The organism is Agrobacterium larrymoorei, assembly GCF_013322225.1.
Taxonomy (GTDB): Bacteria; Pseudomonadota; Alphaproteobacteria; order Rhizobiales; family Rhizobiaceae; genus Agrobacterium; species Agrobacterium larrymoorei_A.
Window position 1 is genome coordinate 1 of the sequence record NZ_JAAMFB010000035.1, and the last position, 57,483, is coordinate 57,483.

General features: G+C 56.8%; 54 protein-coding genes and 3 pseudogenes (1 of these 57 only partly in view). 26 read left to right on the forward strand and 31 right to left on the reverse strand.

The window, feature by feature from the left end; translation table 11 throughout:
* Positions 1–92 precede the first annotated feature (92 nt).
* Positions 93–212 (forward strand): annotated as a pseudogene (locus G6L28_RS20270) (IS110 family transposase); the annotation flags it as partial.
* 53 nt (positions 213–265) lie between these two features.
* Here the strand turns inward: G6L28_RS20270 and G6L28_RS20275 are convergent.
* From G6L28_RS20275 to G6L28_RS20285, 3 genes are all read right to left on the reverse strand, one after another.
* Complete coding sequence (locus G6L28_RS20275; RefSeq protein ID WP_337795789.1) at positions 266–973, reverse strand: alpha/beta hydrolase; 708 nt, start codon at positions 971–973, stop codon at positions 266–268.
* A gap of 122 nt (positions 974–1,095) precedes the next feature.
* The gene (locus G6L28_RS20280) at positions 1,096–1,848 is read right to left on the reverse strand and encodes an SDR family oxidoreductase (RefSeq protein WP_168333532.1); all 753 of its coding nucleotides are present in this window, start codon (positions 1,846–1,848) and stop codon (positions 1,096–1,098) included.
* 375 nt (positions 1,849–2,223) lie between these two features.
* A complete protein-coding gene (locus G6L28_RS20285) occupies positions 2,224–3,117 on the reverse strand; it encodes an AraC family transcriptional regulator (protein ID WP_168333531.1) in 894 nt (297 codons plus the stop codon).
* A gap of 237 nt (positions 3,118–3,354) precedes the next feature.
* Between G6L28_RS20285 and G6L28_RS20290 the strand changes: the two genes are divergently transcribed.
* The 4 genes and pseudogenes from G6L28_RS20290 to G6L28_RS20305 form a co-directional block, all read left to right on the forward strand.
* Positions 3,355–4,029, forward strand: a complete 675-nt coding sequence (locus G6L28_RS20290) for a glutathione S-transferase family protein (RefSeq protein WP_174065962.1) — start codon at positions 3,355–3,357, stop codon at positions 4,027–4,029.
* Between the two features lie 30 nt (positions 4,030–4,059).
* Positions 4,060–4,656 (forward strand): isochorismatase family cysteine hydrolase, encoded by a 597-nt coding sequence (locus G6L28_RS20295; RefSeq protein WP_112960340.1) that lies wholly within the window; start codon positions 4,060–4,062, stop codon positions 4,654–4,656.
* 106 nt (positions 4,657–4,762) lie between these two features.
* Positions 4,763–5,077 carry a putative quinol monooxygenase gene (locus G6L28_RS20300; RefSeq protein WP_168333529.1) on the forward strand — a complete coding sequence of 105 codons (315 nt, stop codon included), beginning with the start codon at positions 4,763–4,765 and terminating at the stop codon, positions 5,075–5,077.
* Between the two features lie 46 nt (positions 5,078–5,123).
* Positions 5,124–5,498 (forward strand): annotated as a pseudogene (locus tag G6L28_RS20305) (transposase domain-containing protein); the annotation flags it as partial.
* 112 nt (positions 5,499–5,610) lie between these two features.
* Here the strand turns inward: G6L28_RS20305 and G6L28_RS20310 are convergent.
* The 8 genes from G6L28_RS20310 to G6L28_RS20345 form a co-directional block, all read right to left on the reverse strand.
* Positions 5,611–6,396: a cyclase family protein gene (locus G6L28_RS20310; protein ID WP_112960338.1), complete on the reverse strand. Its 786-nt coding sequence runs from the start codon at positions 6,394–6,396 to the stop codon at positions 5,611–5,613.
* A gap of 81 nt (positions 6,397–6,477) precedes the next feature.
* Positions 6,478–7,512, reverse strand: a complete 1,035-nt coding sequence (locus G6L28_RS20315; protein WP_162723864.1) for a substrate-binding domain-containing protein — start codon at positions 7,510–7,512, stop codon at positions 6,478–6,480.
* Positions 7,513–7,586: 74 nt separating this feature from the next.
* The gene (locus tag G6L28_RS20320) at positions 7,587–8,792 is read right to left on the reverse strand and encodes a sugar ABC transporter permease (RefSeq protein ID WP_168333527.1); all 1,206 of its coding nucleotides are present in this window, start codon (positions 8,790–8,792) and stop codon (positions 7,587–7,589) included.
* On the reverse strand, positions 8,789–10,345 hold the full coding sequence (locus G6L28_RS20325) for a sugar ABC transporter ATP-binding protein (protein ID WP_174065964.1): 1,557 nt from the start codon (positions 10,343–10,345) through the stop codon (positions 8,789–8,791). Before G6L28_RS20325 ends, G6L28_RS20320 begins: the two co-directional genes overlap by 4 nt.
* Before the next feature lie 167 nt (positions 10,346–10,512).
* Positions 10,513–11,523 carry a 2-keto-3-deoxygluconate permease gene (locus tag G6L28_RS20330; protein WP_202033792.1) on the reverse strand — a complete coding sequence of 337 codons (1,011 nt, stop codon included), beginning with the start codon at positions 11,521–11,523 and terminating at the stop codon, positions 10,513–10,515.
* A gap of 183 nt (positions 11,524–11,706) precedes the next feature.
* Complete coding sequence (locus tag G6L28_RS20335) at positions 11,707–12,477, reverse strand: SDR family NAD(P)-dependent oxidoreductase (RefSeq protein ID WP_168333525.1); 771 nt, start codon at positions 12,475–12,477, stop codon at positions 11,707–11,709.
* An 81-nt stretch (positions 12,478–12,558) separates the two neighbouring features.
* Complete coding sequence (locus G6L28_RS20340; protein WP_168333524.1) at positions 12,559–13,926, reverse strand: four-carbon acid sugar kinase family protein; 1,368 nt, start codon at positions 13,924–13,926, stop codon at positions 12,559–12,561.
* Positions 13,923–15,185 carry a RuBisCO large subunit C-terminal-like domain-containing protein gene (locus tag G6L28_RS20345; protein WP_174065966.1) on the reverse strand — a complete coding sequence of 421 codons (1,263 nt, stop codon included), beginning with the start codon at positions 15,183–15,185 and terminating at the stop codon, positions 13,923–13,925. Before G6L28_RS20345 ends, G6L28_RS20340 begins: the two co-directional genes overlap by 4 nt.
* A 323-nt stretch (positions 15,186–15,508) precedes the next feature.
* Here G6L28_RS20345 and G6L28_RS20350 point away from each other — a divergent pair, with 323 nt between their 5' ends.
* Positions 15,509–16,387 (forward strand): LysR substrate-binding domain-containing protein, encoded by an 879-nt coding sequence (locus G6L28_RS20350; protein ID WP_168333522.1) that lies wholly within the window; start codon positions 15,509–15,511, stop codon positions 16,385–16,387.
* A 104-nt stretch (positions 16,388–16,491) separates the two neighbouring features.
* A pseudogene (locus tag G6L28_RS22955) lies at positions 16,492–16,656 on the forward strand (IS110 family transposase); the annotation flags it as partial.
* 382 nt (positions 16,657–17,038) lie between these two features.
* Here G6L28_RS22955 and G6L28_RS20355 read toward each other — a convergent pair.
* Positions 17,039–17,521, reverse strand: coding sequence for a MarR family winged helix-turn-helix transcriptional regulator (locus G6L28_RS20355; protein ID WP_168333521.1), 483 nt, complete (start codon positions 17,519–17,521; stop codon positions 17,039–17,041).
* A 140-nt stretch (positions 17,522–17,661) separates the two neighbouring features.
* On the opposite strand from G6L28_RS20355, the gene G6L28_RS20360 reads away from it, so the two are divergent.
* Genes G6L28_RS20360 through maiA form a run of 4 tightly spaced genes read left to right on the forward strand, consistent with a single transcriptional unit; the run spans position 17,662 to position 20,905 of the window.
* The gene (locus G6L28_RS20360; protein WP_174065968.1) at positions 17,662–18,762 is read left to right on the forward strand and encodes a cupin domain-containing protein; all 1,101 of its coding nucleotides are present in this window, start codon (positions 17,662–17,664) and stop codon (positions 18,760–18,762) included.
* Complete coding sequence (locus tag G6L28_RS20365; RefSeq protein WP_174065970.1) at positions 18,759–19,529, forward strand: maleylpyruvate isomerase N-terminal domain-containing protein; 771 nt, start codon at positions 18,759–18,761, stop codon at positions 19,527–19,529. Before G6L28_RS20360 ends, G6L28_RS20365 begins: the two co-directional genes overlap by 4 nt.
* Positions 19,530–19,562: 33 nt before the next feature.
* Positions 19,563–20,261 (forward strand): fumarylacetoacetate hydrolase family protein, encoded by a 699-nt coding sequence (locus G6L28_RS20370; protein WP_168333607.1) that lies wholly within the window; start codon positions 19,563–19,565, stop codon positions 20,259–20,261.
* Positions 20,258–20,905, forward strand: a complete 648-nt coding sequence (gene maiA, locus G6L28_RS20375) for a maleylacetoacetate isomerase (RefSeq protein ID WP_112960326.1) — start codon at positions 20,258–20,260, stop codon at positions 20,903–20,905. Before G6L28_RS20370 ends, maiA begins: the two co-directional genes overlap by 4 nt.
* A 262-nt stretch (positions 20,906–21,167) precedes the next feature.
* On the opposite strand, the gene G6L28_RS20380 is transcribed toward maiA, so the two are convergent.
* Positions 21,168–21,923, reverse strand: a complete 756-nt coding sequence (locus G6L28_RS20380; RefSeq protein WP_174065972.1) for an IclR family transcriptional regulator — start codon at positions 21,921–21,923, stop codon at positions 21,168–21,170.
* A gap of 246 nt (positions 21,924–22,169) precedes the next feature.
* On the opposite strand from G6L28_RS20380, the gene G6L28_RS20385 reads away from it, so the two are divergent.
* The 5 genes from G6L28_RS20385 to G6L28_RS20405 all read left to right on the forward strand — a co-directional run bounded on the left by G6L28_RS20385 (position 22,170) and on the right by G6L28_RS20405 (position 28,439).
* Positions 22,170–23,378 carry an MFS transporter gene (locus G6L28_RS20385; protein WP_168333517.1) on the forward strand — a complete coding sequence of 403 codons (1,209 nt, stop codon included), beginning with the start codon at positions 22,170–22,172 and terminating at the stop codon, positions 23,376–23,378.
* Positions 23,379–23,610: 232 nt separating this feature from the next.
* Entirely contained in the window at positions 23,611–25,167 is a 1,557-nt protein-coding gene (locus tag G6L28_RS20390) for an FAD-dependent oxidoreductase (protein ID WP_174065974.1), read from the forward strand.
* An 82-nt stretch (positions 25,168–25,249) separates the two neighbouring features.
* Positions 25,250–26,179 (forward strand): alpha/beta hydrolase, encoded by a 930-nt coding sequence (locus G6L28_RS20395; protein WP_168333515.1) that lies wholly within the window; start codon positions 25,250–25,252, stop codon positions 26,177–26,179.
* 127 nt (positions 26,180–26,306) lie between these two features.
* Positions 26,307–27,071, forward strand: coding sequence for an SDR family NAD(P)-dependent oxidoreductase (locus tag G6L28_RS20400; protein ID WP_174065976.1), 765 nt, complete (start codon positions 26,307–26,309; stop codon positions 27,069–27,071).
* Positions 27,072–27,419: 348 nt separating this feature from the next.
* On the forward strand, positions 27,420–28,439 hold the full coding sequence (locus G6L28_RS20405; protein WP_174065978.1) for an alpha/beta hydrolase: 1,020 nt from the start codon (positions 27,420–27,422) through the stop codon (positions 28,437–28,439).
* Positions 28,440–28,952: 513 nt separating this feature from the next.
* Here the strand turns inward: G6L28_RS20405 and trbI are convergent.
* The 12 genes from trbI to G6L28_RS20465 are packed head-to-tail and all read right to left on the reverse strand — an operon-like array spanning position 28,953 to position 39,255.
* Entirely contained in the window at positions 28,953–30,254 is a 1,302-nt protein-coding gene (trbI, locus tag G6L28_RS20410; RefSeq protein WP_174065980.1) for an IncP-type conjugal transfer protein TrbI, read from the reverse strand.
* Between the two features lie 11 nt (positions 30,255–30,265).
* Positions 30,266–30,745, reverse strand: coding sequence for a conjugal transfer protein TrbH (gene trbH, locus G6L28_RS20415; RefSeq protein WP_234902673.1), 480 nt, complete (start codon positions 30,743–30,745; stop codon positions 30,266–30,268).
* On the reverse strand, positions 30,745–31,563 hold the full coding sequence (trbG, locus tag G6L28_RS20420; protein WP_234902676.1) for a P-type conjugative transfer protein TrbG: 819 nt from the start codon (positions 31,561–31,563) through the stop codon (positions 30,745–30,747). The genes trbH and trbG overlap by 1 nt, the downstream gene beginning before the upstream one ends.
* A 50-nt stretch (positions 31,564–31,613) precedes the next feature.
* On the reverse strand, positions 31,614–32,276 hold the full coding sequence (locus G6L28_RS20425) for a conjugal transfer protein TrbF (RefSeq protein WP_174065983.1): 663 nt from the start codon (positions 32,274–32,276) through the stop codon (positions 31,614–31,616).
* Positions 32,277–32,291: 15 nt separating this feature from the next.
* The gene (gene trbL / locus G6L28_RS20430) at positions 32,292–33,482 is read right to left on the reverse strand and encodes a P-type conjugative transfer protein TrbL (protein ID WP_174065985.1); all 1,191 of its coding nucleotides are present in this window, start codon (positions 33,480–33,482) and stop codon (positions 32,292–32,294) included.
* Entirely contained in the window at positions 33,476–33,709 is a 234-nt protein-coding gene (gene trbK, locus G6L28_RS20435) for an entry exclusion protein TrbK (protein ID WP_174065987.1), read from the reverse strand. Before trbK ends, trbL begins: the two co-directional genes overlap by 7 nt.
* Positions 33,706–34,515, reverse strand: a complete 810-nt coding sequence (gene trbJ / locus G6L28_RS20440) for a P-type conjugative transfer protein TrbJ (RefSeq protein WP_174065989.1) — start codon at positions 34,513–34,515, stop codon at positions 33,706–33,708. The genes trbK and trbJ overlap by 4 nt, the downstream gene beginning before the upstream one ends.
* Complete coding sequence (locus G6L28_RS20445) at positions 34,487–36,949, reverse strand: conjugal transfer protein TrbE (protein WP_174065991.1); 2,463 nt, start codon at positions 36,947–36,949, stop codon at positions 34,487–34,489. Before G6L28_RS20445 ends, trbJ begins: the two co-directional genes overlap by 29 nt.
* 10 nt (positions 36,950–36,959) lie before the next feature.
* The gene (locus G6L28_RS20450) at positions 36,960–37,259 is read right to left on the reverse strand and encodes a conjugal transfer protein TrbD (RefSeq protein WP_174065995.1); all 300 of its coding nucleotides are present in this window, start codon (positions 37,257–37,259) and stop codon (positions 36,960–36,962) included.
* Positions 37,252–37,662, reverse strand: a complete 411-nt coding sequence (gene trbC, locus G6L28_RS20455; protein ID WP_174065997.1) for a conjugal transfer pilin TrbC — start codon at positions 37,660–37,662, stop codon at positions 37,252–37,254. The genes G6L28_RS20450 and trbC overlap by 8 nt, the downstream gene beginning before the upstream one ends.
* On the reverse strand, positions 37,652–38,623 hold the full coding sequence (gene trbB / locus G6L28_RS20460; RefSeq protein WP_174065999.1) for a P-type conjugative transfer ATPase TrbB: 972 nt from the start codon (positions 38,621–38,623) through the stop codon (positions 37,652–37,654). The genes trbC and trbB overlap by 11 nt, the downstream gene beginning before the upstream one ends.
* Positions 38,620–39,255, reverse strand: a complete 636-nt coding sequence (locus G6L28_RS20465) for an acyl-homoserine-lactone synthase (RefSeq protein WP_174066001.1) — start codon at positions 39,253–39,255, stop codon at positions 38,620–38,622. The genes trbB and G6L28_RS20465 overlap by 4 nt, the downstream gene beginning before the upstream one ends.
* Before the next feature lie 367 nt (positions 39,256–39,622).
* Here G6L28_RS20465 and repA point away from each other — a divergent pair, with 367 nt between their 5' ends.
* The 5 genes from repA (at position 39,623) to G6L28_RS20490 (ending at position 45,329) form a co-directional block, all read left to right on the forward strand.
* Positions 39,623–40,831, forward strand: a complete 1,209-nt coding sequence (gene repA / locus G6L28_RS20470; protein ID WP_425292697.1) for a plasmid partitioning protein RepA — start codon at positions 39,623–39,625, stop codon at positions 40,829–40,831.
* A 94-nt stretch (positions 40,832–40,925) separates the two neighbouring features.
* A complete protein-coding gene (gene repB, locus G6L28_RS20475; RefSeq protein ID WP_174066003.1) occupies positions 40,926–41,930 on the forward strand; it encodes a plasmid partitioning protein RepB in 1,005 nt (334 codons plus the stop codon).
* 168 nt (positions 41,931–42,098) lie between these two features.
* A complete protein-coding gene (gene repC, locus G6L28_RS20480) occupies positions 42,099–43,310 on the forward strand; it encodes a plasmid replication protein RepC (RefSeq protein ID WP_174066005.1) in 1,212 nt (403 codons plus the stop codon).
* 102 nt (positions 43,311–43,412) lie between these two features.
* Positions 43,413–44,375, forward strand: a complete 963-nt coding sequence (locus G6L28_RS20485; protein ID WP_174066007.1) for a DUF4238 domain-containing protein — start codon at positions 43,413–43,415, stop codon at positions 44,373–44,375.
* Between the two features lie 336 nt (positions 44,376–44,711).
* On the forward strand, positions 44,712–45,329 hold the full coding sequence (locus G6L28_RS20490; protein ID WP_174066009.1) for a TetR-like C-terminal domain-containing protein: 618 nt from the start codon (positions 44,712–44,714) through the stop codon (positions 45,327–45,329).
* On the opposite strand, the gene G6L28_RS20495 is transcribed toward G6L28_RS20490, so the two are convergent.
* Positions 45,323–47,071 (reverse strand): peptidoglycan D,D-transpeptidase FtsI family protein, encoded by a 1,749-nt coding sequence (locus G6L28_RS20495; RefSeq protein ID WP_174066011.1) that lies wholly within the window; start codon positions 47,069–47,071, stop codon positions 45,323–45,325. The two genes, G6L28_RS20490 and G6L28_RS20495, sit on opposite strands and share 7 nt — an antisense overlap.
* Positions 47,072–47,315: 244 nt before the next feature.
* Here G6L28_RS20495 and G6L28_RS20500 point away from each other — a divergent pair, with 244 nt between their 5' ends.
* On the forward strand, positions 47,316–47,813 hold the full coding sequence (locus tag G6L28_RS20500; RefSeq protein ID WP_174066013.1) for a helix-turn-helix domain-containing protein: 498 nt from the start codon (positions 47,316–47,318) through the stop codon (positions 47,811–47,813).
* A 34-nt stretch (positions 47,814–47,847) separates the two neighbouring features.
* Here the strand turns inward: G6L28_RS20500 and G6L28_RS20505 are convergent, their stop codons facing one another.
* Together G6L28_RS20505 and G6L28_RS20510 are read right to left on the reverse strand one after the other, a co-directional pair.
* The gene (locus tag G6L28_RS20505; protein WP_174066015.1) at positions 47,848–48,999 is read right to left on the reverse strand and encodes a site-specific integrase; all 1,152 of its coding nucleotides are present in this window, start codon (positions 48,997–48,999) and stop codon (positions 47,848–47,850) included.
* Positions 48,999–49,247 (reverse strand): DUF7673 family protein, encoded by a 249-nt coding sequence (locus tag G6L28_RS20510; protein WP_337795790.1) that lies wholly within the window; start codon positions 49,245–49,247, stop codon positions 48,999–49,001. Before G6L28_RS20510 ends, G6L28_RS20505 begins: the two co-directional genes overlap by 1 nt.
* Positions 49,248–49,313: 66 nt before the next feature.
* Between G6L28_RS20510 and G6L28_RS20515 the strand changes: the two genes are divergently transcribed.
* Positions 49,314–52,223, forward strand: a complete 2,910-nt coding sequence (locus tag G6L28_RS20515) for a Tn3 family transposase (RefSeq protein WP_174066017.1) — start codon at positions 49,314–49,316, stop codon at positions 52,221–52,223.
* Positions 52,224–52,314: 91 nt separating this feature from the next.
* Here the strand turns inward: G6L28_RS20515 and G6L28_RS20520 are convergent, their stop codons facing one another.
* Entirely contained in the window at positions 52,315–52,941 is a 627-nt protein-coding gene (locus tag G6L28_RS20520; protein ID WP_174066019.1) for a GntR family transcriptional regulator, read from the reverse strand.
* A gap of 61 nt (positions 52,942–53,002) precedes the next feature.
* Between G6L28_RS20520 and G6L28_RS20525 the strand changes: the two genes are divergently transcribed.
* From G6L28_RS20525 to G6L28_RS20535, 3 genes are all read left to right on the forward strand, one after another.
* Complete coding sequence (locus G6L28_RS20525; RefSeq protein WP_174066021.1) at positions 53,003–53,494, forward strand: OsmC family protein; 492 nt, start codon at positions 53,003–53,005, stop codon at positions 53,492–53,494.
* A 102-nt stretch (positions 53,495–53,596) separates the two neighbouring features.
* Complete coding sequence (locus tag G6L28_RS20530) at positions 53,597–54,163, forward strand: recombinase family protein (RefSeq protein WP_174066023.1); 567 nt, start codon at positions 53,597–53,599, stop codon at positions 54,161–54,163.
* Between the two features lie 76 nt (positions 54,164–54,239).
* Positions 54,240–55,190, forward strand: coding sequence for an ADP-ribosylglycohydrolase family protein (locus G6L28_RS20535; protein WP_174066025.1), 951 nt, complete (start codon positions 54,240–54,242; stop codon positions 55,188–55,190).
* A gap of 5 nt (positions 55,191–55,195) precedes the next feature.
* Here G6L28_RS20535 and G6L28_RS20540 read toward each other — a convergent pair whose 3' ends face one another.
* On the reverse strand, positions 55,196–55,591 hold the full coding sequence (locus G6L28_RS20540; RefSeq protein WP_174066027.1) for a hypothetical protein: 396 nt from the start codon (positions 55,589–55,591) through the stop codon (positions 55,196–55,198).
* 8 nt (positions 55,592–55,599) lie between these two features.
* Positions 55,600–57,483 carry the 3' portion of an RHS repeat-associated core domain-containing protein gene (locus G6L28_RS20545; protein WP_210265779.1) on the reverse strand. Its footprint extends 1,935 nt past the window's final position, so the window shows 1,884 of its 3,819 coding nt (coding positions 1,936–3,819); the start codon falls outside the window, past its right edge — the gene reads right to left on this strand; its stop codon occupies positions 55,600–55,602.

Genomic DNA, 57,483 nt, shown 5'->3' on the forward strand with positions numbered 1-57,483 from the left:
AAAGCCAATCCCTTGACCAAAACCCAATCATAAAACCATAGTCAGAGGTGGCTCACTTCTCGGTGGAAAAACCGGCTCAGTTCCGCATGGAAACCAACAAATATGTCGCCCGGCGTGCTGCTGCGGGGCATTCCAAGCTCGACGCAATTCGGGCATTGAAACGTTACATCGCTCGGGAAGTCTCCGGTATCATCACGCGCCGCCAGATGGCGTCGCTCACACCGGCGGCTTTGTGGGCAGGCAGATTATCCATGAGGACAAAATGCTACCGCCTCTCCGGTACGCTGTTCGCCGCTGCTAGAACGACGTCGGCGACAACTTTCGAACGAGAGAGATGGGGCACATGGCTTGCCTCGACCTCAATGACCTTGGAATTGGAGCGCTCATACATGAACCGAGCAAGTTCAGGGTGGAGTATCCGATCGTTCGTTGCAACCATTGCGAAGCTCGGTTTGTGGCGCCAAGCGGGCTGCGTAACCGGGGTGCCGAAGATGGTCATCGCGGTAGGGCGTTGCGATGCCGCCAGAAAAGCCGCATCTCCACATGGGATATCATCCGCCATGTCATGGGCGTAGTGAACTGGGTCAAGTATGACTGTCCCGTCTCCAAGATCGAGCATGTGATCTTCGGAAGGAAACCGTGCAGCAAGAGTGGCAAGGCTCTCACCCTCGTCCGGCTGGAGCGCTGCAACATATACAAGCGCGCGCACCTTCGGGTGAGTCCCAGCCACAGAGACGACAACCCCGCCATAGGAATGCCCAACCAAAACGACGTTTCCTACCTGCCGCGCAATGCACAGCAAGGTCGCATCAACGTCGGCTTCGAGGCTCGTCAACGGAAGCTGAACAACGGCGACTTCAAGTCCGGCCGCCTTCAGTATGTCGTGCACGGGGCGCCATGATGATCCATCCATTGTTGCTCCATGCACAAGGACCACGCTATTGGTGGCTATGGGAAGCGAATTGTTGGTCACGACGGAAGCCTCTGCGTTTGTTGTTTCAGAAATACGGTATTGCCCATGGACGTCCAGGCGCCCGCATGAACGTCCATGGGATTGCGGTGAGCGGGCCTTGAGGCTTTGGCTCGGTCAGTCAATTAGATGTTCAACATCCGCCCGCCATCAACCACGATCTCGGAACCGATGGTCCAAGCCGACTCATCAGACGCGAGATAAACGACAGCCTTGGCTACCTCCGCTGCACTGCCGAAGCGACCGGCCGGAATACCTGCAACAATCTGCTGGTTGATTTGCTCGCGATAGGCGTCGGGAACACCGAGCTTGTCGTAAAGAGGTGTGTCCACCGGGCCTGGGCTGACGGCGTTGAAACGGATACCACGCTGAAGCAATTCTGCAGACAGTGTTTTCGAGAGGTTCAGGAAGGCCGCCTTGGTAGCGCCGTAAACCGAAGACGTGGGGGCGCCGACGTGGGCATTGATAGAGGTGTTCAGCACAACTGATGCCGGGTGGGCAAAAACAGGCAACAGGGCCTGGGTCAGGAAATATGGACCCTTCACATTGATCGCAAAGATGCGGTCGAACATATCGGGTGTCCATGCTTCGATGGGCTGCCAGATCGAAATACCAGCGTTGAAGAAAGCAACATCCAGCTGCCCGTAATGCTCTTTTACTCTGCTGGCGAGTTCCTGCTGAGCTTCTACGCTCGCGCTATCCGCTCTTAACACCAGAACATCAGAACCCAGCTCGGACTTAACCCTGTCGATAGAGTCGGGATTGTTTCCGGTCACGATGACGCGTGCGCCTTCGTTCAGGAATTGCTTTGCCGTTTCGAGACCAATGCCAGACGTGCCACCGGTGATCAGAGTTCGTTTTCCATTGAGACGTGTCATAAACCTAGTCCATTATCTTGAGTTCAACCTCGACGATGCCGGGCGCTTTGCTGCGCTCGACTTCCGTGTCGATTGACTTGAATTTAATGGGACTATGGATTTTGGTCCTATCCGATCAGCTCAATAGATTGCCTGATCGTCTCAAGGTCCGCTGGTCCTGAGACAAAGAGTGTCGCCTTGCAGAAAGCCGATGGCCGATAGGGCAACCCCGGACTAATGCTGAATTATGCAATACTCAGTGCCAAGCCACCGCTGACTGACATTAATGCGACGACTATCGGAATGAACACAGAGGGGCCAAAGCTTAAGCCAAAACCGGCGCTATCGTAATCACTGTAAAACTTTATCTTACAACGACAAACTTAAGTTCAAACCTCAGACCGGGCTGCTGATCGAGTGCCTGAGTTGGCGCACGTCTCTCACCGGCGGGGCGCCAAATTGTCTGACATATTCACGGCTGAACTGCGAGGCACTTTCGTACCCCACTGCAAATGCCACATCCAAAGCATTCTGATCTCCAGCGAGCAGCATTTGTCGTGCCTCCTGCAGACGGAGCTGCTTCTGATACTGGATTGGACTGAGACCAGTGAGTGCTACGAAATGACGGTGTAGGCTTGCTCGACTCATGCCGCTGGCTTCACACAGGTCTTCGATACGCAATTGCCTGTTCTGATGATCACGTATCCACTCCACAGCACGGCGGATGCGGCCCAGTGCGCCCTCGGGCTGCGCAATATGGCGCAAAAGTCGTCCCTGCGATCCTTGCAGGAGACGATAAAGCAGTTCGCGCTCTGCCATCGGTGCAAGGACTGGAATATCGCTTGGCGTGTCAAGCAAAGTGAGGAGGCGCAACAGGGTTTCGCGCAGAGGCGGTGTCATTGAGTTGATTGCGATACCAATTCCGGGTGCATCTGTGTCGCGCACGGGCGGCATTTGGGACGCCACTTGAGAGAGCAGAGACGGATCGAGAACCAGCGACACCGAAACGTATGGCTGACCGTCATCCGCATCGTGAATCTGTCCGCTCAGTGGCAGATCCAGCGCGCTGACAAGATATTGCTGAGAGTCGTAGCGCATCAGCGAGTCACGGATCGCCACATCCTTCGAACCCTGCAGGATAAAGCAGATCATAGACCGATAGAGACAAGGCGATGTGCCAGATGTGCTCTGGCCCACTCCGATCTCCAATCGAGGAATCGGTGTGAGAGTAATCCCCTGGCTTGCGTGACGCAGGGCGAGGTCGAGGTGGGGACGCAGTTGCTCAGTCATACCCACTCTATGCCACTTATTATCGAGAATGAAAAGGCCTTGAGATAATCAGGCAATAAAATGAGAGCATTCGGCGCGCTAGAGCAGTGGGTTTGGCGTATCTGGATTGCGGTGAAACAAACGCACCGCTCAGTATTGTGCAGGGATCTTTTCAGAGAGGACAGATCACTTTCGACATCTCCGGCGGGCAACTCCTCTGATCGCCACCACGAGCAAACAGAAAATTGAGAAGCAATCATGACAGATAAAAGCCTCACCCTCATTAGCCACCCTCTTTGCCCCTTTGTCCAGCGCGCCGCTATTGTTCTTCTGGAAAAGGGCGTGCCCTTCGAGCGGATCAATGTCGATTTGTCGGCCAAACCTGACTGGTTTCTTGCGCTTTCGCCGACTGGCAAGGTGCCCGTATTGAAAGTCCGAAGACCAGGCGAAGACGACGCGATCCTCTTCGAAAGCGTGGTCATCTGCGAATATCTCAACGAGACTCAGGGCGGTGCGGCAATGTACCCTGACGACGCGCTATCGCGCGCCCGACACCGCGCCTGGATCGAATTCGCAACGCAGACTATGGCGGAAGGCTGGCAGTTCCTCCACGCCAAGGACATGGCGACCGCCGACGCCAAGCGAACCGCGTTCCGTGATCGCCTGGCCAAGCTTGAGGCGGAGTTGGGCGACGGGCCGTACTTTGCCGGAGCCGATTTCGGCCTGGTGGATGCGGTCTACGCACCGCTGTTCCGCTATTTCGGCATCATCGACGCGGCAATATCGGCCCCGATATTCGACGGCCTGCCACGCGTGACCGCATGGCGCGCAGCGCTCGCCAATCGCCCCAGCGTCAAGGACGCCGTGCTCGATAACTATCCCGAACTCTTCCGCGAACATCTGCGCCAGCAGGGCGCGATGATTGCTGCCTGATCTCCAACAATAAGCATACGGAACAATCACATGACCAAACCAAGCAAAAGCGCACTCATCCTCATCGAATATGTCAACGACTGGCTGTCGCCGTCCGGCGGCATCTACCCCATGTTCCAGGACCGCGAGCAGGTCGATACGGCGATCGCCAATTCCAAAATCATCCTGGAGGAAGCGCGGCGTCGCGGGATGCACGTCATCCACGCCTCGCTGAAGTTCGAGCCGACCTACAAGGTCCTCGGCGAGGGCAAATATGGCCTGCGTTCGATGATGCGGACCTACGGCTCGTTCCTTGGAGAGCAGGCAGACTTTTACCCCGGCTTCGAACCTGCCGAAGGTGAATTTGTCGTCCGCGAACGTGGGGGTGGCAGCAGCGTCTTCGTCGGAACAACACTCGACAGCTATCTGCGCAACAATCGGATCTTCGACATCTACCTCGCCGGCTTCTCGCTGCGCCAGTGCGTCGAATCCTCGATGCGCAACGCGCACGACCTCGGCTACCACACCAATGTCGTCTATGACGCATCGGCCGGCTATACCCGCAAGCAGCAGGACGATTTCGTCGCCGAAATTGCGCCATTTTACGCCAACGCTATCACGACGCAGCAGTTCCTGGCTGAAAGCTGAACGAGAGCCGGACTGTGTGTGACGCAAGGCACCTTTGCGTCACACAATGCTGCGAGCGGCGGCACGATTTATAATCGCTGCGCCCTGACACCAAGGAAAAATGACGATGATCGCTGTTTCGGTAAAGCTTGCAGTTAACCCGGGAAGAGAAGCTGATTTCGAAGACGCCTTCGCGGCTCAGGCAGCGGCAGTCCGTCGCAACGAACCGGGCAACTGTCTGTATGAATTGTTCCGTTCGCACGAATACGCTGGCACATACATGCTGATGGAAATCTACGCTGATGAAGCTGCGCTTGCAGCGCATCGTCAATCTGAGCATATGGCCGAGCATCGTGAAAAGACGGTATTGTTCGTTTCGGGCGAACCGGAGATCGAAACCTTCAGTATCGTTGACCATACCGTTAGATGCAATTCCGACTGACTTTTGCCAAGAAAGCCAGCCGCTCGCCTAAAAGCTGCATAACAGGCTCCAATCCAGGCGAGCACAATTGTCGCGAAGTTCTCTCGTCACCGAGGCAATAGCTTACAAGTTCAAGCGATGGGATTGCATTGAGTCACTGCTCGCTGACGGCCGGATTTGCCTGTCGAGCAATACTGCCAAACGCGCGCTCAGAGTCTTTGCACTCGGCAGGAAGTCATGGCTGTTTGCCGGATCGGATCGTGATGCTGAACGCGCCCCGTTCCTGGCGACACTGATCATGAGCGCCAAGCTCAATAACATCGACCCGCAAATCTGGTTTGCCGATGTCCTCGCCAAAATCGCGGATACGCCGATTAGCAGGCTTGAGCAACTGTTGCCGTGGCACCGGATGCCCAAGACGCTGAGTGCTCAGGCGGCCTGACCTGCGGCCTTCGCCCAAGTTCAGAAATCGCCTGCTGTCAATTCGCTGGTTGAGCCTGATGCTCGTTCCGATGAATCTGTGCCGTGTCCCGGGCCAACAAGGCAGTTCGCATTCAACGCTCGCAGAAGGCGAGAGGCCGGAGGGGCGATCCTGACCCCTCCTTAATCTTCAGCGGCGTAGCGACGAAAAGACTGCGCAGAGAAAGCTGATGCAGGTTCGCAAGCATCTCAATGATCAGGATACCATTGGGTAGCCAGTGTGTAGTGTGCCCGGTCGTCTCCTGGCCCACGCCATCCACCACTGCCATATCACATGCAACGGTGTCGCAACCGATCGCGCGAATGCCCCGCTCTTTGAAATAGATGATTGCATCTTCTCGAATGCCGGGAGAGTTTTTGACGAACCAGGTGCTTTGATTGTCGGTTCGCCAGAAGCGCTGCATCCAGCCGAAGTTGATTAGCGGGATTTCACCTTCGCCAATCTGCACCCCCTTCTCGGACTCGTAAGCCTTTACCATATCAAGGGTAATCAGATCGCCAGCCTGCAGGTTCCTGTCGGAGAAGTCATACAGTACGGCGGGAGCAATAAGTTTGTCCGCCGGAAATGTGTCGATAGACATATGCATGAGATTGTCATGGAAATGCGCGGGCGCGTCTACATGGGTGCCGGTGTGCTCAGAGATCATCAACAACTGGCAATAGTATCCATCGCGAACAGTGATCCTGGCTTTGTCTATCACCAAGGGCGGGTGCATCGGCCAGTTGGGAATTCCGCGCTCTAGGGTCGGCGAGAGGTCTACCACCCGCATGCTCCGCAGCATGGCTCCAAGCCGGCTCGCCAGATCGCCATGGTTTCCCGCCGCATCCACCAGCAAAGGTTCTGTCACGATTTTCTCCACGTTTCGGGTCCTTCCAGATGTAACTCTGATAGTATAGCGACCCTTGGACGTCTTGGGAGGACCAAGGGTCGCTGCTCTCGATCAGGCCTTGGCAAACCACCAGGGGAAATCCTTAGTGGTCTGATCGAGATTGTCCTTGTTGACGTTAAAGTTCAGGATCTTGATCCAGGGGACGTCTTTCAAGCCATTGTTGACCGTGGCACTCGCTTCGATGGGTTTTCCCTGCCCCGCCGCATATGCGGCCTTGGCGGCCTCCACCCCCATCTGGTCGAAAGCCGTGAAGTTGGACAGTGCCATCAGGCCCTGTTTGATGAGCTCCTGTGCACGGGGCTCGGCATCGACGCCGGTGACGAACACCTTGCCGCCGAGACCCTGTGCCTGCAGGGCCTGAACTGCTCCGTATGCGGTGCCGTCATTGCCGCAGAGAACGGCGACCACATCGTTGTTGTTCTTCGTCAGAGCGTTTTCGACCTGGGCGCGCGCACTATCTGTTGACCAGTTCTTGTTGAACTGGTCGGACACCAACTTGATGTCGCCCTTGTCAATGAACGGCTTGAGCACGTTGAGGAAGCCCTGTCGCGTTTCCTTGGCAACACTCGTCGATTCCTCGCCAGCAGCGATCACGTAGTTGCCCCTCGGATGGGCCTCTACCGCAGCCTGGGCAATCTTCTCGCCCATCTCGACCGCATCACGACCAAGGAAGCAGACGACATCACCCTTGTTGATCAGGAAGTTGTAGTTGATGACAGGCACGTTTGCCTGCTTGGCTTTTCGGATTAGCGCATTGGCCGCGTTTGCATTGACCGGAGTGAGGACGAGGACATCAATCCCCTGCGTGAGCATGTTCTCTACCTGGCTGGCCTGTAGCGATTCCGACGCGTTGGAGGCCTGTGCCAGGACCTCTATTCCGAGCTCGGCGGCCTGCTTCTCGAAAAATGCCTGGTCGGCATTCTTCCAGCGTAGCTGATCGTAGTTCGGCATGATCAGTCCGACCTTCAGCTTCTTGTCCTGCGCATAGACCGCCTTGAAATTCACCAAGGTGGCCAGCAGCCCCGCGCCAGCGACGCCGAGCGTTTGCCGGCGGGTAATACCGCGTTTCTCAATATCCTTTGTCATGTCTCTCTCCCAGTTTTGTCGCATACGATCCGCGACGGTTGAAGGTCTTTACCCTTTCTGCAATTTTTGCTCGGTCAGTCTCCAAATCGTCCGCCGCGTCCCCGCATGTCGGCATAGACCGCGAACAGAAGGACGAGACCGACCGTGATGGACTGATAGGCTGACGGCAGGTTCATGAGGCTCATTCCATTGGAAAGGCTCTCCATGAGGATCGCGCCAATCACCGCTCCTGCTACAGTCCCCCGGCCGCCCATGAGGCTGGTTCCGCCGATGACGGCGGCGGCAATCACGTTAAGTTCGAGACCTTGCATGGCGCCGGGAGGAGCGCTGTCGAGGCGCGCGACTAGGACCAGTCCCGCCAAGCCGTAGAGGAGGCCCATAAAGGCGAACACCATCGAGACATGTGCGCGGATGTTGATGCCGGCGAGCAGCGCCGCCTGACGATTACCGCCGATGGCATAGAGCCGGCGGCCGAAAGCGGTGTAACGCAGCAGCCATCCGCTCACCGCCGCGACCGCAAGCACGAACACCACTGGTAACGGCAGGCCACGATAGCTGACAGAAACAAGTGTCACGCCACATGCGAAGATCCCTACGGACGTCACAGGTATGCCCACGACGGAAAGAAACGACGATTGTATTCCGGCTTGCTGCCGGGCACGCCATTCCCGCATTTGCAGCAGGGCGAACACTAGCCAGAACCCGATGAGAACGACAGCACTGAGCATAGGCGACAGCGACGTGTCTGAGATCACCAGGATATCGGGGTTGGGTGAAATGGTTTCGGCGTTCGTTATCACAAGAGAAAGACCGCGAATGGCCAGTAGGCTGCCCAAGGTCACAATGAAGGAGGGCACCTTCATCCAGGCGATCCAGAACGCGTGCCACACCCCGATCAGCAGCCCGAAGCCAAGCGTCACCAGAATGGTCGGCCAGAGCGAAAGCTCGAGGTTGACGCCAGCGAGCGCCGCCACAACGGCAGCGGCGGCGACAGTCGCACCGAGCGACAGGTCTATAAATCCGGGGATCATCAGCAAGACCGCCCCGCAAGTCAGCATTGCGGTAATGGCAACCTGACCACTCAGATTGGTCAGGTTGCGGGGGCTGAGAAATAGCCCACCGGTAAGATATTGCATAACCATCCAGACCACCAGCAGGACGATGATCAGAGGCAGCAGCCGAAGCTCGCCATGGGCCATCATCGCCGGCAGCTCCCGGAAGGTCAGTCCCTTGTTCTTTGTATTTTGTGCCGTCACTGTCGACCTCGCATTCACGTTCATTGCCTGGATCCACCCGCTGCAACTGTCATCACATCTTCTTCCGTCGCCTCCCCGCGCCGCCACTCACGAACAATGTTCCCTTCGAGCATCGCGATGACCCGGTCGGCCATTCCCAGAACCTCCGGGAGATCGGTGGAGACGATGATGATGGCTTTACCTGCCGCGGCGAGTTCGTTGACGAGTGCGTAAAAGTCCACGCGCGCATTGATGTCTACACCTCGCGTCGGCTCCTCAAGGATGAACACATCCGGCTCGGTGAGGAGCCACTTGGCTGCAATCACCTTCTGCTGGTTTCCGCCTGACAGCTGGGAGATCGTCTGTTCGACAGACCCGCATTTGACCTTGAGGCTTTTGACATACGTCTGCACGCGCGTCAGTTCGGCGGCACGGTCGAGTACGCCGAAACGCGTCAACCGGCTGAGGGCGGCGAGCGTCATGTTGCTCGTGATCGAGTGGGATTCGATCAGCCCGTCGCGTTTGCGCTCGGCAGGTACATAAGCGATGCCGCTGCGGATGGCGTCGCGCGGGTTTTTGACCGAAACCGTCCGTCCGTCGATCTGCATGGTGCCCCGAACCTGAGATTCATGGGCACCGAACAGCGAGCGGGTCAGATCAAAGGCGCCCGAACCGAGCAGTCCGAAAATCCCCACGACTTCCCCGGCTCGAACGTCCATATCGAGATTTTCGACGAGATAGGGACGGCCGGGTCCGCCATTGGCGATCGTCCAGTCTCGTAGCGACAAAATCGGCCTGCCGGGTTCGACGACTACTTTTGGATACATTTCGGTGAGATCGCGCCCAACCATGGCCTTAACGACCCGACGAGGTGTGTCCTTTTGGCCTTCGAGACGAAAGTGATCGACAACGGCTCCATCTCGCATCACCGTGACCACGTTTGCGATGCGCTCGAACTCGTGGAGGCGGTGGGAGATGTAAATGGTGGTAACACCGTGCCGATGTAGATCGGAAATCTGTTCGAACATTAGCTCGGTCTCGCGCTCGGTGAGGTTTGAGGTAGGCTCATCGAGAATGAGCAGCTTGACACCCTGCGTCATCGCCCGAGCAATACTAACGAGCTGTTGCTGATGCGTGCTGAGATCGCCCATTCGCAGTAACGGAGATATTTGGAGCTTGAAGACGGCCAGCCAGCGGGCCGCATCTGTCCAGAGGGTTTTCGTGTCGACCATGCCCCAGCGACGAGGTTCCCTGTTCAGGTAAAGGTATTCCCCAACTCGTAGCTCCGGGACGACATTGAGTTCCTGCGGGACAAGGAACACACCATGCCGTTCTGCGTCACGGATACTGTCAAATCGACAGCGTTCGCCTTCGATCTCGATGGATCCCTCGTAGCTTCCGATCACACCCGACAAGATTTTCATGAGAGTCGACTTGCCAGCGCCGTTCTCGCCGGCGATTGCGTGGACATCACCGCGATTAAACGAAATCGAAACACCTTTGAGTGCGTGCACCAAGCCGTATCGTTTATCGATGCCTGAGAGCGCGGCGGCAATAAGCTCGACGTCCGCCTCCGCTGGTTTGATGCCTGCTTTCATTTCTTTGGAACTCATGTCGTGGCTCCTCCTCCAACGAATGACCCATATGTTCAAAGCTGCGCTGAACGTGATCTGTACTAGCCGATAAGCCATGCTCAACAGATACGGAGGCGCAGATCGTTATGTTCGAAGGCAATGCCAGTCGACGCTGCCTCCGACAAAGCTATTCATGCGACGCTTGCCGCCACTGGCTCGTGCACTGTCAGCCCACCTGAGCGCTTGAGAACCCAAGAGGCGACGATCGGTGCCAGGATGGCAGTAACGAGCACAGCGGTGGCAGTTTGGGCAGCGGCCGATTCAACGAAAGGCAGGAAGCGGGGATCGGCGGCCGCCACGGCCATAGGCACGGCCACCGCGTTGCCAGCCGTCGTACCTGCGGCAAAACCAATTCCGCTTTTGACTCCGCGGCGCAGTAGAAACCGGTAACCAAGGTAAGTGAGCCCTCCGGTGAAAATCACGACGCCGACGCCCAGGAGTAAGCCTTGGGCTCCGCCTGTCATTACGGTGCCCAAACTGATGCCGGTCCCAACCGCGAATGACATAAAGGGGATTGTAATGCTCGGCACGCTATCGAGAACGCGCGTCCATTCGCGATCGACTGCGCCAACCAGGAGGCCGAGTGCAAAAGGGACAATTGCTGCAACAAGGGCCATGAAGGGGATCTGACCGAGCCCCGAAGCTCCCAGGAAGATCATGGCGAGAAATGGACCATCATCAAAGGCGCTGGCGACGTAGGCACCTGTGTCCCGCTCGTCGCCATACTCGCCAGCAAACGCCAACCACAATGCGCCATTGCTGTTGCCCATAATCGCAAGCAAGGCCAGAATGGATATTCCCCAAAACCCTTCGAGCCCAAATATAAGGCCCAGGATCACGGCGATTGCCGCCGGGATAAGAGTTTTGCACAAAAGCACCACACTCGTCGTTGCTGCGGCTGCTTTCCCGCTGTGGCTACCGGTAATTTGCGCACCGGTCGCAAAAATCAGCAGCCCTATCAATGCTAAGGCGCCGTCTTTGAACAAAGCCTGGGTGAAGCCACCAATTCTTAGAGCGTCGGGAGCGAATGTGTTGATCAGCACCCCCAGAATGAGCGGAATCAACATCATCCCTGCTGGGACTTTTTGCATCGTTTTGAAGAAAGGAATTGACGAAGATCCCTGTCTGAATTGCATTTCCATGAGGCACACTCCTTCCCCGCGCCCTACCTCCCAGGTATTGCACGTCACATTCCGTTGAAGTCGAAGTTCTGCGAATTCTACTTCGATGGATGTGCTAGTGACCTAGGGCTCCTCGTCCCTAAGTGGTGGCACACCATACGAATACTCAGTCGTATTACGCCTATGCTGGCCCGACATCTTTGTTCAAGCCGGGAGAGCCCCTGCAGCGAGGAACCCGCCATCTACAGGTATGATTGCTCCGTTGACATAACTTGCACCCTCGGACGCCAAAAACGAAACGGTCGCCGCAATCTCATTCGGCTTCCCGTAACGCTTTGCCGGAATGGCGGCCGTATACGTCGCCCTGAACTCGGGGGAATGCAAAGCCTCCGTGAGAGGCGTGTCGACCGGACCGGGCGCAATAGCATTGCTGGTTATGCCGAACGTCGCCAACTCGGTGGCCATCTGTCTCGTCAGTCCGATCACGGCGGCCTTTGATACTCCATAAGCGGTGCGCCCATGGCCCACAGCGCGTTCACCAGCGACAGATGCAATGTTGATGATCCTGCCCCAGCCGGATCGCTGCATCAGGCGCGCAGCATGCTGACTGCACAGCAGCGAACCCGTCACATTGATGTTGATCGTCGCGGTCCAGTTTTCGTATGGAAAGTCGATAAAAGGAAAGGTCTTGGCGATGCCCGCGTTATTGACCAGAATATCGCAGCGGCCATGTTCAGACTCAACGGATTTGAAAGCCTGCGCGATCGAATGGGCGTTGCCGACATCCATAACCAGTGATTTGGCTTTAAGCCCAGCAGCTCGAAGTTCGGTCGCTGCTTTTTCTGCCGCATCCCCGTTAATATCGGCAATGATAACGACAAAGCCGTCCAAAGCGAGATGGTTTGCGATTGCAAAACCGATGCCCATGGCGGAGCCAGTCACAAGCGCAACTCTAGTTTCATTCTCGTTTGGCATGTCGTTTCCTCCCTGACGCCAAAATTTCCGGCAATATACCGGTTCACTCACGCTCTTATAAATTGAAGCGAAGCAACGCTTTCATTGTCCGTCTCTAGCCGCTGTGAAGTAGCCGACAGATCCCACCTGTCCGCCCTTCATAGCGATCTCAATTCCGTTTCTGGATGGGTCTGCAGAATGAGCCCGACACAATGGACCGCCAGGAGACAGCTTCGCAACGCTGGTCAAGGCGTCAATCTTCAGTCTCAGCGCAGCATGGCTCGAAGTGTCTCCTCCTGACAGCACTATACGACTTAGTCCTGTTTCGATGATCAGCCTGTCCAGTATCTGCCCAAGGCTACTTCCAATGAGATCATTAGCGGCCTCTGCCGTCATCCGATCATGATAGAATTTTTCTTTGAACTGACTGACAGCCGGATCGTCCGGACCTTTGGCTGTGAAGACCAGAGGATCACGACCTTCGGAAAGTGCAGCCTTGGATCTGCTCACCGCGAGATCGACCTCGGCATTCCATTCAATTTGGTCTGACACTCGACCAAGATCGAGTCGGATCGCCTCAAAGCCATGGGATGTGGCATGATCGATCTGTGCAGCGGTCATGGGCGATACCGACCCTGACACCACAGCAATTCTATTGACAGCCTGCACCGATGTTTCAATGAGCGGATCAGTTAGCAGACCCTCCGAACGCCAGTAAGCCGCGAGTGCCGCCTGCACACCTTGCGAACCGATAACAAACTTCTGCCCTCTGCCCCCAGCCCAGATAACCTTGCCCGCGGAAACCAAAGTCTCAGCATCGACAAGATCAATTGAGTAGATATGCGGTTTTTCTGGAGAGGCTTGGCCTATGGTTTCTGTTTGATCGCCGGCTTTCAGTTTGAGAAAGTCAATATTCGATACGGGCAGGTTAGTCTGCGATGCGAGATGTCTGGCCAGGTCCGATTCGTGCATCGGCGTCGACGGATGGCTGGCCATCGTTGGATGACGATCCAATCGATAATACTGACCGTTGGCTTGAGCGAAGAGGTGCCCGAAAACCTGGATTCTTCCCATCCCGAGGTCACCCACCAACATCGGGATCGGACCGGGAAATAGTTCCGCACCCAGTTCGGCGGCTTTTCCGATGGAGCCAATCTGTGGAGACGAATCGAAGGTCGAACAGACCTTGTAGTGCACGATGGGAGAGCCGGTTTGCGCCAACCGTTCGAAAATTGCTGGCAGTTGAGCATCCATCCACACAGGACTCTTGGAGCGCGCTATCCCTGCAACGCCAATGCATCTGTATTCAGAAAACTCTGCCAAACGCTCCGCTGATGGAACGTCGAGAAAAAGCACGGTCTTGATCCCTTGCCAGGCAAATGCTTCCATTGCGGCGGACGATCCCGTGAAATCGTCGCCATAGAAGGACAGCAAAGGACCTGAAGGAAGAGGCTCAAGCTCCTGGTTCATACGCTCGATCCCAAGGCGAGTTTCAGTACTTCACTTTGTTTCGACGCTGAGTCTAGGCTTTCTCCGGAGATTGCGGCTTGATAAGCATCTCGCAGTGCCTGGACACCCGCAGCCGGGCCTTTTGGGTGAGCCACGATCCCTCCGCCGGCGGTGACGATCAGGTCATCTGATTGCAAGCCCGAATAGGTAGCGTGGGCCTGACGCACGGTCTGACCGCTCGAGAATACGGGCATCACGAGGCAAGGCATATCTTCCGACATGGGTGTCAGGCATTCGCGCGCGGATTTGAGAACCGAATCATTGTCCTCGGAAAACTTGTTGTCGACACCGTTCACGTGCATGTGGTCCGCGCCGGCTAGTCGCCAGAGTTTTTGCCACGCAACATAAGACCAGCCTAATGAACGGTGGCGGGTCAGGTACCCCCAGCCGTTCCTGTGAGCGTGAATTGGGAGTTGACTGAAGGATCTGAGGGCGACGAAACCGGCCATTCCAACCGAGTTGAGACTAACCATAAGACAGGTTGCTTCGGCGAGCACCAGCTTGTCATGACGTCGCCGCATTTCATCCATATCGCCGGTCAGATTGAAGGCATACATCGTCTTTTTGCCGGTGCGCTCTGCAGCGTCGTTTATAACCCGCATAACGCGATCAACGCGATTATCGAAGGGGCAGACAGAGGAATCGCTTTGCAGCTCGTCGTCCTTGATGAAGTCGATCCCACCCGCGACCAGCTCTTGCACCAGGGAGGCAGTTTGATCCGCCGTGAGGCCGACACTAGGTTTTATAATCGTTCCGATAATAGGTCCTGATTGAACGCCACAAAGCTCCCTTGTACCGTCAATTCCAAATCCGGGACCTTGATATTTCTGGAAATACGGAGTTGGAAACCGGATATCGACGATCTTCAGACCCGTGACACACGCCAGCTCAAACAGGTTGCCAGCGACTGTGGCCATCAGATTAGGAAGCGATACCCCAACAGTTCCAATAGGCCAAGACAGCGTCATCTTTACCCGATGCAGGGGCATTGTGGCGTCGGTCGGGTATCGACCGTCGAGAGCTGGGATAGCGTTGTAAGTTGCGATGGTCTCGAGGGATTCCACTCTCGCCGCCGCACGCGCCTTCAATTCGGGCGTTTCACCTGGTACCGCAACGAACGTACCGCTTGACTGCTCGCCTGCGATGATCTCTGCAGCCTGCTCGGGCGGCAAGTATGTCTCGAGGATGTAATCAGCCTCAAGGCGCACGGAATCGGTCACTATCAATCCTCCTCGATCGATAGCGTACCGGATCCTCCTCCGTACCCCATGATCGTGCTGGGATGATACATCCTCGGCTGGCCGAGAACAGGCACAATGCGCGCCTAATGATGTGATTTAAAATCACATCATTGGTATTCAGTGCCAAGAGAGAAAATCGTTAGCGACATAACCTCTGCCGAAAATCATTGGTTTCTAGGCATTCTCTCTTAGAAGAACACGGGGTTCATGCTAATCTAGAGCGACATATCTGTGCGCCAACCTGACATCATCTGTCCGACCGTTTGGTTCCCGCACATAGTAGTATAAGAAGAGGCTGTCGGATGTCTTACGCAAATCTTCCCTTGCACGCCCTTCGTGCGTTTGAAGCTACAATCCGACTGGGAAGCATGACAAAAGCCGCAAAGGAATTGGATGTCAGCCATGGCGCGATAAGCCGTCACATCCGTGAGCTGGAGCGCCTTTATGCGACGACGCTTGTCCGGCGCCTCTCGAAATCGTCAGAGCCGACGCCAGCGGGAGCTGAGATGGCACTAACTCTTAGCGAGGGGTTTCGCTCCCTCAACTTGGCTGTCGCACGACTCTCAGCCGGCCCCTTGACGCTGTCCTGCTCCGCGACGATCATGCAATACTGGCTAATCCCGAAATTGCCGGAATTCAAAGCCCTGAATCCACATATCCATTTCCGTCTTAACGTGAACTACAGTGAAGTCGATTTTGCGAGAGACGGTATAAGCGTCGCAATCAGGAACACCATGTATAGTCCGCCAGACGACGTGGTTATCTTAGATATGATCGGGGAGGAGATCGGGCCTGTTTGTAGTCCGGAATACCTGTCGCGAAATCCCTTGAAACATCCTGCCGAACTAAAAGAGGCACAAATATTGGGAACCGCGACGCGCAAGGGGGCCTGGGAAGAATGGTTTCGGGCTGCTGGAGAGGACGTTCCGGAACTAAAGATTGCGGAAGAGTATGAGCATTTTTATCTCATGCTGCAGGCAGCTACGTTTGGCGCAGGTCTCGCCATAGCCCCAAAATATCTCGTTCAGCGAGAGATCAATGCGGGACAGCTTGTCGCTCCTTTCGGCTTCATTCTTGGGCCTCACAGATTACAGTTGTGGATTGCTCATCACCTCAGGCAAAATTTGGATGTCAAGACTTTAGCCGGTTGGATCGAAGCGAAAATGGTTGAAGTCGGCTAGCTGGCGGCAGCAAGATCAGATCTAAGTGCTACCCGCTGTTCTGAACGCATAGAAGCACTTGCAACGCGTGGCGAACGGGTTCGCAGGTCTCCTCTGCGCCGAGCTACGGCCTTCATCGGCTGATCCGATCACTCGGGCATCAATGTATGGTTGTCGCTCCACCCTTCATTCCTAGAAAACCGGGTTGTCGGGCGACAGAGTAAACATTAACCGTCGAGATGACATCGGACTCGTACCGGCTATTTAGGGCTGGCGGGCTCACAGCAGCGTGAGTTCCGGATTACAGCCACGAGGCGGCGCGCGTCTCGAAGGAGCGCGTTACGCGTCACCGCACGGTCGTAGACCGGAAGGCACTGCGCGCCTGTCAACCGCGATGCATATAATAACCCATCAGCATCGAACGCCCCGTAGACATAGACAGCCTCGCTCAGCGCCTGTCCATCGCCCTGCGCTTTCGCGCGGGGAGCATCGGTGCTGACCCCGAACTTCAGGAGGCCGGTGGTTCTCAGATCGAGGACCATCAGGGGATCGAGCATCCTCTTCGGATACCTCTGTCAAACGAACGGCATCCCGTCAAACCGTTGGTCGAGCACCATCACGAAGCGGCAGAGCCTGGCTTCTGCTCATCTTCTTTGGCGCCGGTACGGGCGCCTACCTGCCGACGGTTCGGAGCGGTGCACGGCTCTTGTCGTTGACGCTCTCCGTCACCTTTTTAAGAAGACCGAGAAACTGCACCTTCTCGCCCTCGCTGAGGACCGCAAGGAGTTGATCTTGAACGCGCTGTACGCTCGGCGCGATTTCCTGAAGCAAATGCAGTCCGCTGTCGGTTATGTAAAGTTCACGCGATCGTCGGTCTGACTGGCTGACCTTTCTTGCTAGAAAGCCCTTTTCAATAAGGCGAGAAACGACTTCGCCGATGGTCGCCTTGTCGTAGGCGATAAGCCCGGCAAGGGTCACCTGATCGATCCCGGGATGATGTCTCGTCATGGACAAGGCACCGAACTGCACTGGGGTAAGGTCGAGGCCGGCGGAAGCGGTTTCTGCCATGAACATTGAGACCGCAGCTTGCTGGAGGCGCCGGATGAGGTGGCCCGGCGCTTCGTAGAGGTCGTCATTGAACTCGTAGTTCGTCATCCGCAGCAATTCCGTTCCGCTCCGCATTAAATCTAACCCTCACGTAGACCGAACCTACTGCCATTGACAATCCATAATCGGTAAGTGTACCTACGATATAGTAAGTGGTCTTATTATTTTGAACGCGATGGGAGGAAATCATGAACCCGGATGACCCAGCACACTCAACGCCCATGAGCCGACACGAACAGCGACAGCTTGATGACCTCTATGCGGCATTCCACGCGCAGAACCTGATGCCTCTGTGGACCCAGACGAACGACTTGATGCCGTTCCACCCGAAGCCGCGTGCCGTTCCCCACATATGGAAATGGTCGGTCCTCTATCCGCTGGCGCAGAAGGCAGGAGACCTGGTGCCTGTTGGACGAGGCGGCGAACGGCGCGCTATCGGTTTGGCCAATCCAGGACTCGACGGTCGGGCATATGTCAGCCCCACTCTATGGGCCGCGATTCAGTATCTTGGTCCGAAGGAGACCGCCCCAGAGCACCGTCATTCCCAGAACGCATTCCGTTTCGTTGTCGAGGGCGAGGGCGTCTGGACCGTCGTCAATGGCGATCCGGTTAGAATGAGCCGGGGCGACTTCCTGCTAACCCCCGGCTGGAACTTCCATGGTCATCATAACGATACCGATCAGCCCATGGCATGGATCGATGGCCTGGATATTCCGTTTTCCTATCAGAATGACGTGGGATTTTTTGAATTCGGTTCCGAGCGCGTGACAGATTACGCGACGCCCGTTTTTTCCCGGAGTGAACGCCTTTGGTGTCATCCTGGACTTCGCCCGCTCTCCGAACTGCAGAATACCGTATCGTCGCCAATCGGCGCATATCGCTGGGAGTTCACCGACCGCGCGCTGACTGAACAGCTTCTCCTGGAAGAGGAAGGACAGCCAGCGACTGTGGAGCAGGGACACGCTGCGATCCGCTACGTCAATCCGACCACCGGCGGAGATGTCATGCCGACGATCCGGGCCGAGTTTCACCGGCTCCGCCCGGGTGTTGAGACCCCTCCGCGGCGCGAGGTCGGCTCGAGTGTATTCCAGGTGTTCGAAGGCCGCGGCGCGGTCGTTCTCAATGGCACCATACACATCCTCGAAAAGGGCGATCTCTTCGTCGTTCCTTCCTGGGTTCAGTGGTCATTGCAAGCCGAGACACAGTTTGACCTCTTCCGGTTCTCGGATGCGCCGATCATTGAACGCCTTAACTTCGCCCGTGTTCAGGTAGGAGCGGCTCCGCAATGACCGGGAGCACGGACGCGCGCGCTGAACTGCGCGAGCGGCTTGGCCCGGGTGCGCGATATGACGACCCCAAAGCTCCTGCCCAAGAACTCCGCTTGGCCCGGCTTGGAACCGCTTACTTCGCGCGAAAGCTGAATGAACTCAGCGATAGGCAGCTAGCCGCACAGACAAACGAGGGGCTTCGTTTCAGACGCATCGTCTGCGATGTGGCGTATCGCGCACGCTCCCTTGCGCAGATTATCGAATGGGTTCGGAACGGCGTGTTAACGCCCGGCGAAGATCCGTTCCTGGCCGAAGCTGATAGCGTGGAACTGGGGCTAACCCTTCCAGCCGCCGCCCTCCGCCACCTGTTCAAACACTCCGAAGTCCACCTTAGCGTGGAATGGCGAGATCTGCGCAGAGATGAATGGGATGCGGTGCTTCGCCTTCCCAGCCAGAAAGAAGTGTTTGTTCGCGATACGGCTTGGCAACGTGCTCGTTCAATCTGGTTAAACGCGTTCGATCTTGGCAACGGCGGTTCTTTCGCAGACTTCCCACCCGACTTGGTCGATGCTCTCTTGGCGCATGGCGCCCAGCAATGGAATCACCATGAAGGTTTCAGCCTGCATGCGTCGGACCGGCAGATGCCAGTTGTCTTTGGGCGGTCCACGTCAGACGTGATCGTTCGAGGTAAAGCCGCGGACCTGGCGAGATGGGTTACCGGTCGCGGCGTTCACAACGTCAAAGCGACCGGGCCGCTTCCCGGGATTGCCACCAATCATTCTTTCTAATCGCCCACCAAGGAGGAGAACACCGTGTCCGAGATGACCAACCGTCTTTTTGCCTCACCCGAATATCCGGCGGTCCCGATCGCTGGCGAGAGCGCGACTTATCCGGTGCATCGCATCTTCTGCGTCGGCCGCAACTATGCGGACCATGCAAAGGAGATGGGCGTCGAGGTTGATCGGGAAGCTCCGTTCTACTTTCTGAAAGACGCCCAGGCCATCGTGCCGACCGGGGCCACCGTTCCCTACCCATGCGGAACAGAAAATTACCATTACGAAATGGAACTCGTGATAGCGATACTTAAGCCGATCTATAAGGGTACCCCCGAGGAGGCGGCTGAAGCGATCTTCGGCTATGCGACCGGCCTGGACATGACACGACGTGACATCCAGCTTGCTGCCCGGGCCAAGCAAAGGCCTTGGGACCTAGGCAAGAATTTCGAGAAGTCCGCCGTAATCGCTCCCATCGTCCGCAAAGCTGCGGTGGGCGAAATTGGTCCGCAACGCATCTGGCTGTCGGTCGGCGAAACCGTCAAGCAAGACGCGCTGCTTTCGGATCTCGTGTGGACACCTGTTGAAATCGTCTCGCACCTGTCAGGTTACTACCACCTTGAACCTGGCGATCTGATCTACACAGGCACGCCGGCCGGCGTTGGCGCCATCACTACCGGCGATCAAATCCGGGGCGAGATCACCGGGCTGCCAGCGGTCGAACTTTATGTTGGGGAAGCTGAATGATCTTTCATGGTTACTTCCGCAGTTCGTCTGCCTATCGCTGCAGGATCGCCTTCAATCTGAAGGGTCTCAGTCCTGATTTCAGATCCGTTCATCTCCGCCGAGATGGCGGTCAGCAAAAGTCCGAGGCTTACAGGGCGCTCAACCCCCAGGCTCTTGTGCCCGCGCTGGAAGTGGATGATACGGTTCTTACACAATCGCTCGCGATTATCGAATGGCTCGACGAGACCTATCCGGAACCAGCCTTGCTCCCTCGAGATCGAAGCTTACGCGCGAAGGTTCGGGCTTTCTCCCAGGCCATCGCATGCGACATCCATCCGCTGCAAAATCTTCGCGTCCTGGAATACCTGAAAGCGGAGTTCCACCAGGACCAGGCCGAGCTTGATCGATGGTGCCAACGCTGGATTGGCGACGGTCTTGCGGCATGCGAAGCGCTACTGCAGCGAGAGGAGAGGCTCGGTGACTTTTGTTACGGCGAGACGCCGAGCATTGCGGATATTTGTCTCGTTCCACAGATCTTCTCGGCGGATCGCTTCAATGTCGATATCTCTCGGTATCCCCTATTAATGTCGGTGTATAAGGCCTGCACTGCTCTTCCAGCGTTTGCCGATGCGCACCCAGCGAAACAGCCAGATAGCGAAGGCTGATAAGAAGAGAACGACCGTCACCGACTAACTGGCGAAGAGATGGCGCCACGACGGTGAGCAGCACCAGGATCGGCTATAAGCGCTTCGCCTCGACAAGAGGCGAGCGCTTATCCAGTGGGAGCGCAGCAGCCTTACCACGCCGGACCGCATATTCGGTTCACTGAGCAGAGATAGCCATATTATTTGCCTGCGCCACAACCACACCATACGTAGGCGTAGCGATACCCAAGAAAAAATTGGTCGGCACATTCGGACGATAAGTTCAATCCTTGCAAAGAGTTGCGGTCACGAGTTCCGCGTTCTCGCGGGTTGCGGTCTTTGCTTTTGCAAACTCTCGTTGGTTTAATCGCTCAGTTGGACCGAACGTCATCAAAATACCGAACAGCTTGTCGTATCGATTGTAGACCGGTGCTGCGACAGCCCTGATATCAGGATTCCATCCGCCGTCGCTTATCGCGTAGCCTTCAACGCGTATCTTCACCAGTTCAGCCATACGATCATCAATGAAGTCGGCGGGCTTGGCGAGTTGTCGGGCAATCTTGGAGATTATCTGTCTTGCTTCCACTTCTGGAAAGGTTGAAAGCGTAAGCATCTGAAATGCGGTGAGGCTTTTACCTCGTAGAACGATCTCGTCTACTGGTAGGACCTGGCCGGGTGTAAAGAAGAGCCTTTGCGACGTTTTTGTATCAAGCTGATCAATAATGATGATTTCCTCGCGTTCGAAAACAGCAAAGGTCGCGGCTTCGTTTGTGATCCCGGTTAACCTCTCCAATGTCGGGCGAATGAGGTTACGCAACGCGGCGTATTGGCGCTGCGGGCGCGCGAGATGCCATAATTTAGGCGACAGGAAATATTTCTCTGTCCGCTCATCCCGCGCGACGTACCCGGTTTTCACCAGTGTTTGGACCAGCCGATGAACATTGCTCTTCGTAAGATCCAGCTCAGCGGCCATTTCCGAGACGCCACGCGGCTGATCGCTCTGGCTCAAGGCCTCTAACAGCTGCAAGCCTTTCGTCAACGTCTTGTCCGTCGATGGGTCGCGTTTTGCGACCGCTTCGGGACCATCCTTAAATTCGGTGGGACCGGTCCGACTGTCCTTCGATGTAACTGCCATTACTAACCTCTCGACCCACCTTGACAGGAGGGATGATATTCCGTATTTTGGACCGAGTGTTCTATATTTCAGAACGTTTGATCCGTTTTTCAATATAGGCCGCTTTCGCCTGATGCGAAAGGTAGCAGTTCAAAGCTATGGGAGGTAGCGATGGCTCGGAATAAAAGCCCGTGGTGGGTCGTGTTTGCCGCGACAATGGGATTGATCGTTGGCAACGGCCCACTTTTACAATTTGCCTATGGCGTATTTCTAAGGCCATTATCGGAGGAATTCGGCGTCGACCGAGCAACCATGTCGACCGCGGTGCTGGTCGGATTCGTGGCAACCGGATTTTCCACCCTCTTTGTTGGCCGCCTGGTTGATCGATTTGGAATACGCGCTGTCGCTTTGCCCGCAATAACACTCTTCGCGCTGTCGATAGCCGCTTTAAGCCTTTCGCCCGCTTCGGCCTTCTTTTTCATCGCTATGTACGGCGTTGCGGGGATATTCGCTGGGGGTCAAACACCTCTTCCTTACGCCAAGGCAGTCGCGGGAAGTTTCGATAAGCATCGGGGCCTTGCCCTTGGAATAGCGATGACGGGTGTAGGAATAGGGACGATCTTCATTCCGCAGTTGGCTCAATATCTCATATCAAGCGTTGGCTGGCGCGGTGCTTACGTTGGCCTTGGGATTGCGGTTTTCGTACTAGCGTTTCCCCCCGTTTACTTATTCCTGCGGGATCCAATAGCAGCAGCAAAACAGCATAACGGCGAAGTGGCCGGACTGACTGGCAGAGAGGCCGCGCGCACTCCGCAGTTCTGGTCGCTGGCATACATTTTCTTCGCTTTGGTCTGCGTACCGGCAGGTGTGATCGCCCATATCGTACCCATTCTGACTGACCAGGGCATTTCTCCGCAGGTTGCGACAAGCGCAATCAGCGCTGCCGGTGTAGCACTCATTGTCGGTCGTCTGGTTGCAGGTTACATGCTCGACCGCATCTGGGCACCTTATGTCACGCTGTTCTTTATCGTCATCCCGCTCATTGGATTGGGCTTGCTGTTTATGCCAATAACGCCGGCTGTTGCAGTGGCCGCAACGATCTGCGTCGGTCTTGGCCTCGGCGCGGAGGTGGACCTCATCGCCTTCATGATCGCGCGATACTTTGGCTTCCGATCCTTCGGTGAGATCTACGGCTATCTCTTTGCTGTTTTCACTTTTGGGAGTGGACTTGGCCCGTTTCTGATGGGGGTCTCGTTCGGCAAGACGGGGTCGTACAGCACGGCTATCGCTGGGATGGTGGTGGGCCTGCTTGTTGCAGCATGTCTGGTCCTGCTGCTCGGACCCTACCGCTACGCAAATGTCTTGAAACAGGCTCATTAACGCAAAAGGTCTATGCGAAATGTCAATCAATGTAGCAAGCACGATTTCCACGCTCGAAGGCGCCGATCGCTGGGCACGTCAACTGAATGACGCGGTTGCGCGAAAGGATTACGCCTTTGCTGGTTCACTTTTTTCGACCGACGGTTATTGGCGCGATATCATCGCGCTGACATGGGCCATCAAGACGTTTCATGGTCCTTATGCCATTGAAGAGATGCTCGGGAAATACGCCGTGAAATCCGGCCTGCGAAACTTCAGGATCGAAGGTCACCCAAGAAAGGAGCAACTCGGCGAGTTCGGCTCAACCGTGGAGCTATTCGTCGCTTTTGATACCGATACGATCACCGGAAGGGGCTACGTCCGACTGGTCGCCGATCAAACCGACGAAGGCCAGCTACGCGCCTTAACGCTCCTGACAAGCGCGGATCAACTGACGGGGTTTCCCGAAAAGTCGTTGACCAACCGCAAGCGCGATTCACATCGCACGACTGAAAAGGGGAGTAAAAACTGGCTCGATGAGCGTATTTACGATCAGAGCTACGAGGATCGGGATCCCCAGGTACTGGTGATCGGCGCCGGACAAGCCGGTCTGACTGTGGCTGCACGGCTGCGTCAACTCGGCGTCGATGTTCTCGTTGTTGATAAGATGAACCGGGTGGGCGACAACTGGCGAAACCGCTATCACTCGCTTACCCTCCATAATGAAATTTGCACCAATCATCTGCCATATATTCCCTACCCCGCGAGTTGGCCGGTTTTTATACCGAAAGACAAACTGGCCAACTGGATGGAATTTTACGCAGACAGTATGGAAATCAACGTCTGGACCGACACTACCTTTTTAGACGGCGGCTACGACGAGACCGACAGGAAATGGACGGTCAATCTTCAATTACGTGACGGACAAACTCGCACCATGCGACCGTCTCATGTCGTCATGGCCGTCGGTGTCAGCGGGAAGCCAAACATTCCGAAATTCGAAGGTACCGAAACCTTCCGGGGCCAAATGTTGCATTCAAGTCAACACAGCAGCGACGTTGACGTCTCCGGCAAAAAAGTTCTGGTTATCGGGTCAGGGACGAGTTCCCACGACATCGCACAGGATGCTTATCTTCGGGGAGCAGACGTCACGATGCTTCAGCGGTCATCGGCCACAGTGGTGAGCATCGAACAATCGGGGCTGGCGTATGCCGCCTTCCGAAAAAATGAAGGGATACGTCCGATTGAGGAGACCGATCTGATGGTGGCGTCGGTCCCATATGATCTTCTACGCAGGCTGCACGGACCCCTCAGCAGAAAAATGGCCGAGGCAGATAAGGAACTGCTGGATGGTCTCCGGAAAGTCGGGTTTCAACTCGACAATGGAGAAGACGACACAGGCTTTTTCTTGAAGCTCGTCAGGTATCTCGGGGGTTACTACATCGATGTCGGTGCATCTCAGCTCATCATTGATCGTAAGATAAAGCTTAAGACCGGCGCGAGCGTTGAGAGACTGGAAGAACGGAGCGTCTTGCTTTCCGACGGTGAAAGACTGGAGACAGACATTATTGTTCTGGGCACCGGTTACAGACCGCTGCAACAGGCCGTTGAAAGCATGTTCGGACCCGCCATGGCGGAGCGGATCGGTCCTGTCTGGGGCCTGGGTGAGGACAACGAACTCCGCAATATGTGGGTGCGCACTCAACAGCCGGGATTCTACATTGCTGGAGGCACGTTCACGATGTGTAGGTTTTACTCCAAGGTCACCGCTTTGCTCATAAAGGCCGAACTTGAAGGACTTTTGACCTAGTTTCGCGGCTAGCTTCTTCAAACCAGTTCGATGGCGATGATCTTCGTGATCAACCTGTCATTCACACGAGGTTTCTTTAATCATGCTTGATGAAGATAGCGCTGCGCTTGTCAGGGGATTGCGTAGTTTGAATATCCCGCGCACCGAGACCTTAACGCCTTTGCAGGCTCGAGCGGCCATGGCGGCGGCGCGCAGGGCCCGCGCTCCTCTACCTGTCCCGATGGATGAGGTGCGGGACCTCGACCTAGGCAAGGAGAAGAACCACATCGCGGGGCGCCTCTATAGGCCGAACGCCCAGCGAGACTTACCGCTCCTCGTTTTCTTCCATGGCGGGGGATGGGTGCTGGGCGACCTGGAATCTCATGATCTCCTATGTCGCCGCCTGGCTCTCGCTGGCAAGACCAACGTCTTGGCGGTTGACTATCGGCTCGCCCCGGAGAACAAATTTCCAAGTGCGATCGAAGATGCGATCGAGGCAGTCGACTGGGCCTTTGCACATGCCGGCGAGCTGCAGGTGAACGTCGCACGGATAATGGTAGGTGGCGACAGCGCTGGCGGAAATCTTGCGGCGGTCGTTGCGCACGAACGCAGAAATAACAATAAACCGAGGCTCGCCTGTCAGATCTTGATCTATCCAGCGACAGACCTTGCCTGCGCCTCGCCATCGTATCAGATTGCAGAGGACGGGCTTCCGGTTCTCGGCAGCACCATGATTTGGTTTAGAGATCACTATTTGACCGAGCCCTTCGAAAAGGAGGAGTGGAGAGCGTCGCCGTTGCGAGCGCCCGACTTTTCTGACTTGCCACCGGCCTACGTGCTGACAGCTGGCTACGATCCTCTGTCGGACGAGGGGCAGGCTTATGCCGACAAACTATTGAACAGCGACGTCTCGGTCGTCCACCATCATTATCCCGGCCAGATCCACGGTTTCCTCTCAATGGGGCCCGAGCTTCCCACGACTGAGACGGCGATTGCCGAATTGGGTGCCTATATGCGCGGGCGCTCGGATTAGTAAAGCTGCTGTCGGACGAGAGCTAGTGTTTGGGTCGCCTTTGGCTCAAGGCGATATCACCCACAACAATGCTTAAAGGTGAGCGATTGGGCGCAAGCCGCAATAAAAGGAAGAAGGGCGAACAGAAATGAGAGAACTGGAAGGGCGGATAGCGCTCGTTACCGGAAGTTCGCGTGGCATAGGGCAGGCGACGGCGCGCACGCTCGCAGCTGCCGGAGCCCGCGTTATTGCAACCGACATAGAGGCGCCTGAAGCTTTGGCGTCTGATATCGGCGGGTGGGCGCGCAAGCTTGACGTGACGCGCGAAGACGACTGGGCTGACGCGATGGCTTTTGCCAGCAGCTTTGCGGGAGGGCTGGACATCCTGGTGAACAATGCTGGCATCCTTTCCTTCAGGAAGCTCGTTGATATGAGCCTGGAAGATTGGCGGCGCGTACAAGCAGTCAACGTTGAGGGCACTTTTCTGGGCTGCAAATACGCCATCCCGCTCCTCAACGACCGGGCCTCACAGTGGACCGGAGGCGCGTCTATCATCAATATGTCGTCCATTGCGGGACTTCGCGGCAACCCGGATTTCACAGCTTACTCCGCGTCCAAGGGCGCAATTCGCCTTCTGTCAAAAAGCCTGGCGCTAGAGCTTGCTGAACGTAAAATCAGGGTGAATTCGGTTCATCCCGGCTTGATTGAGACAAGCATGGGTCGCGAAACAGCGTCTCATTTTGCAGAGCGGCATAAATTTACTCCTCCGTCCGATCCGAATGATATAGCGGAACCACTCGTCGGCGCAGGATCACCGACATCAGTCGCGGACGTCATCGTCTTTCTGGCCTCCGACAGGGCAGCCTTTATGACAGGTTCAGAGGTTGTCGTTGATGGCGGGCTAACGGCGTAACAGAAGAGGCATCGGGAGCACTTTTACGCGCGGCTCACAGCGAGACATGGCGAACGCCGGATTCCCAAAAGAGGGGCGACAGATCGACGAAGGCGTCAATGCGCGGGGTGCGAGTCGTCGAAGATGGTCATGGCTGCCGGATCCGCCTCGAACCACTCAAGGTGATGATCAGTGACCTGTTCCGCGGTGTCCATCACGCAAAGCAGGGGTCATAGGCGGCATAGGCAGGAATGCTGCGCGGGCGACTAACTCGCCTCAGCGAACTCCAATGCGGCCCGAGCGCGCATCCCGGGGACCACCTGGTTGACGGAACAAATAGGGGAAGTGAACAAAATGGGAGGAGATACAATGTCTTCTAGCGGAATTCAGGCAATCTTGACGCGAAATGCCAGTATAGTCCTAACGGCGCTACTAGCATTTCTTGCAATAATCTCTCCAATGAAAGCGGACGAAGAGCAGGCGTCTAAAGCTCTCGATCAAGTCCGTGAAATTGGAAAGGCGTGGAATGGAGATGTGGCGCAGAAGACATTTGCGATCTACACGCCGATACTGGCCAAACAGAAAACCAGCGGCATTAAAGTAACGCAAGACATTGCCTACGGAAGCCACGAACGCAACAAACTGGATCTGTTTGTGCCTGAGGGGGCGAAGGGCTTACCCGTGCTCGTCTTCATTCACGGGGGTGGGATGCGGGTGGGGAACAAACGTCAACCGGAAACTGAAGGCCTAGCTTTCGCGAACGTCGGTTACTTCGCCGCCAATCACGGCATGATCGGCATTACAATGAACTATCGCCTCGTGCCAGATGCCCATTTTCCCAGCGCCGGACAAGACGTTGCGGCCGTCGCACAATGGATACAGGAAAACATAAAAGACCTTGGCGGCGATCCCGGGAAAGTTTTCTTCGCTGGTCAATCCGCTGGCGGCATGGTGCTGGGTGAATATCTCTACAATGCCTCTGTTCAACCGAAAGAAGGACCTGCAATGGCAGGCGCAATCTTTCTGTCGTCATCGATCAATATAGGCGTTCCTGCGGTAGCGTCCGTTTATTTTGGCGGCGCAGACGAGCAAAACTGGTCGAAAAACTCAAATAAAGAGACTTTGGCCAGATACGAGGGAAAACTGATACCGACTCTGGTTATCGGGGCTGAACTGGATCCAGCAGAAATTGAATGGGGCACTTACACCCATATCGGCATCCTCTGTGAAAAACGACAGGGATGTCCCCGATATACACAATTGCCGCGTCAGAACCACATATCAGAGGTCTTGAACCTGAATACGGACGATATGACCACGGCCACTCCCGTATTAGAGTTTGTTAACGATGTCCTGAGCGACCGCATTTATCCTTTAGGCGCAAAGTAAGAACCTCTCCGTTACGGGCGCCGCTCAGACGTTGTAACCGAGCGATTGCAATGGAAGCGGGATAGAGGATACTCCGCTTCCAACTCGTCGACCTCATGTTATCATTGTCCTGTGATTTGATACCGGGATTTGGCAACCGCGAGCTCGGACGACCGTCACGGCACGGTGCATCCTCAGCTTATGACGCTGGAGTAGAGGTCGCTGACTTCAGCGGCAAAAGTGTCAATCGGCGTTAAAAATTTGCACGCCGAAACACAACCACAGAATGCCTGCCAATTTGGGACTACCGCTTTACTGCCGCCATATGCAGATTCAACCATCAGGATCTTCGACCGGCACATCCGTAGGCGCATAATGAAAAGTCTTGATGTTCGATGAACCGTATGCGGTACAACCGCCGCGAACTCCACCGCATCCTCGGGTGCAGGCAGAACCAAGTTTGGAGTTTGGATCGGCCGTTGCCGTTCACAAGTGCCCTCGGAGAATGAGTTAGTTGACATTCATCTGCGCTCTTCAAAGATATTGGCCCGGAAAAACAATATCCTGATCAATAAGAACATTGAATTTGTAGCCAGGCCGGATCTGCAACGTTGGCTGCACGTCCATGTTCCGCTGGATTGTCCGGTCTGCCACCCGCCCGAAGGTTTCGGCAAAATTGCGTCTTGCCGCATCGGATGCCGTATCCTGGGTGGCAAGTGTTGAGCTTTGGGGAACAGCCATATCGATGCCCGTTCCGATCAGGGCAATCATGACCGCTGAGCCGAATGTTTTGAGATAGTGGTTGTTCACTTTGTCATTGAACCCGCCATAGCCTTCCGCATCCGTGCCGGCCATCCCGCCGATCTGCAGCGTCGATCCGTTCGGGAAGATAATGTCCGACCAGACGACGAGAACCCGGCTCTGGCCGAACGAGACCTTGCTGTCATAGCGACCGAACAGTTTCGTGCCCTGCGGGATCAGCAGCCGATGCCCGGTGGCGCTGTCATAGACATTCTGGCTGACCTGCGCGGTGATCCGGCCCGGAAGGTCGGAATTGATGCCGGTTATCAATGTCGCCGGGATGACCGAGCCGCGTTTCAATTCGTATAGGGACTGCTGCGGCACGACGCGGTTCGGCAGATAGCCGAGGTCCTTGAGGTCGGCATTAAAGAAATCTTCCTTGGAGTTCTGTCCGTTGGGATCGACGTTCTGCCCACCCAAGCCAGCGCGCAATGCTGCGGCATAAAGATCGGATGCGTTTGCGCTTGCGGCAGCTGTCGTCGTTCGGGCTCCGGCGGTCTCATCTTTTTCCGACCGCGCTTCCAGCTTCCCGCGATCGATCGCCAGCGGCGCGTCAAACGCGGAGTCGCGCGCCTGCATCCGGGCCATCCGCTGGCGTTGCTGCTCGCGAAGAATCTGTTCCTGTTGCTCACGGGCGAGACGTGCCCGCCACACCTCCTCCGGCTCCTGTTCCGAGCCGCGGTTTTGCTGTCTCTGTTCGGGTTGCACGAACGGATTGGCCACCTTCTCTTCAGCCTGTTTCGTTTCGACCGGCGTCGGCTGGAACGTCTGCTGCTCCCGGGGCTCGCCAATGATGCCGTCGGCAACGCCCCGCTTGATCTGGTCTGCATAGGTCGAGGCCGGATTGCCCGAACTGGCGTCAGGGCCGTTATCCTTGCCGAAGTATAGCCCGCGTGAGGCGAGCCCATAAAAGATAATGCCGAGAAAGACGACCAATAGCACGATTACAAGGATGACAGGCAGGCGGTTTACCCGCTTGATGCCGGAGGTGGCCTGACTGTTTTGCGCACCACTAAGCTTGAGAGACTGCACCATGATAACCTCCCTCACCCGCGCCGCATGAGCGACAGCGCGCTTGCCGGCGTCGCACCCGATGTCGTCACGGTATAGGCCCGGCCAAGTTCGACACTGCTCGTCGAAAGCCGCGCGAGCACCTGGCCATCGTAAGGTACGATGACATAGGCGAGCGGAACGACGGCGGCGAGGCTATCTGTTTTCTGATCGGTGACGACGGCATAGCCCCATCCCTTCAAGGCTGCTTCAAGCGCCTGCCCGAAGGGTGAACCATCCTGTTTAAGCGCAACGGTTGGCTTCCCCTGTCCGATCTGTTCGGCAAGACGGCTGACCAGATCGCCCGCAATGGCGCCCGCCGCCGGTCCGGATATCTCTGGAGGTGCCGCGCTTGAGGCGAGACCGTCAGTGTTCATTGATTGGCATCCCGACACGATGATCGCGATGGCGGTGAATTGGATCAGGCGGCGGACAGGGCTGAGGCTGTTCGCACTGCGGCTCAGAAGGTTCAGCATCAGCGCCCTCCCCTGCTGATTGTCACCTTCTGCTGCTTCCAGCCGACGCCTGAGACGAGGACGGCACGATCGATATTGTAATCGACCACCATCATGTTGCTCTTCATGCGATAGTTGACGATGCGGTTTTGGCCGCCGGAGACGACGAAGAGAACCGGTGCATCCTGACCGGAGATCGAGCGTGGAAACTGGATGTAGGTTTTCTGCCCATCGGAATAGACTCGCGTCGGCCGCCAGCCGGCACTGCCCGAGACGGAATAGGCAAAGCTTAATTGCTCCGCCGGAACGCCGGCGCCGGGAATGGTGCTGGCTTCCAGCCGCGCGTTGACATCGGCAAACTTTGCCGAGACCTCCTCAGGATATTCGAACGCGACACGCGCCATGTACTGCGTGGCATGCGATTTCAGCTGAATGTGATAGGTCCGCCGCGACGTCGTCACGACCATCGACGTGAGCAGACCCGGCTCCGACGGCTTGACGATCAGGTGGATCGCTTGGCCACCCGCCGCTCCAGAGGTCGCAGGCTCTACTTTCCACCGCACAGTGTCACCGACCAGCACATCGCGAACGACCTCGCCGCCCTGAAGCTCGATGTCGCAGACCTGCAGCGGAGAGCAGACGACGGACGGCTGCACTTCGCCGTAGAGGAAGATCACCTTTCCGTCTGCGCCTTTCGTGACCAGGCCACGGCTTCCGCGCCATTGCGTCGAAATCCCCATGCCTTTCGCCTCGTTGGCGGTGACACCATCGGCGGCGAGAGAAGCAGACGGGAAGGCGGAGGAGGCTGCAACGGCGATAGCAATGATGCCGGCGCTCATCGTGACCCGTGGCGTTTCGTGTGATTTTTTCATTTTTGGGGCAAGGCCTTTCAAAGCTGTGCGGTCCAGTCGAAGTCGCGGAGATAGAGACCGATGGGATTGAGGCGGATGACGCCCTCGTCCTGGGGCGGCGTCAGTGTCACCGTGGCGATGCCGCGAAAGCGGCGCGTGGCAATCTCCTTGCCGCGGCGATCGCGTTCGAACTCGGTCCAGTCGATCTGGTAGCTCTGGTTCGAGAGCGCGACGATGTTGTTGACCTCAATCGCCACCGTCGCGGTCTTCGCCTTCTCGAAGGGCGAATTCGAACGGAACCAGGCGTTGACCTTTTCCGTCGCTGGATCGGAGGTGCGCAGCAGCCCATAGGTGCGGTCGATATATTGCTTCTGAACCACTGCATCCGGCGTGACGGAGCGGAAGTTCGACACGAAGCTGCCGAGCGTGGCACGTACCACGCGCGGATCGGCATATTCGATCTGCTGCGGGAAGCCAGCATTGACTGATGCGCCGAGCTTGTCGACTTCGACAATATAAGGGATGAGCTTCACCTGGGTGCTTTGGTAGAGCGCGTAACCAAAACCAACCACGGCCATGGTCATTCCGGCAATGCCGACGACGCGCCAAGCGGCTGCCGCTTTGACGTAGGAGCCATAACGCTCGTTCCATTCGTTGCGGGCAGCGATATAGGGATTATCTGGGGTATTCTGTCCGGCCATTCTTTCAGCCTCCCGTCACTTGCTGTCATTGATCGGCGATGGTGGAGGCGGTGTGCCCGCCCGGCCGGGCTGCTGATCGAGTTTGGCGTTGGCAAGGCCGAGCATTGATCCGGCGTAAGCACCGGGCGAACCGATCGCCTTTTCTTTCGCTGCCGAGCCGACAGCGCCGGCTGCTCCGCCAACCCCAGCCTGCATGCCGCGCAGCGCCGCATCGGCCAGAGACGAGCCCCCTGCCCTCGCGGCGCTGGCGGCCCCAAACCCTCTGTTTGCCGCGCCGATCGTTAGAAACCCGGCACCGAGTGCTGCCGATGTGGCCTGCCCGCCATGACGGATGGCTTCCATGCCGCCGCCGACCGATGCGCCCTGGACCACACCCTGCAGGATGGGCGGCACATACATTGCGATCACGAAGACAACGACCGAGATGCCGGCAATCGCGAGCGTCGTGATGAACTGTTCCGAGATTGCGGTCGGCGCCTCCGCCAGACCCAGAAGGATGTCCGAGCCGATCTTGGCGATCATTACCAGCGCCATCAGCTTCATGCCGACGGAGAAGGCATAGACCAGATATTTGATCGCAAAGTCCTTGGTATGGGAGGAACCACCGAGCCCAAGCATGATCATGCCAGCGAGCAGGCCAACATACATCTCGACCATGACGGCCACGAAGATCGCAGCGACCAGGCTGAACGACACGACGACCACGACCATGGCGAAAACGGCGGCGATCGCGAGCGCATTATCCTCCCAGAGGCCGAACTTCGCCTGTTCCGACATTTTCGTTGCGACACGGATGCCGGCATCGAAGATGTTGGCGGGAGATGCGGAACCGCCGCCGGCGCCGATCTGGTAGAGACTGTCGACCACGGCTTTGGCGAACTCCGGTCCTCTGTCGAGGATGAAGGCGAACAAGCCAATGAACATGATGCGTTTGACGAGTTCAGCGAACCAGCTATCGAGCGAGGCGGCATTGATCGCCAGCCATACGGCAGCGATCCCCACCTCGATGCCGGCAAGAATCCAGAACAACGACCGCGCGGCATTCATCACCGTCGTCTCCCAGCCTTTGGCAGCTGTGACGACGGAGTTTTCGAGTGTGGTCAGGACCTGGCCCTGTTGCGCCAAGGCGGGCGTGGTCGCCAGCAGGACGACCGCGGCCGCAATGAACACCCGTTCGAGTGTACGGGAAGATGTAGCAGCTACCATCGCGGCTTCATCTCCTGACCGTTGCGGATATCACGATCGGGATTCCCGCCAAAAAACTCTTCGCGATGGCGGCGTTTTTCCTGACCAGAGGACGAATTCATTGCGGCCGCGCCCGACCCCGAGACTGGCGTGGACGGCGGCTGAACGACGATCCAGGTGATGGCGCTCGCGCCGGCCGCGGAAACGACCGCCACGAGGGCGATAATGAGGATCGAACGCGGGCTCACCAGCGCGGCTCCATCGTCTGCCCGCCCCTGATGTCGTGCTCGGTCCCGCTGAAGAATTGTTCGCGCCGCGCCTGAGCCAGATCCTTTTGCGCCTGTTCGGACTGATACCAGGTGCCCATCATGGTCATCTGCTGTGAGACCAGACCGCGCAGCTTCTGCATCTGCGCGACCTGCTGCGCGGCGATATCGTGCCCGACCTGCAGCGCCTTCATCTGCCCGTCGGCCGATTCCGACATCGACCTGAGTTCCGACATCGTGCTTTCCTCGCTGGAGAATTGTTCGGCAGTCAGATTGGCGGCCTTCAGCGTGCCGGCGATCGTGTCGCGATTGGTGTCGGACCAGCTCTGATAGGTCGTGGAGAAGCTCGCACCATCAGGAAGGTTGCTCTTCATGTCGGCGAAACTCTGGAAGCGTTGCTTGAGCACATCGTCGAGATTGCCCATGGAGAAGGCGACGCCCTGGCCCTGGTTGACGACATTCTGGAGGTTCTTCAGGTCGCTTTCGATCTGACCCCAGACATGCTCCGGAAGCTGCGCCGTGTTCTGCAGCATGTTCTTGTAGATGTTAAGCTGGTTCTGGATCTGCTCGGCCAGCTGCGAGATCTGGGTGATCTGGTTGTTCACCTGCTCGGCCGACTTGCCAACGAGGCTGATCAATTCGGTATTATTGGCAAGCTGCGTCCATTCGGTCGCTTGTCCCGTGACGCCACCGGCCCACGCAGGAAGCGAAAGAGCAGACGAAAGCATGAGGGCGACACCAAGCGCGGCGTGCCCTATTCTATTCGGTTGGAAAGAGCGTTTCGGCATGGGCGATCCCCCTTTGCTCGAGCCAATAGAGAGGCCAGGCGGCCCCATGTTCAAAATGGAGGGCGCGGATGCGCTTAAGGTCTTCTTTTCCGGACGCTCCGACAAACGAGAGCGCCACCGGCCCAAGTGCCATGTCGAACAGACGTCGACCCTCGGGCGACACGACGTAATAGTCCCGCTTCGGGATCGCGGTCGCGACGATCTCGATCTGCCGCTCGTTGAAGCCGATGCGCTCGTAGAACTCGCGCGTGCCCGGCTCCCGCGCAGCACCGTTCGGGAGGCAGATCTTCGTCGGGCAGGATTCCTTCAGCACATCGATGATGCCTGACCGCTCGGCATCAGAGATTGACTGGGTAGCTAGGACCACGGCGCAATTGGCCTTGCGCAGCACCTTCAACCATTCCCGGATCTTGTCCCGGAACACCGGATGGCCGAGCATCAGCCAGGCCTCGTCGAGGATGATCAGGCTGGGCGCACCCGTCAGGCGCTTTTCGATGCGCCGGAAGAGATAGGTGAGCACGGGCACGAGATTGCGCTCACCCATGTTCATCAGTTCCTCGATCTCGAAGCACTGGAAGGCGCCGAGCGCCAGACCGTCCTCCTCGGCATCGAGAAGCTGCCCCATCGGACCATCGACTGTGTAATGATGCAGGGCGTCCTTGATCTCTCGCATCTGGACGCCGGAGACGAAGTCGGAGAGCGAGCGGCCGCGCGACTCGGCCATCAGCCCGACCTGCCGGGAAATCGCATTGCGATAGTCCGGTGTAATGGTCACACCCTGCAGGGCAACCAGCATCTCGATCCATTCGGAGGCCCAGGCGCGGTCCGTGTCGGAGGAGAGGTCTGCCAGCGGGCAGAAGGACAGGGCCCGCCCCTCGCCTGCTTCCGGCGCGTCGCCACCGATCTGGTAATGATCGCCGCCGATCCCTAGCGTCAGCGGCAGCATCGAGCCCCCCTTATCGAAGGCGAAGATCTGCGCCTCGACGTAGCGGCGGAACTGGGCTGCGAGCAATGAGAGCAGCGTTGATTTACCCGACCCCGTGGGCCCGAAAATCAGCGTGTGGCCGACATCATCGACATGCAGGTTGAGTCGGAAGGGTGTCGATCCGCTTGCGACCTGCATCAGCGGAGGCGATCCGGCCGGATAGAAGGGGCAAGGTGCTGTCGGGCTTCCCGACCAGATCGAGTTGAGCGGAATGAGGTCGGCGAGATTGCGCGTGTTGATCAGCGGCTCGCGGATATTGGCGTAGGAGACGCCCGGCAGGCTGCCGAGAAACGCATCGGTCGCGTTGATCGTCTCGATCCTTGCGCCAAAACCTTCGGCCTGGATCAGGCGGCGGACTGCCTCACACTTCTCCTGCAAGCTTTGCTGGTCCTCATCAAAGAGAACGATGACCGGCGTATAGTAGCCGTAGGCCACGAGCTGCGATGAGGCTTCGGCGATTGCGTCCTCGGTTTCCGCCACCATGAGCATCGCGTCCTGATCGAGTGATCGGGATTGGGTTTGGAAGAGCTGATCGAAGAATGGCCGCACCTTTTGTTGCCATTTCTTGCGCGTGCGCTCGAGCCTCGCGCGGGCCTCCTCGGCGTCGAGGAATACGAACCGGGACGACCAGCGATAGGTCAGCGGCATTAGGTCAAGGCTGTTGAGAATTCCGGGCCAGCTTTCCGCCGGTAGGCCATCAATCGCCACCACGCCGAGAAACCGGTTCTCAACTAGCGGCGTCAGACCATGTTGCAGCTCAGCGGTCACCAGCCAGTCGAGATACATGGGGATCTCTGGCAGGCGCACCGGATGGTTTTCCCCGGTGATGCAGAAACGGATAAACTGAAAAAGTTCGTCGTAGCGGGCGACACGATGACCGCCGCGCTCCGGCGTTTCGCGTGTCATCATCCGTCGGATCGACACCACATTGGCGAGGTACTGTTCAACTTCCCGGATTGACGTCAGAAAGGTTTCAAGCGCTTTGTCGGCATAGGTGGCGGACCGGCTGCCAGCATCGGAATAGACATAGCGCGTCAGACCTGATCGCCGCGGCTCCGGTGGGCGCCAGGTCAGGATCAGTGCATGACGACTTTCGTAGTGCCCCCTCTCCTTCTGGAAATGCGCCCGCCGCTCCGCATCGATGGCGCGGGTCACCGGATCGGGGAAATGGCTGGCCTCCTCCGTTGAATAATCTCCCGTGGGCACCCGGACAGCCTCGACCTGGATCATCCAGCCCGAGCCGAGGCGCGACAGGATGGCATTGATCTGCCGCGACACCTCGTTGCGCTCGGCGTCGGTCGAACTTTCACTGTCGGGGCCGGCAAAATACCAGCCGGCCATCAGCGATCCGTCCTTCAGAAGAATGACGCCGTTATCGACCAACCCGGCATAGGGAACGAGATCGGCAAAGGACGGTCCGGAATGGCGGAAGGATTTGAGGGCAACCATGTCGTGCCCCTCAATACCGGCGCCACGGCGACGACGTCGCGCGGTAGAAGGTCTTGTAGGAGATATGTCTGATGTAGACCCTCCGCATCAGCGGGTCGGCCTTGGCCATCATGCGGAGGGCTGCGACCGCGATCAGCCAGATCGCGACGCCGAACAGTGCTGCATACCAGGTGAGCACAACGAAGATCAGAATGACGGCGGCGAGCGCCGTCACCAGGACAAGCTCGCGATCGGCGCCCATCAACAGGTTGGGACGTGACAGCGCCCGATGCACCCGCGACCGGATGAGGTTGGAACCGGCGTCAGCCACGAGCCCCCTCCCCTACTGCAGACGGCGTTGTTGCCGGCATGGAGACAGCCGGAGCAATACCTGCCCCGACATGGCGCTCGCCGATCGACGCACCGGTTGCACCAAATAGGGCGACGATCTGGGTGGCGCCAAGGAGGACCCCGCCGACCAGGGCCACATAGCAAAGGCGACGGGCGAAATCGTTCAGCTCGCCGCCGAAGATCAGCATGGCGCCGGCGATCGCCACCGCGGCGAGCGCAATGAACCCGGCTACGGGACCGGTGATCGACTGCTGGATCTGCTGCAGTGGCGATTCCCATGGAAGACCGCCACCGCCCGAGGACGCCAGCGCGGTCCCCGAGAGGCTGACGGTGAAGGCGGCGACCGTGATGAGTGCAAGAATAGAATAGGTCTTACGCGACATGGCTGTCCTCGTCGATCTGGGCATAATGTTCGGTCTGATAGTGGTTGTTTCGGTATCCCTCGATGTGGATGACCTCGCGGACCCGCCTTCCCTTGCCCGTCCGCTCGATGGAGACGACGAGATCGACCGCCTCGCCAATCACCTCCTGCATTGGCTGTTGGCTCGCTTCTGCGGTTAGTTGTTCAAGCCGGCGCAGCGCCGACATCGCGGTGTTGGAATGGATCGTGGTGACCCCGCCGGGATGGCCGGTGTTCCAGGCCTTCAGGAGCGTGAGCGCTGCACCATCACGGACCTCCCCGACGATGATCCGGTCGGGCCGCAATCGCATCGTGCTCTTCAGCAACCGCGCCATATCGACCGTATCGCTGGTATGCAGGCTGACCGCGTTTTCGGCCGCGCACTGGATTTCGGCGGTATCCTCGAGGATCACCATCCGATCATCTGGCGCCGCCGAGACGATTTCGGCGATAATTGCGTTGGCGAGCGTCGTCTTGCCGGAGCCAGTGCCCCCGGAAATGACGATGTTCATGCGGGCGTCGATTGCACTGCGGATGGCTGACGCCTGGGCTTCTGTCATCACCTTCGAGGTTACGTAGTCGTTGAGTGGGATGAGACGCGAGGCGCGACGACGAATCGTGAAGGCAGGGCTGGAGACGACGGGCGGAAGCAGCCCTTCGAAGCGATGGCCACCGATCGGCAGTTCGCCGGAAATGATCGGGCGTTCGTCGTCCGCTTCCGACTGCAGGGCATGGGCGACACTGCCGATAACGACTTCCGCGGCGGCAGAACTCATGGCGCCGGCCGGAGCCACGCCATGATCTAGGCGTTCGATGAACAACCGGCCGTCCGGATTGAGCATGATCTCGACGACTGAGGCATCGTCGAGCGCGACGCACAGCTGGTCGCCAAGCGCGTCCTGCAGTTTGCGGACAAGCCTTGGATGGGAACGGAGCTGGGTCACGCTGCGCTCCTCTCCGAATGATCATCAGTACAAAAGAGAGCGGATCGATAGTTCGGCGGGCGGACCCGCTCGAAGCTCTTCTGGTCCGCCGGAAGTGTGCCGGCTATGGCGACAGTATTGCCAATTGCCACAGGTTTACCCAAACGGGCCATCGGCCAGCCTGCCCGATTCAGGATGCGCTCGAAGCGAAGGTCGGTGGCGGTAACGATCTTGTCGTAGCCCTGCGCTATCGACCATTCGATGATCCCAGCGAACATGGTCAGGGTGGCAAGGTGGAGCTGTCCCCCTTCCCTGCCTGCACGCAAGGTCGTATCAACGCAGAAGCGCGAACTCTCGATCATCGCGGTATTTGCATTGAGCGAGCCCTCCCTCAAGAGCTGCGGAAAGGTCAGCTCGAGCATGGTCGGGCCCACAGCGGGAAGGAGACGTGCGCATCCGACCACCTTGCTGCCGGAGGTGGCGAGGATGTAGGTTGGATTGAGTTCGTCGTACTGATCCCGCTCGCCACCATCGATGATGGAGACGTCCCATTCGAGCCGTCCGCTGAACACGTCGGCGCGCAGCCGGTACATCTGTTTTAGAAGATTTTGATGCTCGACATATCGGTCGGGCGAGATCGTGAGAACCTGCATCCTTATCTCCGCGTGAACTTCGTCAGGCAGATGAAGATCATCTCAATCCACGGCTGGCCATCTGCAGATCTGCAGGCGATGATTCTGGTGAGTCGGGGTGGCGGGCTGAGTACGCGAACAAATTAAGTGTGCAGAACGCCTACGTTTTTCTGCAGATCTGCAGTTTCGATCGATTACTTCTTCTGGGCAGAATCTGCCTAACTGTCCGAAAAACCTCGCAGATTCGAGGTACGCAATTCGGCACGGCGATTTTTGTTAATCCCTTGTTAACCCTATTTCCCTTGCGGCATTCTCAGAATCGTGGCTTATCATTGAGACGGTAAAGGCGCGTCTGACGCCGATAAACCGTCTGAGAACAGAGGCCAATGTGAACGTGATCGCTCGACACATCGAAAAAGCATCGACATCCGCCCATATCACGCAGCGTGCGGAAGCGCTGTCTGCACGTTTGCGTGCGGTTGGTGAACGCGCGTTTCCACCCACGGCCCAGAAGACGTTACGGTCGTTTTCGTCTGGAGAAGTTGCTGAGATTGTCGGCGTCTCCGATGGTTATCTCCGTCAGCTCTCACTCGACGGGCTTGGACCTGCGCCTGATCTGGGGAATGGTGGCCGCCGGTCATACACACTTGAGCAGATCAAGGAGTTGAGACAGTACCTAGCCACCGCCCGTCCAAAAGAAGCGAGCAGGTTCTTTCCTCGGCGCCGGGAGGGTGAAAAGCTCCAGGTGATCACCGTCGCAAATTTCAAAGGCGGTTCAGCAAAAACTACCACTTCGCTCTACCTCGCACAGGGTCTCGCTCTTCAGGGTTATCGGGTCCTGGCTATCGATCTTGATCCGCAAGCTTCGCTTTCGGCAATGTTCGGCTATCAGCCTGAGTTCGATGTCGCTGAAAACACTACCCTGTACGGCGCGATCCGCTACGACGATCAGCGCGTGACGATGAAAGACGTCATTCGCCCCACCTATTTCACAGGGATCAGCATCGTTCCCGGCAACCTCGAACTCATGGAGTTCGAGCATCAGACGCCGCGATTCATGTTGCAAAACCGCGGTCGACCGGAAGATCTCTTCTTCAGAAGGGTCGCGGGAGCGATCGCTCAGGTCGAGGATGACTTTGATGTCGTCGTGGTGGACTGCCCGCCTCAGCTCGGCTTCCTCACCATGGGTGCGCTTAACGCCGCCACAGGCATGATCGTTACCGTTCATCCCCAAATGGTCGACGTCGCCTCCATGAGCCAGTTTCTTCTGATGACATCTGATCTTGTCTCAGTCATTGAGGAGGCTGGTGGTCGCCTCGACTATGACTTTCTGCGGTTCCTAGTCACGCGCCACGACCCTCGCGACGTGCCGGAACAGGAGATTGTCGGCCTGATGCGCGATGTGTTCGGATCGGATGTCATGGCTGCCACGGCGTGGAAGTCGACAGCGATTGCGAATGCGGGACTTACTAAGCAATCCCTCTACGAATTGACGAGAGGTGCGGTTGGTCGGTCGACCTATGACCGCGCAATGGAGTCGATTAATGCCGTAAATCAGGAAACCGTAGAACTTCTGAATGAGGTATGGCAGCGATGACGGCGGTCCAGGTACATATTAATCAAGACGTTAGTGCGTTGTCAGCTGACTACGGCCCGCCGTTTCACGCGGATTATAAAGGGGGAGCAAACGCGTGAGCAAACGTACGCAATCGATCCGAAATCTCTTCGCCAGTGGTAATGACGAGCAGTCCGGTGACGGTTCGCGCCAGCCGGTTCAGCGTGTCGCATCAGGCGCGGTTCGTTCCTTGAAGGACACGTTTTCAGAAGTCGAACGTGACTACGAAGAATTAAAACAGCAGGTCGCGAGCGGGGCACTGCCGGTCGAGTTGGATCCGGCCCTGCTTGACCCCTCCCCGTTCGCTGATCGGTTCATCGATCAGGATTTGGCCGCTGTCGAAGCGCTCAAGACCTCGTTCAAGGATCATGGGCAGGAAATTCCTGTTCTTGTTCGCGTTCATCCCAATGTCCCTGGCCGTTATCAGATCGCTTATGGTCATCGTCGCGTCCGAGCCGCTCTTGAGCTCGGGATGGTGGTTAAGGCGTACGTACGCGATCTTAATGATGAGCGTTTGGTTGTTGCCCAAGGCATCGAGAATTCCGCTCGCGAGGACCTTACTTTCATCGAGCGCGCAATGTTTGCATTTAAGCTCGAGGCAGGCGGTATCCAGCGCACGTCAATCCAGACAGCGCTTTCGGTCGACCGCCAGGAAGCTCACAAGCTTCTCAGCGTTGCTAAGGGAGTTCCCGCATGGTTGATCGAAGCGATTGGTCGAGCACCGAAAATCGGCCGACCGAGATGGCAAGATCTGGTTGAGCGCCTGAAAGAACAAGGTGTCGAGAAGTTGGTCCGAAAGGCGACTGAAGAGAAGTCCTTCGTGCACAAGGATACCGACGACCGCTTTGCTGCGGTGCTCCGGGCTGCGAGACGTGAAGATCACAAGCCGGCAGAGGCGAATGTGCCGAACGTTGCGAAGTCGCATGACGGCACCACGATCGCGACGCTGGCGCTCACGGGTAAGCAGTGCAAAATTCAAATCAGTCGAGATCGAGATGAAGCCTTCGCCAAATTCTTGATGGATAGGCTTCCCGACCTTTACGCAAGTTATCGGAGCCAAGCTCCGTCATCTGAAGAATAAATTGGAAAGGTAGCAGCAAAAGAAAAAGGCCCCCAAACGTTGCCGTCATGGAAGCCTCTCTCAAAGGTCTAAGCAGCCTGAGAATCGCATTTCCATGAATCGCAGTCAAGAGTCTTTGGCACCGTTTTGGTGAGTGGATTTCTTTTGCCTCTCGAAAGGTGAAGAAAAATGCTCGGTGGAAATGTCACGACGCCCTTTGGGCGGCGGCCGATGACGCTTGCGCTTGTGAAGTCCCAGATGCGGACCGCACAATGCACGGAAGAGAAGACAGTCGACAAATGGAAAGTTTACAGGGATGCTTGTGATGCGCGGTCCCTATTGGGAATACGCGATCGCGCGCTAGCGGTTTTGAATGCCTTGCTTACGTTCTACCCCGAGTCGGCACTCAACTCCGAAGGCAATCTCATCGTCTTTCCATCTAATGCGCAGTTGACTGCGAGGGCAAATGGCATAGCTGGGACTACGCTTCGCGAGAACCTTGCACATCTGGTGGAGGCCGGCCTCATCCAGCGGTGCGATAGCCCCAACGGCAAGCGCTATGCGCGGAAATCCAGCGACGGATCTATCGAGTCAGCCTACGGATTTAGTCTTTCGCCGCTGCTCGCGCGTGCGGATGAGCTGGCGATTCTGGCTCAGCAGGTGGCGGCAACGCAACGCCAATTGAAGATTATCAAAGAACGGATCACGATTGCTCGCCGGGATAATCGCAAGCTGATCTCGGCGGCTATCGAGGATGGCGTTCCTGGTGATTGGGGTAAGGCAGAAGCACTTTATATCGATCTGATGGCGCGTCTCCGGACAGCCAAGACTATTGAAAATTTTGAAGCACTGCTAGACGAACTTGAGCTATTGCGGGACGAAGTTGTCAACCAGCTGGAAATGCAGCTTAATTCCCGAAATTCCGACACCAATGGTGCCGAAACCCGTCAGCACATACAGAATTCAAATACCAAATCCCCAAATGAACTTGAACCTAGCTCTGGAAAAGAGCAGGGCGACAAGCCCAGCCCAGATATCGGTCGGGTTGCCGAGCCGATTAAGGCATTCCCGTTGGGGATGGTTGTGAGAGCCTGCCCAGAAATCACGATCTATGGTCCGGGGGGCAATATCACAAGTTGGCGCGATCTGATGACAGCCGCTGTCGTGGTCCGATCGATGCTCGGAGTTAGTCCGTCAGCGTACCAGGATGCCTGCGAGGTGATGGGCCCGGAGAATGCGGCTGCCACGATGGCCGCTATTCTCGAACGAACTGGGCATATCACCTCGGCCGGCGGATATCTCCGGGACCTGACGGGGAGGGCGCGGCGCGGTGAGTTTTCATTGGGGCCGGTGCTGATGGCGTTGTTGCGAGCGAATGGGCATGAGGCACGGCGCGCTTGAGTTTGTAGGCACGCGGCCAGTCTTGTGCACTGTATAATTGCGGCGTAGTCAGCTGACTACGACTTAACTCTCTGAATAAGCTTATTATTGTGATGGAGAATAATGTCAGACACCGTAAATCACCACTTCATCCCGCAGTTTTACCTCCGGGGCTTCAGCGACGCGGCCGACAGGCGGAAGGCTCAGGTCTTCGTGTTTGATCAGCCAACAAGGAAGTCTTTCCGGACGCTTGTTAGAAACATCGGTGCTCGCCGGAATTTCTTCCGGATCGAGGCAGAAGGCTTCGATCCGAACCATGTTGAAGACGGGATGGCAGAGATCGAGGGCGAGATCGCTCCGCACTTGGCAGAGGTCATCGCGAGCAAGGGCTTCCCTTCAGACGACCATTTCACGTCAGTAATGCTGCTGATGGGAAACGTGGCTGTCAGAAATCCGCGGTTCCGGTCGATGCTGGAGGACTTCCACGTCAAAGTGGCCGGCGGAATGATGAGGGCGTCCCTCCTGGACCAGGAACGCTACTACGGCTCGATCAAGCAAGCGCGAGAAGGCGGCGTCCCGATCCGGGACGATATCAGCTATGAGGACATGAAGGTGTTCATCGACGGAGGGAACTACAATATCGTGATCGATCAGACCTATCTCATCGGTCTGGAGCTCAAGGCCGTTCCGACATGTGTCGAGCAGCTGGCCCGACGAAGCTGGTCATTTGTCTCGGCGCCAGAGGGGGCGGCATTCGCTACCTGCGACGACCCCGTTGTCATTGCATGGTCCGATGGAAAAGATCGGGGGCAGTATTCGCCGGGCTTCGGCCTTGAGGGCACGACTGTTATGTTCCCCCTTTCGCCGGAGGTCGCACTGATTGGCCTGTTCGTGAAGCAGCCGCCGAGCCGCGCGTTTCGCCGAGACCAGGTCGCCGGGATGAATACAAGCACGGCGAAGAATGCCACAAAGCAGCTCTACGCTAGGGACGGCGAATTTGAGCTGCACACTCGGACGGAGCCATACACGCGCGGGAAGGATCTTGCAGCCGCTCTGGATAGGCAGGGGAAGGCAAAAGACAAATAGGACGAAACAGAAGTAAGAACTGAAATTCGGCGATGATTTGGTCGTTGCCCTGAGCAGCTGGGGTGAGAAGGCGCTGATTTCTGTCTCTGTAGTCGGCGGGAAAACCCAGGAGCGACGCCAGGCGAACAGGGCGGATTTCAAAGAGAGAATGACATCAAGTTGACGGGAGCTCACGCCTATCCCTGCAGCGCGTTGATGAACCTGTTTTCCTGGAATGCCGGTAACAAGATCGCGGAAGACCAGAAGGTAAGTCAAAAAATGAACCTGTTGTCCCATTTCATGCAGCTCTCAAAGAGCCCATGTGATACGAGAGCCTAAAAACGACAGGAAATATCGATGGCTAGAACGTTGATCCGTCCCGGCGGTCGCAGCGAACGAATTCAGATCGCCGTGCACAAAGCTGTGAAAACACTGATGGCAGAAGAATCGGGCCGGGAACTGACCGTCGCCATGATCGCCATTCGCGCCGAGGTTCCGCCTTCAACGATCTATCGTCGGTGGGAAACACTTCAGAAGCTCCTGGAAGACGTGGCCAGTGAACGCTTCCTGCCTGACAGCGTCCCCAAGAATACAGGATCGTTCCGGGGGGACATCGAAATCTGGCTGGAGCAGTTGGTTGACGACATTTCGTCCGGGCCAGGGCATACCTTGTTGCGCGAACGCTTTACAAACGTAAGGGTGGCCCAGACTGCAGCTGGTTACACTTTTCAGAACCTCGTCTGTTTATGCGACCGGTGTGAGGGACGTGGTGAACCCGTTCCCGATCCGGATCGCCTCATGGACATGATATTCGCACCCATCGTATACCGCATCTTCTTTACCGGGCAGACAATCTCCAAAGGCTATCAACTGGAGCTGATCGACAACGCCATGAGCTCGAACGGTGTGACACTTCCGTTCGGGAGCCAACCGTCCATTCGCGACTATGTACTTTACGAAAACGATCCTCAGTAATTTATCAGGAGTTGAGGATCGCCTTCTCCGAACCTCGGTTGAACGCCGAGTAGAGATCCCGTCCGTGCTATGATTTCTTTCGCCATGGGCGCCGCCGTGAATGCGGCCGTCCGACCTCCCTTTTCGCCCGTCAAAGGCGCGTCGATGATCGTCAGGACGACGTAGCGTGGCTGATCGATTGGAAACCCGGCGAGGAATGCGTTGAAGTTTAGATGAGCGGCATAGCGGCCATTGATAACCTTATCAGCCGTCCCCGTTTTTCCACCTACGTTGAAGCCTGGTACGAGCGCATTACGGCCTGATCCCTTTACGCCATTCCAATGGAACAGATATCGCATGCTCGAACTTGTTTCCGGCCTGATGACCTGCACAGCGGCGGCATCCGCTTCCTCGGCGGTCCGCTTCAGGAAAGTCGGTGGCATCAGTTTGCCGCCGTTCATCAGTGCGGCCCCGGCAACTGCGGTCTGAAGGGGCGTTGTCGCCACGCCGTGCCCAAAGGAGATCGTGACCTGGTTGATCTTCTTCCAGATTTTAGGCTGCGTTGGAGTCGCAACTTCCGGCAATTCAGTCGACATTTTTGACAACAGACCGAGCTTGCCGAGGAAGGCTTGGTGGTCCGGGATATCCACCATGGACGCAACCGCCGCCGTGCCGATGTTCGAAGAATATTGGAAAACCTCTGGAATGGTGAGCGGGCGAGCCTGAGCGTGATCGTCCCGAATAGTGAAGCCCCCCATGCGGATCGGCCTGGTTGCATCCATCACCGAGTTGAGGCCGACCTTGTTCATGTCCAAGCCCATCGCGAGCGTGAAGCTTTTGAACGTCGATCCCATTTCGAAGGTGGCGTTGGTGATGCGGTTGAACCACCCCTTCTCGTAGTCCTTGTCGATGCTTCCGTCTGGCAGGAGCCGGGTCGGCTCGTTTGGGTCATAGTCTGGCACCGACGCCATCGCGACAACTTCACCAGTATTGGCGTCGAGGACGACAGCTCCTGCAGCTTCGGCTTTGTAATTTGTCATTGCATCGGCGACGATACCATGGACGATATTTTGAACCCGCAGGTCTATGGAGAGATGCACGGCGCTCAACGCGCCGCTATCCGCCATACCCAGAGCGCGGAGATCGGTTAAGCCTTGGCGGTCGATATACCGCTCCATGCCTGCGAGGCCCTGGTTATCGACATTGACGTGTCCAAGGATGTGAGCTGCCGTCGATCCTCCTGGATAAAAGCGGCGCTTCTCTGGGCGAAAACCGATGCCCGGAATGCCCAGCTTCATGATGTCGGCCTGCTGGCGTGGCGTCAGTTGGCGTTTCAGCCACTGGAATGCCGTCTTCGATCTCAGCTTCTTATGGATCTCAGACCAATCTATTGCGGGCATGACAGTTGCGAGCTTTTCAACAACTTCATCAGCGTCGACAATGCGCCTTGGCTCGGCATACAGCGAAACCATGTTCAAGTCGGTTGCCAACAACGCGCCATTGCGATCAACGATATCGGGCCGAGACGCGGCATAGTGCTCATTCGGTCCGATTGATGCCGTCGTCAGCGGTGCTACGAGACCATACTGGAAAAGCCGGAGCGTTATCACGAGGTAGAAGAGGGCAAATCCTCCGATGAGGATCAACAGCCTGCGGCGGGCCTGTTTCTGTCGCGAAAACGCACTACCGGGTAAATGTTGGCGAGCATTTTTTACAGGGCCGATATGAGCGCGGCGTCTGCGGGCTAGGATGAATGCGATCATGGGGCTCTGGCTGCAAGGCAGCCGAAAGGGGCGTGTCCCATGAGGTCACGTCCACCTGACGGCTGCAAAAACGAATCTTAATGCTCTTTTTGTAGCATTAAAGCCTTCCAGATCATTAACGCAATTCAAATTGCATTAATTCGTCATCGCTGCGCGTGTGCACATGAAATTTGTGTACGGAATTGACGAGATCAAATCCGTACATTAGTGTGTCCATGGCTAGGCAATTCGAGAAGCAATTACCATGAACAACAATGAACTCGCGGCTTGGCGCAAAACAGTGGCATTGACGCAGCAACAGGCTGCGGACGCCATGGGTATCGCATTAGCGACGTATGAAAACTACGAACGAGGTGAGCGAAGGGATAACGGTCAACCAGTCGTTATTCCGTCTTACATCGAATTGGCGTGTGATGGCCTTAGCTTGCGACTCGCCGCTAAGGACAACGACGTCCACAGGCTTACGCGAAGCGTAAGAACGAATGCGAGTCACGTTATGTACCTTTTGTCGCTGGCTTCCTGGATTGCCGGGGGTAAGCGCAAGGAGGGTCGTATGTATCCTACCCATCACGCGCTATTGCGTGATGAAGGTATGATTCCCAAGGACGAACCGAGCTTGCTGGAGAAACTTTTCCCTATGGCCGACGCAAACAGGCTTCGCGACCTGATGGTCCACTACGGATTGCAGAATGCACCGTCCACTGTGGCACAGGACCAGCAAGCCGTTGAAACAGTCGAGTGAGCGGAATGATTGACCGACTCGGTGACGTAAAGCCTCAAATCATCCGAGCAGCGCGGCCGCTCCGCCGTGTCGCGCTGTTATAATAGCTCGAAGCCTGCTGGACGGATCGATGGCGTGACTGTTCCATCGCCTCGGGGAGGGGGATGCCACGGTTGGCAGCCTCCGTCAGATAACCTGACCGTAATCCGTGCGCAGAAAACTCCGCAGGCTCCAACCCCGCCATTTCGGCACGCTGCTTGAGAATGGCATTTATGGACTGCGGATCGACTGCCCGGCTTGAGACGTTACCCCAACGCCCGATCCCGCGAAACACGCTGCCCGTGTCGATTTTTGCCGCCGTCATCCAGGCCTTCAACGCCTCGACGGGTCGGCCGGTGAGATAAACGACATCGTCCTCTTCGCCTGTCGTCGTCTTGGTCCGACCGAGATGAATGGCGAGAGAGGGCAGGGGAGGCCCGTCTGCTACCTCAATCGGGGCTTCGACGGTCAATTGTTCGACCCGCAACCCGGACATCTCGCTCCGCCGGCGACCGCCAGAGGCGAAGGCGACCATCAGGATGGCGCGGTCGCGCAGATCCCGCAAGCTGTCTGTGGCGCAGGTCGCCAGCAGCTTTGCCAGGACATCGCCCGTGACAGCCTTGGCGCTCTTGCGGCTCCGTTTCCGTGGCACGGCTCGCACGGCAAGCCGGATCGCCGATTTGAGGGGAGGGGAGGCGAAGGCACCATCGAGACCGCGCCATTTCGTCAGCGTCGACCAGTTGGCCAGCCGCCGGCGCACCGTCGACGGCGCATGCGGGCCGGTCGATTTCAAAAACCCTTGGTGGCGGAGATTCTGATCGACATCGGCGGGCATGCCGTGATCGGGATCACTGGCCCGCTTTTGCGGATCCCACAAATGCTGCGCGACGAATTTGAGCAGCAGCGCCTCGGGCGCCGGCCAGGGCAGCGATCGGTTTGTGGCGGCGAGTGCCCAGGCTTCGAGATAGGCGAGGTCGGAAGTGATGGCGCGCAAGGTGTTGGCGCCCATGCCCTCGTTGACGAGATGGCGCAGCGTTTGGATGTCGCCATCGGTCAGAAGCTCGGCAAGTTCATTGCGGCGGTCGATCGGCAGGACCGAGGCGATGGTGTCGAGCTCCACTGCCCGGCGCTCGACACCAGTGAGGCGAGCGGCTTTTCTGGCAGCCATCAGGCCGTTTCAGCCTGTGGCCGCCAGCGTGCGATGATCTGCTCGATCTCGCTGCGATAGTCGTATGGGTATTCGACATCCTCTTCGCGAGCGAGCCAGGTGAAGATGGTCGCCATATCCTCGGCGACCTCGCGATCGACATTGGCGAGATCGGTCAGGTCGAATCCGCCATGGACCTCGGCATTCCACCAGGCCCAGCCGGCCCGAAGCTGCGATTTTGGCCAACTCGCAGAACGTTGTGGGAACACGGCGTGGAGGATTGACCCAAGAAGTGCCCGGTTGTGACATTGCGCTCCAATTTGAGGAGCGTTTTGATGAGTACGGGTATTTCGAGTTCGGATTTTGTCGGCCAATGGAGCCTGAGCTTCGCCGACATTGATTTCATCAATTCCAAACCGGCCGCTACCAGGCTTGGCTTGGCCTGGCAGTTGAAGTTTTTCAGCGCACGCGGATTTTTCGCTGACGATGGCACATTGATCCCGAACGATGCTACCGAATACCTGGCTGAGCAGATCGGCGTCCGTGCCGACGAGCTGTCCAGATATGATTTCGGCGGGAGAACTGCCCGTCGGCATTGCGCCGAGATTTTGCAGTATCTCGGCTTTGGTCGCATGACGCGACAAGACCGCGAAGCGCTTTCTTATTGGATTATCGGCGAGCTTTGCCCCTTCGGACGATCCGTCAGCACCATGCTTGAAGCGGTGTTTCTTTGGTGCCGGGATCGCAATATCTATGGTCCGTCTGCCAAGGAGCTTGAACGGCTTGTTCGTTCGCAACGGCAACAATATCTCGACGGCTGGCTTCATGAGGTGAGAGCCGCGCTTCCGCCTGAGACTGTTGCAGCGATGGAAAGCTCCCTGGCTGACGCGGAAGGGCCGACGGGCTTCAATGCGATGAAGGCCGACGCGGGGCGAGCAACGCTCGACAACATTCTGGAGGTGACCGCCCGGCTTGCGTTCATCCGGAGCCTGAAACTCCCACGGAAGATGCTTTCAGCGATCAACTCGGCGTGGATCGAGCATGTTGCCCGCCGGGTTTCCGGCGAAAAGGCGTCCGAAATGCGCCGCCACACGCAGACGCGCCAACTCGCGGTTTATGCGGTTTATCTGATGGCGCGGGAAACGGTGATGACCGATGCAATGGTCGAGTTGCTCGTGGAAACAGTACACAAGATTGGAACCCGGTCGAAACGGAAGGTGGTGGGCGACATCGCCAAGGATGTCGAACGGGTCTATGGCAAGGAACGGCTGCTCGTCGACATTGCAACCGCATCGATTGACGATCCGGACGGTCGCATCTGCGATGTCATCTTTCCCGTTGTAGGCAAGGAAAAGCTGGCGGCGATCATCAAGGAGAGCAATGCCAAGGGTGCGCTCGACCGTCGCATTTATGCCGTCATGCGCAATTCATGGGCCAATCACTATCGCCGGATGCTACCAAGCCTGCTTTCCGTGCTGGAGTTCCGGTCGAACAATGCGGTCTGGCGACCGGTTTTGTCCGCCCTCGACTGGATCAGGGCGAAGCTGGATGATGGGTGCCGGTTCGTGCCGCAGAAGGATGTGCCGATAGACGGTGTGATCCCGGAAAAGTGGCGCAGTTCGGTCATCGACGGAAATGGTCGCGTCAACCGCATCAGCTATGAACTCTGCGTCCTGACCCAATTGCGGGAATGCATCCGGTCTAAGGAAATCTGGGTTGTCGGCGCTGACCGTTACCGCAATCCCGATGATGATCTGCCAAAGGATTTTGCGGATCGGCGTTCCTCGTACTATTCCAGACTGAATCTGACACAGGACGCCCGCGAATTTGTGGCAATGGTTCGCCAGGAACTGGAACACGAGTTGCTGCTCCTGAACGAAACAATCCCAAAAAACGAGAAGGTAAGAATCCTCTGGCGCGGCGAAAACCGGATATCGATCACGCCGTTCAAGCCAGCGCCGGAACCGAAAGGGCTGGCAGCCATCAAATCGGAGATTAGTCAGCGCTGGCCGATGACGGGCCTCCTCGATGTGCTGAAGGAAGCAGCCCTCGACACCGGATTTCTTGACGCGTTCGAGACCTCGGCCTCCCGCGTCGCGCTGCCGAAGGCTGTTCTGGATCAACGATTGCTACTTTGCCTCTATGGCCTCGGCACCAATGCCGGGCTGAAGCGGGTGGCCGGTGCCACCACCGATGCCAGCTATGAGGAACTTCTTCATGTGCATCGCCGCTTCATTCACGCGGGCGCTTTGCGGGAAGCTTGCGCTCGGGTTGCCAATGCCACGCTTGCAATTCGCAACGAAGCAGTCTGGGGTGACGCCGGGACGGCCTGCGCATCGGATTCTACGAAGTTCGGGGCCTGGGATCGCAACCTGATGACCGAATGGCATGCCCGCTACGGCGGGCGCGGCGTCATGATCTACTGGCATGTCGAAAAGCGGGCCACTTGCGTCTATTCCCAGCTCAAGCGGTGTTCGTCGTCGGAAGTTGCATCGATGATCGAAGGTGTTCTTCGCCATTGCACCGATCTGGAAATCCAGCGGCAATATGTCGATAGCCACGGCCAGAGCGCCGTCGGTTTCGCCTTTTGCCGCTTGCTCGGCTTTGAACTCGCCCCACGCCTGAAGGCGATTGCCCGGCAGAAGCTGGCGTTACCGGATGCGAGCTTCCGGACAAATTTGCCGAACCTGCTATCGGTCCTTTCTAACCCGATCAACTGGGAGGAGATCGAGCAGCAATATGACGAAATGGTCAAATATGCTGCTGCCATGCAGACGCGCACGGCCGATCCGGAGGCAATCCTGCGCCGCTTCGCGCGGGCGGAAGTGATGCACCCCACCTACAAGGCGCTCAGCGAGCTCGGCCGTGCGGTCAAGACGATCTTTCTGTGCCGTTACCTGCGCCAGGAACCATTCCGCCGGGAAATCAATGAAGGCCTAAACGTTGTCGAAAACTGGAATAGCGCCAACGGTTTTGTCTTCTTCGGCAAGGGTGGTGAAATGGCGACTAACCGCATTGATGAGCAGGAAGTTTCGGCACTGGCACTACACCTCCTTCAGGCTTCACTCGTCTATGTGAACACGCGCATGCTGCAAACCGTACTTGCCGAACCAGCCTGGCATGGCCGTATGGCACCCGAAGATTATCGTGGCCTCACACCGCTGATCTACGCCCATGTCAATCCCTATGGCCGGTTTGATCTCGATCTGGACAGCCGGATAGATTTCGGCAAGATCGCTGCCTGAGTAGCAGCGGAAAAATGCGCGGCACAAAACTTGGGCGCAGCATTCCAATTCCTTTCGGGATTTCTGCGACGGTCATTCACGCCCTGTTATACTAGCTGGCCTTCTCCGTCCTGCCAGCAGAGACCAGCAGCCTGTCCAGAGACTGCCGAAGATGCTCGCCTAACAAGGCGGAGGCTTCATCTGCATTTCCCGCAGCATACGCCTCTGCAATTGCCTCATGATCCTGCAGCCATCGCTGCGTTTCGGTGGCGAGTGACGCGTATTGAGACGCTTGCAAGACGCATATCTTTCGCAAGTCGTCGACGATCGCCAGTTGTCGTGGCCGACTCGCCGCAGCGTAGAGCGCATGGTGAAAATCCCAGTCCCCTCTGTGCCAGCTGGGTCGCCCCGCCTCCAGGGACGATCGCTGGAGCATGTACAGGACCTCTGCCTTTGTCTCGTCATCGGCGTTGCCGATGGCCCGATGCAGAAGATCGCATTCGAGCATGATCCGCAGATCGAACACCTCCATCAAATCCGTGGCTGACAGCATGATGACCCGCGCGCCTTTTCCGGGAACCACCTCGACCAGTTTGTCGGCGGCAAGGACCAGCAAAGCGTCTCGGATCGGGATGCGACTGACGGCATATTCTTTGGCGAGGCTGGATTGCGACAGGAGCGATCCGGGGGCGTGTCTCCCCTCCAGAATGGCTGCGCGCAGTTGAGTCGTAATGTCCATTGTCTCTCCTCTCGCGGATATGTATACAGGTATACATCATTCACAATGCTGAGGAAAGACGATGGCGCATCAATACACATCATCCGTCATCTGGACGGGAAACCGGGGCGCAGGCACGGTCAACTACCGCGGCTACGACCGCACTTGGGACGTCGCCGTCCCGGGCAAATCCGTCATTCATTGCTCCAACGATCCGTTGCTTGGTGGAGATGCTACCAAGATGAACCCCGAGGATCTTCTGCTCTCGGCGCTTTCTGCCTGTCACATGCTTTGGTATCTGCACTATGCGTCGGATGCGAAAATTATCGTGACCGGCTATGAGGATAGCCCGATTGGTGTTGGCGAAGTTGAAAAGAGTGGTGCCGGGCGCTTCACCTCGGCAATCCTGCGCCCGCGCATAACGGTTCGTGACGGAACCGACATCGAAGCCGCAACCGCGATCCATTATAAGATCCACGAAGTTTGCTTCATCGCGAGATCCGTGAACTTTCCAGTCACTTATGAACCAGAATATATGCTCGGAGTTTGCGAGCCACTTTTGGGTACACCCTAGCGAGACATTAAAATGTGACGCGGGCAGAGTGTAACAAAAGGGTGGATTTTCGATCAAAGTGACGTTACACCATCCAAGCCACCCTAATGTTACAGAATTGCCATGGCTCGCATCGGATACGCTCGCGTCAGCACCACAGATCAGGACCTCGATATTCAGAACGAGCGTCTGAAGGCCGCAGGTTGCGAAATTATCCGTTCGGAAACCGGATCAGGGGCGTCCCGAAAAGGGCGGTCCGAGCTGGAGACCATCATGCAGTTTCTGCATGCGGGCGACGAGCTGGTAGTTCTGCGACTCGATCGGCTCGGCCGTTCCACACGCGACGTTCTCAATCTCGTCCATGAGCTTGACGAAAAGGGCGCGTCGCTCCGCATTCTTGAGCCCGAAGTCACGACAGCCGGAAGCATGGGTCGTATGGTCATCACCATCCTCGGTATGGTCGCCGACATGGAACTCAAGTTTATCAAAGACAGGCAACGAGCGGGCATCGACGCGGCAAAAGCTGACGGCATCTATACGGGCAGGAAGAAGAATGTCGATGACGCGGAAATCCTCAGGCGGATCGAGGCTGGCGCAACGAAAGCCGCCGTTGCTCGTGAGCTGAACATTTCCAGGATGACTGTTTACCGCGCCTTGGAAGGTCAAGGTTCGCAGTCAGCTTCCACGTGATTGCAGATTCGCTATTTGTTCTTTGAGTTGGCCGAAATCGCAGCTTCGGGCCGACTGGGCCGTTATGGAGTAAAGAATGGGTCAGAGTATCCTCGACAGAGCAAAGGGCTGCTTTCTCGGCCAACTCGCCGGAGACGCTCTGGGCTCGCTTGTAGAATTTCAATCGAAGGCTCAAATAAAAGAAACATATCCATCTGGTGTCCGGGACATGCATGATGGTGGAACGTGGAATACCCTTGCAGGGCAACCAACCGACGATTCCGAAATGGCGATTGCTTTGGCAAGATCAATTACAGAGGCCGACGGTTATAACGAGAAAAACGCGCTCCGGGCTTACCGGGAATGGATGAATTCGGAACCGTTCGATATCGGGGCAACAGTTTCGTCGGGACTACGGGGCGTGCAAAATATCGCGAGCGAGGCGAATGGTGCATTGATGCGTGTTTCGCCTATCGGCATTTTGGGTTCAAACTTCACACTTGAACAAGTGGGAAGGTGGGCGGAGCTTGATGCGATGATTACTCATCCGTCTGTTGTGTGTCGTCAAGCTAACATACTGTTTGCAAAAGCGTTGGCGTACGCAATCACTAATAACCCGACGCCGTCTGAAATATACCGTGCAGTTCTAGCTTGGTCTCAAGATATTAACGCCGAGACAAAGCTAGTTAACGCGATACAGAAAGCACAATCGTATCCTCCGGAAAATTTCGAAAGGAATCAGGGATGGATTTTAATAGCTTTTCAGAATGCTTTCTACCAGCTTCTTAATTGCGGCTCATTAGAACATGGTGTGGTTGATACGATCTCGTACGGGGGAGATACAGATACAAATGGTGCAATCGTAGGGGCTCTTTTGGGTGCAGTATATGGAACGTCAGTGATCCCCTTGCGATGGCGCGAATCCTTAATGAACTGCAAGCCCGACCGTAATCGGATCGATGTCTATCGACCTAGACCAGAAAAATACTGGCCTATATATGCCGACAACATTGTCGACTCATTATTGAATATCACTCCCCGAAGATGATTTTTCTAGCTGAGTGAACGAAACCATTCATCTTTAAAGATGTTCTGATCCTCGACGGAAACAACAAATTCAGGGCTGCAGTAGTCAAAAATGAAAGCCGTCTCGTCTGGGTTGGATCGCTCCCCTAGTTTCACCAAGTAACCGTAAAACCCGCCGCTTTGCTGCATCATTCCAGACTGTACGAAATTTCGTCGCGCTCCGTTGCAACAAAATATTACCTCGTGAAAGAACTTTTGCCTAAGAAGTTGGAAAGCCGAAAAACAATCAAGGTCAAGTGTTGAGTGTGTAACATCGTTCAATGAGATTTCCAAGAAAAGGTCTCGGTTGTTGCGCCATTCAACGACAGCGGTTGCTTTTTCTCGTAAACCATTTGTGATCGTCTCTATAACGTACTTATCCATTATCACCCTCACGGAACATAATTTGGATTAGGTACCATTGGACCTAATCGATTACCTGGCAGCACTGGTTGAACGCCAATAATATCACTGGGCCTTACCGCACCGGGCACAGCAATTTCTAATTCGGCCTCATGGAAGTTAGTTTTACCAGATAGATTGTGATACTTGTTCACATCAATTCCCTGGACCCTCTTGTCGATGTGGTAGACATATTTGCCTTGAGAAAAATGCGGTTTAGATGCGACCGCAATGTCAGACGAAGTCGAAACGAAGTAGCTTGGTGGTTCCTTTGCATGAATCGCATGCGCAATAATATCTTTACTGTCACCCCAAGGCTTAAAACCCTCTGCAAATATTTCAGACGGGGCGCGAGCGTCTCCTCGGTACAACGGTTTTCCAGAACTTAACGAATCTATATGAGTTGCCGTCATCCAAGCGCTTAATCCAAGGGGATCAACTACTATACTTGGATTCACTACGTATCCTTGCGGCCGCTCCCCTCCAGCCAGTCCTATCGGGTCCGGGCTTGCGTACTGCCCTGTGAGCGGATCGTAATGGCGATGGCGGTTGTAGTAGAGCCCGGTCTCAGCATCTTCGTACTGTCCCGGAAAGCGCCACGGGCATTGAAACTCGCTTGGCTCTTGATCATGTGTTCGTGCAACAGCCAGCGCACCAAAAGTCCGCGCCGCCCGCACCGCACCCCAAACATGATGATCGGCAGCCCAGACGAGCTTGCCTTTCGTGTCGAACATCTCCTTCGGCGTGCCGAGATGATCGCAGACGACAGCCAGCATCTCGCCATCCGACTGCCGCTTGGCGAGCAGCCGGTGGGTCCCGTCCTCGAAGTGCCAGTGCGTTGCTTCATCCCATGCGATGTGACCATCGAGCCGCAGCGGCGCTTCCGCCACCATATGGTCGCCGTCCCACAGATAGGCTGTGCCGACCTCAGGAGGGTTGTCAACGTCAAGCGGGGAGGGGCCTTCGGTTCCTCGGACCTTCGTCGGGCGTCCATCTGCACTAACGAGGCTCGGCCAGAGCCTGCGAACACGATCTTTCTCTTCACCGGAAAAGCGCCGGACCTTGGAAATCCTTCGCCCGAACGGATCGTAACGAAAATACCATTCCTCGCCATCCAGGGTGCTGACGCTCACCAGCCGATCATGGACGTCCCACCCGTAGCGCCAGCGTTGCGGTCTGAACCCATCGCGCTCGACCCGCCGCTCGATCACGCGCCCGCAATCGTCATGGGTCAGTTGAACGCGCTCACCCTTCGGACCGCGCGCCATCTGCACGACGCCACTGGGAGAACGTTGCCAGTTGCTAGGAGCCGCAGCCGGGATGACGGAGCCGAATGTCTGATCGAACGCTTTGCCATAGGGGGTGGGGTCATCGGAAACTTGAACAGAAGAGGAGGCGCCTGCTATGTTGCGCGCGCTGTCGTAGGCAAAGCGTTCAGAACCAGCCGACGATTCAGAACTCGTCAATTGCCCGTTGTCATCATATGTAAACTGGCGCTTGCCCCAGATACCGTCATCTATGCTTACCGGAGCGAAGGCCCGATCGTATTCGTAAATGCGATGAACATGCTCGGGTATGGCCCCCGCTTGCTTTGGAGCATTGCCGCGATCGAACTGCCAGCCTAAACGCGAGGCGTCGAGCCCATGGGCTGCAGCGGGCCCCGCGACCTGCGCGACCAGTTGACCTGCCGGGTCAAAGCGCTGCAAAAGGTTGAAGCCGCCCATGCGTCGGGCTTTCTCCTGCCCGAAACTGTCACGTTCGAACGTGATTTCGGTGTCATCGGCAACGAGTTTTTCGACAGCGCCCAGTGGATCGCGTATATAGTCTGTGAGAGAAGCACCTAGGCCCAGAATTTCTCGGCGTATACGTTGACC

Bases quoted from the DNA above. Each gene is read 5' to 3' on its own strand.
- G6L28_RS20280 (WP_168333532.1), bottom strand. From the start codon at position 1,848: ATGACACGTCTCAATGGAAAACGAACTCTGATCACCGGTGGCACGTCT.
- G6L28_RS20285 (WP_168333531.1), bottom strand. From the start codon at position 3,117: ATGACTGAGCAACTGCGTCCCCACCTCGACCTCGCCCTGCGTCACGCA.
- G6L28_RS20290 (WP_174065962.1), top strand. From the start codon at position 3,355: ATGACAGATAAAAGCCTCACCCTCATTAGCCACCCTCTTTGCCCCTTT.
- G6L28_RS20295 (WP_112960340.1), top strand. From the start codon at position 4,060: ATGACCAAACCAAGCAAAAGCGCACTCATCCTCATCGAATATGTCAAC.
- G6L28_RS20300 (WP_168333529.1), top strand. From the start codon at position 4,763: ATGATCGCTGTTTCGGTAAAGCTTGCAGTTAACCCGGGAAGAGAAGCT.
- G6L28_RS20315 (WP_162723864.1), bottom strand. From the start codon at position 7,512: ATGACAAAGGATATTGAGAAACGCGGTATTACCCGCCGGCAAACGCTC.
- G6L28_RS20320 (WP_168333527.1), bottom strand. From the start codon at position 8,792: ATGAACGTGAATGCGAGGTCGACAGTGACGGCACAAAATACAAAGAAC.
- G6L28_RS20325 (WP_174065964.1), bottom strand. From the start codon at position 10,345: ATGAAAGCAGGCATCAAACCAGCGGAGGCGGACGTCGAGCTTATTGCC.
- G6L28_RS20330 (WP_202033792.1), bottom strand. From the start codon at position 11,523: ATGGAAATGCAATTCAGACAGGGATCTTCGTCAATTCCTTTCTTCAAA.
- G6L28_RS20335 (WP_168333525.1), bottom strand. From the start codon at position 12,477: ATGCCAAACGAGAATGAAACTAGAGTTGCGCTTGTGACTGGCTCCGCC.
- G6L28_RS20340 (WP_168333524.1), bottom strand. From the start codon at position 13,926: ATGAACCAGGAGCTTGAGCCTCTTCCTTCAGGTCCTTTGCTGTCCTTC.
- G6L28_RS20350 (WP_168333522.1), top strand. From the start codon at position 15,509: ATGTCTTACGCAAATCTTCCCTTGCACGCCCTTCGTGCGTTTGAAGCT.
- G6L28_RS20355 (WP_168333521.1), bottom strand. From the start codon at position 17,521: ATGACGAACTACGAGTTCAATGACGACCTCTACGAAGCGCCGGGCCAC.
- G6L28_RS20360 (WP_174065968.1), top strand. From the start codon at position 17,662: ATGAACCCGGATGACCCAGCACACTCAACGCCCATGAGCCGACACGAA.
- G6L28_RS20365 (WP_174065970.1), top strand. From the start codon at position 18,759: ATGACCGGGAGCACGGACGCGCGCGCTGAACTGCGCGAGCGGCTTGGC.
- G6L28_RS20370 (WP_168333607.1), top strand. From the start codon at position 19,563: ATGACCAACCGTCTTTTTGCCTCACCCGAATATCCGGCGGTCCCGATC.
- maiA (WP_112960326.1), top strand. From the start codon at position 20,258: ATGATCTTTCATGGTTACTTCCGCAGTTCGTCTGCCTATCGCTGCAGG.
- G6L28_RS20385 (WP_168333517.1), top strand. From the start codon at position 22,170: ATGGCTCGGAATAAAAGCCCGTGGTGGGTCGTGTTTGCCGCGACAATG.
- G6L28_RS20395 (WP_168333515.1), top strand. From the start codon at position 25,250: ATGCTTGATGAAGATAGCGCTGCGCTTGTCAGGGGATTGCGTAGTTTG.
- G6L28_RS20400 (WP_174065976.1), top strand. From the start codon at position 26,307: ATGAGAGAACTGGAAGGGCGGATAGCGCTCGTTACCGGAAGTTCGCGT.
- G6L28_RS20405 (WP_174065978.1), top strand. From the start codon at position 27,420: ATGTCTTCTAGCGGAATTCAGGCAATCTTGACGCGAAATGCCAGTATA.
- trbI (WP_174065980.1), bottom strand. From the start codon at position 30,254: ATGGTGCAGTCTCTCAAGCTTAGTGGTGCGCAAAACAGTCAGGCCACC.
- trbH (WP_234902673.1), bottom strand. From the start codon at position 30,745: ATGCTGAACCTTCTGAGCCGCAGTGCGAACAGCCTCAGCCCTGTCCGC.
- trbG (WP_234902676.1), bottom strand. From the start codon at position 31,563: ATGAGCGCCGGCATCATTGCTATCGCCGTTGCAGCCTCCTCCGCCTTC.
- G6L28_RS20425 (WP_174065983.1), bottom strand. From the start codon at position 32,276: ATGGCCGGACAGAATACCCCAGATAATCCCTATATCGCTGCCCGCAAC.
- trbL (WP_174065985.1), bottom strand. From the start codon at position 33,482: ATGGTAGCTGCTACATCTTCCCGTACACTCGAACGGGTGTTCATTGCG.
- trbJ (WP_174065989.1), bottom strand. From the start codon at position 34,515: ATGCCGAAACGCTCTTTCCAACCGAATAGAATAGGGCACGCCGCGCTT.
- G6L28_RS20445 (WP_174065991.1), bottom strand. From the start codon at position 36,949: ATGGTTGCCCTCAAATCCTTCCGCCATTCCGGACCGTCCTTTGCCGAT.
- trbC (WP_174065997.1), bottom strand. From the start codon at position 37,662: ATGTCGCGTAAGACCTATTCTATTCTTGCACTCATCACGGTCGCCGCC.
- G6L28_RS20465 (WP_174066001.1), bottom strand. From the start codon at position 39,255: ATGCAGGTTCTCACGATCTCGCCCGACCGATATGTCGAGCATCAAAAT.
- repC (WP_174066005.1), top strand. From the start codon at position 42,099: ATGCTCGGTGGAAATGTCACGACGCCCTTTGGGCGGCGGCCGATGACG.
- G6L28_RS20485 (WP_174066007.1), top strand. From the start codon at position 43,413: ATGTCAGACACCGTAAATCACCACTTCATCCCGCAGTTTTACCTCCGG.
- G6L28_RS20490 (WP_174066009.1), top strand. From the start codon at position 44,712: ATGGCTAGAACGTTGATCCGTCCCGGCGGTCGCAGCGAACGAATTCAG.
- G6L28_RS20495 (WP_174066011.1), bottom strand. From the start codon at position 47,071: ATGATCGCATTCATCCTAGCCCGCAGACGCCGCGCTCATATCGGCCCT.
- G6L28_RS20500 (WP_174066013.1), top strand. From the start codon at position 47,316: ATGAACAACAATGAACTCGCGGCTTGGCGCAAAACAGTGGCATTGACG.
- G6L28_RS20505 (WP_174066015.1), bottom strand. From the start codon at position 48,999: ATGGCTGCCAGAAAAGCCGCTCGCCTCACTGGTGTCGAGCGCCGGGCA.
- G6L28_RS20515 (WP_174066017.1), top strand. From the start codon at position 49,314: ATGAGTACGGGTATTTCGAGTTCGGATTTTGTCGGCCAATGGAGCCTG.
- G6L28_RS20520 (WP_174066019.1), bottom strand. From the start codon at position 52,941: ATGGACATTACGACTCAACTGCGCGCAGCCATTCTGGAGGGGAGACAC.
- G6L28_RS20525 (WP_174066021.1), top strand. From the start codon at position 53,003: ATGGCGCATCAATACACATCATCCGTCATCTGGACGGGAAACCGGGGC.
- G6L28_RS20530 (WP_174066023.1), top strand. From the start codon at position 53,597: ATGGCTCGCATCGGATACGCTCGCGTCAGCACCACAGATCAGGACCTC.
- G6L28_RS20535 (WP_174066025.1), top strand. From the start codon at position 54,240: ATGGGTCAGAGTATCCTCGACAGAGCAAAGGGCTGCTTTCTCGGCCAA.
- G6L28_RS20540 (WP_174066027.1), bottom strand. From the start codon at position 55,591: ATGGATAAGTACGTTATAGAGACGATCACAAATGGTTTACGAGAAAAA.